44 protein-coding genes and 5 pseudogenes are annotated in these 52,174 nt (G+C 61.3%); 17 read left to right on the forward strand and 32 right to left on the reverse strand.

Features of this window, described 5'->3' with window-relative positions; genetic code table 11:
- Positions 1–665: 665 nt before the first annotated feature.
- The 4 genes from FCU66_RS12650 to FCU66_RS42790 form a co-directional block, all read right to left on the reverse strand.
- On the reverse strand, positions 666–2,393 hold the full coding sequence (locus FCU66_RS12650) for a tetratricopeptide repeat protein (protein ID WP_136620625.1): 1,728 nt from the start codon (positions 2,391–2,393) through the stop codon (positions 666–668).
- 51 nt (positions 2,394–2,444) lie between these two features.
- Positions 2,445–3,851, reverse strand: a complete 1,407-nt coding sequence (locus FCU66_RS12655; protein ID WP_136620624.1) for an HlyD family type I secretion periplasmic adaptor subunit — start codon at positions 3,849–3,851, stop codon at positions 2,445–2,447.
- Between the two features lie 165 nt (positions 3,852–4,016).
- Positions 4,017–6,323, reverse strand: a complete 2,307-nt coding sequence (locus tag FCU66_RS12660; protein ID WP_246093875.1) for a peptidase domain-containing ABC transporter — start codon at positions 6,321–6,323, stop codon at positions 4,017–4,019.
- Between the two features lie 227 nt (positions 6,324–6,550).
- Positions 6,551–7,048, reverse strand: a complete 498-nt coding sequence (locus FCU66_RS42790; protein ID WP_206077170.1) for a hypothetical protein — start codon at positions 7,046–7,048, stop codon at positions 6,551–6,553.
- Positions 7,049–7,142: 94 nt separating this feature from the next.
- Between FCU66_RS42790 and FCU66_RS41565 the strand changes: the two genes are divergently transcribed.
- Positions 7,143–9,035, forward strand: coding sequence for a DUF4573 domain-containing protein (locus FCU66_RS41565; protein ID WP_181956548.1), 1,893 nt, complete (start codon positions 7,143–7,145; stop codon positions 9,033–9,035).
- Between the two features lie 320 nt (positions 9,036–9,355).
- Here FCU66_RS41565 and FCU66_RS41570 read toward each other — a convergent pair.
- From FCU66_RS41570 to FCU66_RS12675, 3 genes and pseudogenes are all read right to left on the reverse strand, one after another.
- Positions 9,356–9,853, reverse strand: a pseudogene (locus tag FCU66_RS41570) (DUF4347 domain-containing protein); the annotation flags it as partial.
- 83 nt (positions 9,854–9,936) lie between these two features.
- A complete protein-coding gene (locus FCU66_RS12670) occupies positions 9,937–10,251 on the reverse strand; it encodes a hypothetical protein (RefSeq protein ID WP_136616570.1) in 315 nt (104 codons plus the stop codon).
- A 717-nt stretch (positions 10,252–10,968) separates the two neighbouring features.
- Positions 10,969–11,229 carry a hypothetical protein gene (locus FCU66_RS12675; RefSeq protein ID WP_136616571.1) on the reverse strand — a complete coding sequence of 87 codons (261 nt, stop codon included), beginning with the start codon at positions 11,227–11,229 and terminating at the stop codon, positions 10,969–10,971.
- Between the two features lie 189 nt (positions 11,230–11,418).
- Here FCU66_RS12675 and FCU66_RS12680 point away from each other — a divergent pair, with 189 nt between their 5' ends.
- Positions 11,419–13,449, forward strand: a complete 2,031-nt coding sequence (locus tag FCU66_RS12680; RefSeq protein WP_136616572.1) for a glycosyltransferase — start codon at positions 11,419–11,421, stop codon at positions 13,447–13,449.
- A 101-nt stretch (positions 13,450–13,550) separates the two neighbouring features.
- Here FCU66_RS12680 and FCU66_RS12685 read toward each other — a convergent pair whose 3' ends face one another.
- Complete coding sequence (locus tag FCU66_RS12685; RefSeq protein ID WP_136616573.1) at positions 13,551–15,068, reverse strand: hypothetical protein; 1,518 nt, start codon at positions 15,066–15,068, stop codon at positions 13,551–13,553.
- 295 nt (positions 15,069–15,363) lie between these two features.
- Between FCU66_RS12685 and FCU66_RS12690 the strand changes: the two genes are divergently transcribed.
- Entirely contained in the window at positions 15,364–15,906 is a 543-nt protein-coding gene (locus tag FCU66_RS12690; protein ID WP_136616574.1) for a methyltransferase domain-containing protein, read from the forward strand.
- Positions 15,907–16,082: 176 nt separating this feature from the next.
- Positions 16,083–16,895 carry a hypothetical protein gene (locus tag FCU66_RS12695; RefSeq protein ID WP_246093877.1) on the forward strand — a complete coding sequence of 271 codons (813 nt, stop codon included), beginning with the start codon at positions 16,083–16,085 and terminating at the stop codon, positions 16,893–16,895.
- Between the two features lie 710 nt (positions 16,896–17,605).
- Here the strand turns inward: FCU66_RS12695 and FCU66_RS12705 are convergent.
- The 7 genes and pseudogenes from FCU66_RS12705 to FCU66_RS12740 form a co-directional block, all read right to left on the reverse strand.
- Positions 17,606–17,869, reverse strand: coding sequence for a hypothetical protein (locus FCU66_RS12705; RefSeq protein WP_136616576.1), 264 nt, complete (start codon positions 17,867–17,869; stop codon positions 17,606–17,608).
- 631 nt (positions 17,870–18,500) lie between these two features.
- A pseudogene (locus tag FCU66_RS12710) lies at positions 18,501–18,875 on the reverse strand (ImuA family protein); the annotation flags it as partial.
- Positions 18,876–19,218: 343 nt separating this feature from the next.
- Positions 19,219–19,419 (reverse strand): hypothetical protein, encoded by a 201-nt coding sequence (locus FCU66_RS12715; RefSeq protein ID WP_136616577.1) that lies wholly within the window; start codon positions 19,417–19,419, stop codon positions 19,219–19,221.
- Entirely contained in the window at positions 19,416–19,784 is a 369-nt protein-coding gene (locus FCU66_RS12720; protein WP_136616578.1) for a YybH family protein, read from the reverse strand. Before FCU66_RS12720 ends, FCU66_RS12715 begins: the two co-directional genes overlap by 4 nt.
- A 32-nt stretch (positions 19,785–19,816) precedes the next feature.
- On the reverse strand, positions 19,817–20,302 hold the full coding sequence (locus FCU66_RS42795; protein ID WP_425462852.1) for a GFA family protein: 486 nt from the start codon (positions 20,300–20,302) through the stop codon (positions 19,817–19,819).
- Between the two features lie 997 nt (positions 20,303–21,299).
- Positions 21,300–21,593, reverse strand: a complete 294-nt coding sequence (locus FCU66_RS12735) for a hypothetical protein (protein WP_136616579.1) — start codon at positions 21,591–21,593, stop codon at positions 21,300–21,302.
- Positions 21,594–21,701: 108 nt separating this feature from the next.
- Complete coding sequence (locus FCU66_RS12740; protein ID WP_136616580.1) at positions 21,702–21,932, reverse strand: hypothetical protein; 231 nt, start codon at positions 21,930–21,932, stop codon at positions 21,702–21,704.
- Positions 21,933–22,368: 436 nt separating this feature from the next.
- Here FCU66_RS12740 and FCU66_RS12745 point away from each other — a divergent pair, with 436 nt between their 5' ends.
- On the forward strand, positions 22,369–22,674 hold the full coding sequence (locus FCU66_RS12745) for a hypothetical protein (RefSeq protein ID WP_136616581.1): 306 nt from the start codon (positions 22,369–22,371) through the stop codon (positions 22,672–22,674).
- 184 nt (positions 22,675–22,858) lie between these two features.
- On the forward strand, positions 22,859–23,299 hold the full coding sequence (locus FCU66_RS12750) for a hypothetical protein (protein ID WP_136616582.1): 441 nt from the start codon (positions 22,859–22,861) through the stop codon (positions 23,297–23,299).
- A 12-nt stretch (positions 23,300–23,311) separates the two neighbouring features.
- Here the strand turns inward: FCU66_RS12750 and FCU66_RS12755 are convergent, their stop codons facing one another.
- Positions 23,312–24,085, reverse strand: coding sequence for an IclR family transcriptional regulator (locus FCU66_RS12755; protein ID WP_136616583.1), 774 nt, complete (start codon positions 24,083–24,085; stop codon positions 23,312–23,314).
- A 174-nt stretch (positions 24,086–24,259) separates the two neighbouring features.
- On the opposite strand from FCU66_RS12755, the gene FCU66_RS12760 reads away from it, so the two are divergent.
- The 8 genes from FCU66_RS12760 to FCU66_RS12795 all read left to right on the forward strand — a co-directional run bounded on the left by FCU66_RS12760 (position 24,260) and on the right by FCU66_RS12795 (position 32,733).
- Entirely contained in the window at positions 24,260–25,789 is a 1,530-nt protein-coding gene (locus tag FCU66_RS12760; RefSeq protein ID WP_206077102.1) for an aldehyde dehydrogenase family protein, read from the forward strand.
- Positions 25,790–25,802: 13 nt separating this feature from the next.
- On the forward strand, positions 25,803–27,146 hold the full coding sequence (locus tag FCU66_RS12765) for an NAD(P)/FAD-dependent oxidoreductase (RefSeq protein WP_136616585.1): 1,344 nt from the start codon (positions 25,803–25,805) through the stop codon (positions 27,144–27,146).
- 41 nt (positions 27,147–27,187) lie between these two features.
- A complete protein-coding gene (locus tag FCU66_RS12770) occupies positions 27,188–28,498 on the forward strand; it encodes an aspartate aminotransferase family protein (RefSeq protein WP_136616586.1) in 1,311 nt (436 codons plus the stop codon).
- 156 nt (positions 28,499–28,654) lie between these two features.
- Entirely contained in the window at positions 28,655–29,506 is an 852-nt protein-coding gene (locus FCU66_RS12775) for an amino acid ABC transporter ATP-binding protein (protein ID WP_136616587.1), read from the forward strand.
- The gene (locus tag FCU66_RS12780; protein ID WP_136616588.1) at positions 29,503–30,144 is read left to right on the forward strand and encodes an amino acid ABC transporter permease; all 642 of its coding nucleotides are present in this window, start codon (positions 29,503–29,505) and stop codon (positions 30,142–30,144) included. The genes FCU66_RS12775 and FCU66_RS12780 overlap by 4 nt, the downstream gene beginning before the upstream one ends.
- Positions 30,141–30,803 carry an amino acid ABC transporter permease gene (locus tag FCU66_RS12785; RefSeq protein WP_206077103.1) on the forward strand — a complete coding sequence of 221 codons (663 nt, stop codon included), beginning with the start codon at positions 30,141–30,143 and terminating at the stop codon, positions 30,801–30,803. Before FCU66_RS12780 ends, FCU66_RS12785 begins: the two co-directional genes overlap by 4 nt.
- Before the next feature lie 88 nt (positions 30,804–30,891).
- Positions 30,892–31,707, forward strand: coding sequence for a substrate-binding periplasmic protein (locus FCU66_RS12790; protein WP_136616589.1), 816 nt, complete (start codon positions 30,892–30,894; stop codon positions 31,705–31,707).
- 78 nt (positions 31,708–31,785) lie between these two features.
- The gene (locus FCU66_RS12795; RefSeq protein WP_206077104.1) at positions 31,786–32,733 is read left to right on the forward strand and encodes a 3-hydroxyacyl-CoA dehydrogenase family protein; all 948 of its coding nucleotides are present in this window, start codon (positions 31,786–31,788) and stop codon (positions 32,731–32,733) included.
- 450 nt (positions 32,734–33,183) lie between these two features.
- On the opposite strand, the pseudogene FCU66_RS12800 reads toward FCU66_RS12795, so the two are convergent.
- The 9 genes and pseudogenes from FCU66_RS12800 to FCU66_RS12840 all read right to left on the reverse strand — a co-directional run.
- A pseudogene (locus FCU66_RS12800) lies at positions 33,184–33,372 on the reverse strand (transposase); the annotation flags it as partial.
- Positions 33,312–33,614: pseudogene (locus tag FCU66_RS12805) on the reverse strand (hypothetical protein); the annotation flags it as partial. The pseudogenes FCU66_RS12805 and FCU66_RS12800, both read right to left, overlap by 61 nt.
- 426 nt (positions 33,615–34,040) lie before the next feature.
- Complete coding sequence (locus FCU66_RS12810; RefSeq protein ID WP_136616590.1) at positions 34,041–34,811, reverse strand: aspartate/glutamate racemase family protein; 771 nt, start codon at positions 34,809–34,811, stop codon at positions 34,041–34,043.
- A 65-nt stretch (positions 34,812–34,876) separates the two neighbouring features.
- Positions 34,877–35,863 (reverse strand): annotated as a pseudogene (locus FCU66_RS12815) (ABC transporter ATP-binding protein).
- The gene (locus FCU66_RS12820) at positions 35,860–36,855 is read right to left on the reverse strand and encodes an ABC transporter ATP-binding protein (protein WP_136616637.1); all 996 of its coding nucleotides are present in this window, start codon (positions 36,853–36,855) and stop codon (positions 35,860–35,862) included. The pseudogene FCU66_RS12815 and the gene FCU66_RS12820 overlap by 4 nt, the downstream one beginning before the upstream one ends.
- Positions 36,856–36,886: 31 nt before the next feature.
- Positions 36,887–38,083: an amidohydrolase family protein gene (locus tag FCU66_RS12825; RefSeq protein WP_136616591.1), complete on the reverse strand. Its 1,197-nt coding sequence runs from the start codon at positions 38,081–38,083 to the stop codon at positions 36,887–36,889.
- An 11-nt stretch (positions 38,084–38,094) separates the two neighbouring features.
- A complete protein-coding gene (locus FCU66_RS12830) occupies positions 38,095–39,051 on the reverse strand; it encodes an ABC transporter permease (RefSeq protein WP_136616592.1) in 957 nt (318 codons plus the stop codon).
- Complete coding sequence (locus FCU66_RS12835) at positions 39,041–40,033, reverse strand: ABC transporter permease (protein WP_136616593.1); 993 nt, start codon at positions 40,031–40,033, stop codon at positions 39,041–39,043. Before FCU66_RS12835 ends, FCU66_RS12830 begins: the two co-directional genes overlap by 11 nt.
- A 97-nt stretch (positions 40,034–40,130) precedes the next feature.
- Positions 40,131–41,711, reverse strand: coding sequence for an ABC transporter substrate-binding protein (locus FCU66_RS12840; protein ID WP_136616594.1), 1,581 nt, complete (start codon positions 41,709–41,711; stop codon positions 40,131–40,133).
- 251 nt (positions 41,712–41,962) lie between these two features.
- Between FCU66_RS12840 and FCU66_RS12845 the strand changes: the two genes are divergently transcribed.
- The 3 genes from FCU66_RS12845 to FCU66_RS12855 all read left to right on the forward strand — a co-directional run bounded on the left by FCU66_RS12845 (position 41,963) and on the right by FCU66_RS12855 (position 44,960).
- Complete coding sequence (locus tag FCU66_RS12845; RefSeq protein WP_136616595.1) at positions 41,963–42,688, forward strand: GntR family transcriptional regulator; 726 nt, start codon at positions 41,963–41,965, stop codon at positions 42,686–42,688.
- 99 nt (positions 42,689–42,787) lie between these two features.
- Positions 42,788–43,444 (forward strand): flavin reductase family protein, encoded by a 657-nt coding sequence (locus FCU66_RS12850; RefSeq protein ID WP_136616596.1) that lies wholly within the window; start codon positions 42,788–42,790, stop codon positions 43,442–43,444.
- 22 nt (positions 43,445–43,466) lie between these two features.
- Positions 43,467–44,960 carry an amidohydrolase family protein gene (locus FCU66_RS12855; protein WP_136616597.1) on the forward strand — a complete coding sequence of 498 codons (1,494 nt, stop codon included), beginning with the start codon at positions 43,467–43,469 and terminating at the stop codon, positions 44,958–44,960.
- A 190-nt stretch (positions 44,961–45,150) separates the two neighbouring features.
- On the opposite strand, the gene FCU66_RS12860 is transcribed toward FCU66_RS12855, so the two are convergent.
- From FCU66_RS12860 to FCU66_RS12890, 7 genes are all read right to left on the reverse strand, one after another.
- Positions 45,151–45,621 (reverse strand): nucleoside deaminase, encoded by a 471-nt coding sequence (locus tag FCU66_RS12860; RefSeq protein ID WP_136616598.1) that lies wholly within the window; start codon positions 45,619–45,621, stop codon positions 45,151–45,153.
- 353 nt (positions 45,622–45,974) lie between these two features.
- A complete protein-coding gene (eglC, locus tag FCU66_RS12865; protein ID WP_136616599.1) occupies positions 45,975–47,366 on the reverse strand; it encodes an endo-1,3-1,4-beta-glycanase EglC in 1,392 nt (463 codons plus the stop codon).
- Between the two features lie 176 nt (positions 47,367–47,542).
- Positions 47,543–48,379: a sulfite exporter TauE/SafE family protein gene (locus FCU66_RS12870; RefSeq protein ID WP_136616600.1), complete on the reverse strand. Its 837-nt coding sequence runs from the start codon at positions 48,377–48,379 to the stop codon at positions 47,543–47,545.
- Positions 48,380–48,506: 127 nt separating this feature from the next.
- The gene (gene pldH / locus FCU66_RS12875; RefSeq protein ID WP_136616601.1) at positions 48,507–49,253 is read right to left on the reverse strand and encodes a pyridoxal 4-dehydrogenase, SDR-type; all 747 of its coding nucleotides are present in this window, start codon (positions 49,251–49,253) and stop codon (positions 48,507–48,509) included.
- A 38-nt stretch (positions 49,254–49,291) separates the two neighbouring features.
- Complete coding sequence (ppaT, locus tag FCU66_RS12880; RefSeq protein ID WP_136616602.1) at positions 49,292–50,470, reverse strand: pyridoxamine--pyruvate transaminase; 1,179 nt, start codon at positions 50,468–50,470, stop codon at positions 49,292–49,294.
- Between the two features lie 126 nt (positions 50,471–50,596).
- Complete coding sequence (gene pldA / locus FCU66_RS12885; protein WP_136616603.1) at positions 50,597–51,403, reverse strand: 4-pyridoxolactonase; 807 nt, start codon at positions 51,401–51,403, stop codon at positions 50,597–50,599.
- A gap of 47 nt (positions 51,404–51,450) precedes the next feature.
- Positions 51,451–52,174 (reverse strand): ABC transporter permease (locus FCU66_RS12890; protein WP_136625413.1); only part of this gene is annotated, 724 nt, incomplete at its 5' end.

Here is a 52,174-nt window from a genome sequence, read left to right on the forward strand (position 1 = left end):
TCAAGTGCTCGCTTGTCGACAATCATGACAAGGCCTTCGCTTCGATGTCCTTCTTCGAGATCGGACCTGCTAAGGCCATTCGCGTCCGGCATATGCCCGTTGTGTAGCGGTCTTGTCGCGTCATTCGAAAAATCGGAAGTTTGGAGGTGTCCCATCGCTTACCTACTCCTCTCCGCCGCTGACTTTGCTTTTCTCCCTCTTGGTTTGGCTCCAAAGCTTGTCAGAGCGTGAACTGATACGCTCGTTCATCGTGTGTCAGGCTGACTAGATGTTAACTGAGGAATGGATTCAAGGAGTAGGGCATACGCCGCCCCAACGCACGGACGTATGGCTTCCCCGCTCTTTAGAGGTAACCCAAGCTGAAGGGCATACTACGATACTGTGGAAAAGACGCGTTGATCCTGGTTAACAATTTGTAATTATATATTAGCTAACTAATATATCCGGGTGTGCAACACTCTAGAGTTGCATAGCTATACGCAACACTAATAAGGTGTACGAAGCGTCTCAACCCTGTGTGAAGCGGCATTTGTGCAGCCTGGTTCCCGCGGCCTCTTTCTAGGATTCGATGACTTTCTTCGAGACCCATCCAGAACCTTTATCGCAGCAAGAAAAAACACCGTCGTCTTTTCACCAATCGCATCGACGGCGCACGCGGCAGGCTACTACCCAAACTCAGCGAGCTCGTCGGCGGCTTCCTGGATACCATGTGCAGCCGCCCGCTCAAGCCAAAGGCGGCCTGCCACCGGATTGCTTTCCCCGGCGAGGCCCTTCAAGAGAAATCGGCCAAGCATCAGCTGGGCCTGTCCATGCCCACATTCGGCGGCGGCGGCGAACCATTTCTGCGCTGCCGTCTGGTCGATCGGCAGGCCCTCGCCGGAGCTGTGGAGCGCGCCGAGCGCGAACATTGCCCCGGCATGACCGTCGGCGGCGGCCCGCTCGAACAGCTGGATTGCAGCTTTTGGCGACCGCGCGCCTCCGTGCCCGTTGAGCAACATCTCCGCAAGTGCCACTTGTGCGTCGAGGACGCCGCCGTCGGCTGCCTCGGCAAACCAGGCGCGGGACTGCTGCGCGTCGGCCGCCACGCCGCGCCCATCCTGGAGGATGCGCGCATACATGTATTGGGCCTCGGCGACGCCTTCAGCAGCGCGCCTCAGCCATTGCGCCGCCTGACGTTCGTCTTGCCGGACGCCAACGCCCTTGGTGAAACAGAGCCCGAGATTGAACGCGGCGATGAGATCGCCCGATGACGCGGCTGCCTCGAACCATCCGGCTACGCGTGTAGTATCGTCCGGCTCGCCGGCTCCTCCGAGAACGCGATTGGCGAGGTCGACTTGTGCTTCCTGGTTCCCGCTGTTTGCGGCAACGCGAAGCCAGCGCATCCCCTCTTTGTCATCCTTGGCAACGCCGTTACCTGTCAGGTACAGAGAGGCAATAGCGCGAGCGGCGGGCTGGTGACCCGCCTCCGCCGCCCGCCGATACCAGTTTGCGGCCTCTGCAAAATCCGGCGGCCGGCTCTTTACGTGACGATCGCCAAGGAGATACGCTGCCTCGATGTTGCCGCCCAGCGCGGAGCGCCGCATCCACGCCTCCCCGGCCGTGGGATCATGGTCTACGAGGCTACCGTCAATCAGCGCCAACCCCATCCGGAACTGCGCAGAGGGAAGGCCTTTCTCCGCAGCTGCCTGGTACAGCCGCGCGGCGGCAGCTAAGTCGGCTGTGACACCGAGGCCGTGCTCGGTAAGGACAGCGAGAAGATAGGTTGCGGTCGGCAACCCAGCGTCGGCCGCGCGCCGCACCTCGTCGGCAACCCTGGCCCGTTCCGCCAGCCCACTCCGCCGTGCCAGCGAAAGCGCAAAACCGAGGCATCCTTCGGCACAGCCGGCCGCGGCCGACCGCTCGTACCAGCGGTGCGCCGCATCCGGGTCGCGCATAGGTTCAGGACCGCTGGTAAGGATGTAGCCGAGAACTGCCTGGCCGGTCGCGCAGCCTGCCTCGGCAGCTTTCGTGGCAAGGCCGAGTGCTGTCACGAAGTCCGGCTCACCCGAAAAGTCTTGCTCGAACAAGCGTTCCGATTCTGAGCCCTTGCCGTCACTTTCCGCTGTCGCGAGGCCGGTCACGTAAAGTGCGGCGAGGAGTGCCTGCGCATCGGCGCTGCCGTGATTCGCGGCGCGCCTCAGCCAGCGCGTCCCCTCCACGCGACTCGGCGGCACACCCGATCCCTCGAGATAGCAACGTGCGACCCGATACTCCGCATCGGCGATCCCCGCGCGTGCGGCGATCGCCATGAGCGGAAAGGCTTCCGCGGGCTTGCCGCTGTCAGAGAACTCGATCGCCCGCCGCAATGCTGCCGCCGGGTTGGCGAAACCAGTTAGCCGATTCAGAATTGTCATTTTGGTCCGAGCCCTCGATTCCTCCACCTCGGTCGCCTACCGCGCTACAGCCTACGGCTCGCGCATTGCTTCCTGGCCGATCGGAAGCATAGCCCCGAGGATGTATTTGAGCACTGTGCGCTGGCCGACTTTCACGTCGGCGGTCACGGGCATTCCAGGGCTGACGTTGAAACCGGCGGGTACCCCGTGCAGCGCGACCTGATCGATGGAAATGCGCGTGCGATAGTACGGCCCGGAGTCCGAGGGCAACATGGCCAGGGAACTGTTTGGGTCGCGGGCTTGCTCCTGCGCCGAAAAGGAATCGGGGCTGAGCGTCCGCACAGTGCCGTGGGCGAGGCCATATTGCGAATAGGGGAAAGTGTCGAACTTGATGACCACGGGATCGCCGACGTGCACGAAGCCGCTGCTGCGGCCCACAATGTTTGTCTCGATCTCGAGCGGCGCGTCGGCTGGCACTAATACAATCAAGCGCTCGCCGGACTGCAGGACCGAGCCGACCGAGACTTTCGCCACCGACTGGACGATGGCGTCTGCTTCACTTTTCAGCTCCACCAACTGCTTGCGCAGCTTTGCCTTGTTGAGGAGTTCGCGGGCATCGGACATCCGCGAACTCGCCTCCGACAGCCCCTGTGAGACTTCCGCTCGCCAGCCTTGGATGTAGCCGTCGCGATCGGCAGCCACCGCCGCCTGCTGGCGCTTGGCAGCTTCTGCTGTCTGCTCCGCATTGCCGAGCGCCCGGGACATTTCCGCCGAATTGTCCTCAGCGAGAAGCGTATTGAGGCGGCTCCCGACCTGTCTTTCTTCCAGCTGCTTGCGCATCTGTTCTATCGAGGCCGCGACGGAGAGCCGCTGCCGGTACCCGACGGCATCCGATTGAGCACGCGAGATCGCCGAACTGAGTTCATCGCCTTGCCGGTCGAAATTCTCCAGCTTGGCGTCGTAGACCGCCTTGCGGCGCTCGAAGATGGAGGCCTGCAGGGTCCAGGTCGGATCGAGACCGTCATAGTTGAAGGCCTTGCCGTCGGCCTCCGCCTTCAACCGTGCCACTTCGGCCTCAAGCGTCGAGACCTGCATCGCCAGCGACTGGAGGTCGGCTGAGGCAAAGGTCGCATCGAGGCGGGCAAGCAATTGACCGGCTTGCACATGCTGTCCTTCGCGCACGTCGATCGAGCGGACGATCGCCGTCTCCAGTGGCTGCACGACGATGTTGGGCGATTGTGAGACCACGAGCCCTCTGGTCGTCACCACCTGGTCGACCGGTATCACTCCTGCCAAGGCGATCAACGCGATCACCAAGCTCGAAATAATCCAGACGATGCCGCGCGCCGCTCGCGGAATGGGCGCATTGGCGATCGCCGTCGACGGCCACTGGAATTCGAGGATGGCCGGTGTCGTCGGATCGCTCGTCTTCGTCCGACGCCAGCGGGCGGGGCGGATGGTGAGGGAGGTGCTACTCATGGCTTATCAAACCTGAAGTGCATGCTGTCTTTGGTGAACCGGACCATTCTGTCCCATCCATTCCAGCCTCGGACATGCGCCCAAGCGCTTTAGAGCTGAAGGAACGGATCACCGATTTGCCGGCGCCCGTCGCCGAAAGCACAAATCGATCGCCGCGCAACATCGTCAAACCAACCGCGGTGGTACGGCCACCGGGCGGCCGTGGTGGCCGTCGAGATGCCGGTTCTGCTGCGCCCACAGCTGACGATAGAGCGCGCATCGTTCGAGCAGAATCGGGTGGGAGGCAACGTCCAGAACCTTGCCCTGCTCCATGACCAGGATCTGGTCGCACTCGGTAAGCGAGGAAAGCCGATGCGAAACGATGATCATCGTGCGCCCGCTGGCGATGCGCATGAGGTTGGCGCTGACAACCGCCTCGCTCTCCGGGTCGAGTGCGCTGGTCGCTTCGTCGAGGATGAGGACGGTCGGATTGTGGATGAGGGCGCGCGCGATCGCCAGCCGCTGCTTTTGACCGCCCGACAGATTGGGCGATCCTTCCTCGATGTATGTGTCGTAGCCATTCGGCATTCGTTCGATAAATTCTTCGGCGCCGGCCAGATGCGCGGCACGCATGGCGTCGGAAAGCGTCAGGCCCGCGCGCCCGGCGATGATGTTGTCGCGGATCGACCCGCGGAACAGGAAATTGTCCTGGAGGACCACGCCGAGCCCCTGGCGAAGGTGACGCAGGTTGATTTCCTTGAGGTCGACGCCGTCCAGCTTGAGGAAACCGCTATAATCGCGGTTGATCCCCTGCAGGAGACGCGCGATCGTCGATTTTCCCGACCCGCTCCGCCCGACAATGCCGAACATGCTCCCCGCCGGAATGTTGAAGCTGACCCGGTCGAGCGCCGGCGTCTTGGTGCCGATATAGCTGAAGGTCAGATCGCTGAACGTGACCTCGCCGACGAGCCTTGGCCTCAAGCCGAGGGAATTCGAACTGCTTTCCAACGGCCGGTTAAGGACCGACGCCGCCTCGCCGATCGCCGCGCCGACCTCTTCGTAATCCTCGATCAGTCGAGCCAGTCCGACCAGCGGTTGCGCGACGCGCTGGGAGATCATCATGAAGGCGAACAGGCCGCCGACCATATAGCCAGAACTGTCGTTCATCGCGAGATAGGCGCCAATCAGCATGGTACCGAGCACCATCACACGTTCGATTGGCGTAACCAGGGTCTGCGGCCAGCTGGCGAACTGCCCGAAGGATAGACGCGCCCTTCCCGATTCCGCCACCCGCTCGTCCCAAAGCGCCTTGCGTTGCGGCTCGAGACCGAGAGCTTTCACGGTCTTTATGCCGACAACGGTTTCGCCGAGCGCCGCCGACTTCCATGTCTCGGCCTCGATCACCCGCTGGTACCTCCGGCGCATTGGTCTGAGGAAGGCGAGGATGATCAGCATGATCACGGCTGCGCAGGTTACCACGATCCAGGCGAGCTTGGCGTTGACATAGAACATCACCGGCACCAGCACGCAGAGCGTGATCAGATCGAGGAACGTACTGAGGAGTTTGCCGGTCAGGAACTCGCGGATGCGGTAGACCTGGGCGAGGTGGTACATCGTCTCGCCGGCCGGATGGCGCTCGAAATAATCAAGCGGCAGGCGCAGGAGCCGGCTGAAAACGTGCAGCTGCAGCTTGGTGTCCAAACGGGCCCCGACGACGTTGATGATCGATCGCCGCGCGTGGCCCAGGAGCGTCTCGTAGGCGAAGACGACGGCGATAATGGCCGACAAGAGCAACAGCGTCGAGACACTGTTGAACTGCAACACCTTGTTGACCACCGTCATGACGATGAGCGGCGGCAGGATGGTAAGGATGCTGAGCGTGAACGAGGCGATGGCAACGTCGCGCAGGGGCCGGCTTTCGAGCCGCACCAGTTCGACGAGCCAGCTGAGAGTGAAAGGCGCGTCCGCCGCAACATAGGATCGCGCGTTTCGCAGCAGCACCGCCTCGCCCGTCCACACCTGCGACAGCCGCAGTTCGTCGATCGCGGTGGATTCACCGTCGTCGGGCGTGTCCGCGCTTTTGAGGAAGACGACGTTGCGCTCGGCACTCGCCCCGGTGAGGAGTCCCGCGCCGCCATCGCTGAACAACAGAGCCACCGGTCCGGTGTCTTGAAAGCGCAAGAGGTGAGACCAGCGAACGCGGACGGCGCGAGACCACATCCCGCCGTTCCGCGCCCATTCGGACAAGTCGGCAGCGGTTGGAAACGGGCTTGCACTCGCCGCCCTGAATTCGTTCGGGTCGAGTTCGACACCGTGATAGCGGGCGACCGCGAGCATCGCCTTGAGGCGCGGCCCGGCCTGGTCAAACTCGGCGGGACCACCGGGAATACGCCCTGCTTCGCTCTCGCCGCCGGCCTGGCCGATCGCTTCGGCTTCAATGCCGGCGCGGATAGGGACCGGCTGGATTTCGGCATTCAGAGGGATGTTCGCCATGGACTTCCCTTCCGGCACGCAGGCGTGAGTTCAACAATGCCCCGGGCGGACCGTCCCCGCCGGGATTTCCGGCGGCGCTGATCATACGCCGGGATGGTCGGCGGCGCGAGCCCCTTGCCCATTCGGAAATGGCGGACGCGCAGGCCTTGCTTTCCCGCAAAGCCCGCGCGCCCGTTTCTCAGCCTTGGACCGGTTTCTATCGTGGTCTGTCCGGTCACCACTACTGCTCACTCATGCGGCTTCAGAATATCCTTCAGAGCTTTCTTCACTGTGTCGTCGCTGTTGGCGTAGCCGGCACCATGCTTGGTGTGGTCCGAGGTCAGGTCGGTGCTCGCACCCACCGGCTTGTTCTGGTTGTGACCTCCCTTGATCGTGTTGAGGACATTCAGGAGGTCGGTCGTCACCGTACTGGCCGCCAGGCCGATGAGTTGGCGGAACGACGCATGGCTGACAGGATCACTGTCTGTCGAGCCGGATTGCAGGAACTGCGTCGTGTCCTTGAGCCCGAGGGTACTGGCCGTGACCGTGGCATTGGGATCATTGGGCGTGCCGTCGTTATCGGAGCCGTCATTGGGATGACCCTTGCCCGGGTTGCTGCTGTCGCTTCCGTCGGGATCGTTGCCGCCACCGTTGTTGCCATGGTGGTGGTCATGATCGTGATCGTGATCGTGGTCATGATCACCGGTCTCACCGCCTGGGCCGGTCGCTCCAGTCGCGCCCGTCACTCCGGCTGAGCCAGTCGCGCCGGTCGAACCAGTCGAGCCCGTCGCTCCGGTCGAACCCGTTGCACCAGTCGAGCCCGTCGAACCGGTTGCTCCAGTGGAGCCGGTTGCTCCGGTCGAGCCAGTCGCTCCGGTCGAGCCGGTTGCTCCAGTCGAGCCAGTCGCACCGGTCGAGCCGGTTGCTCCGGTCGAACCAGTCGCACCAGTCGCACCAGTCGAGCCAGTCGCACCGGTTGCTCCGGTCGAACCTGTTGCTCCGGTCGAGCCAGTCGCTCCGGTCGAGCCGGTTGCTCCGGTTGCGCCAGTCGCACCGGTCGAACCCGTTGCTCCGGTCGAGCCGGTTGCTCCGGTCGAGCCGGTCGCACCGGTCGAACCCGTTGCTCCGGTAGAGCCGGTTGCTCCGGTCGAGCCAGTCGCACCGGTCGAGCCGGTCGCTCCGGTCGCTCCGGTCGAACCCGTTGCGCCGGTAGAGCCGGTTGCACCAGTCGAGCCGGTTGCTCCGGTCGAGCCGGTCGCTCCGGTCGAGCCGGTCGCTCCGGTCGAACCCGTTGCGCCGGTCGAGCCGGTTGCACCAGTCGAGCCGGTTGCTCCGGTCGAGCCAGTCGCACCGGTCGAGCCGGTCGCTCCGGTCGAACCCGTTGCGCCGGTAGAGCCGGTTGCACCAGTCGAGCCGGTTGCTCCGGTCGAGCCGGTCGCTCCAGTCGAGCCGGTCGCACCGGTCGAACCCGTTGCTCCGGTCGAGCCCGTCGCGCCGGTCGAGCCGGTTGCGCCAGTCGCTCCGGTCGAACCAGTTGCTCCGGTCGAGCCGGTTGCTCCGGTGGAGCCAGTCGCACCGGTCGAGCCGGTTGCTCCGGTGGAGCCAGTCGCACCGGTCGAACCTGTCGCTCCAGTCGAGCCGGTTGCTCCAGTCGAGCCAGTCGCACCGGTCGAACCTGTCGCTCCGGTCGAGCCAGTCGCACCGGTCGAACCTGTCGCTCCGGTCGAGCCAGTCGCTCCGGTCGAGCCAGTCGCTCCGGTGGCTCCAGTCGAGCCGGTGGCTCCGGTGGCTCCGGTCGAACCAGTCGCACCGGTAGAGCCTGTCGCGCCGGTCGAACCCGTTGCGCCGGTAGAGCCGGTTGCTCCAGTCGAACCGGTCGCACCGGTCGAGCCAGTCGCTCCGGTCGAACCAGTTGCACCTGTCGAGCCGGTCGCTCCGGTGGCTCCAGTCGAGCCGGTGGCTCCGGTGGCTCCGGTCGCACCTGTCGAGCCGGTCGCTCCGGTGGCTCCGGTCGAACCAGTTGCACCTGTCGAGCCAGTCGCTCCGGTCGAGCCGGTCGCTCCGGTCGAGCCTGTCGCACCAGTCGCTCCAGTGGCTCCGGTCGAGCCAGTCGCTCCGGTCGAGCCTGTCGCACCAGTCGAACCTGTTGCTCCGGTCGAGCCGGTGGCGCCAGTCGAGCCGGTGGCGCCAGTCGCGCCGGTGGCGCCAGTAGAGCCGGTTGCACCAGTCGAGCCTGTCGCACCGGTAGAGCCAGTCGCTCCGGTAGAGCCTGTCGCGCCAGTAGAGCCTGTCGCTCCGGTAGAGCCTGTCGCGCCAGTAGAGCCTGTCGCGCCCGTCGAGCCACTCGCGCCGGTCGAGCCAGTCGCACCTGTCGAGCCAGTTGCTCCGGTCGAACCCGTGGCGCCAGTAGAACCGGTCGCGCCAGTAGAACCTGTCGCTCCGGTCGAGCCTGTTGCACCCGTCGAGCCAGTTGCTCCGGTCGAACCCGTGGCGCCAGTAGAACCGGTCGCGCCGGTTGCACCCGTGGCGCCGGTCGCACCTGTGGCGCCGGTTCCGCCGCTCGCACCGGTAGAGCCAGTCGCCCCGGTTGCGCCCGTGGCGCCTGTTGCTCCGGTCGCACCCGTCGGGCCAGTGGGACCCGTGGGCCCTACTTGCCCTTCAGACGCGAGGGTGAGATTACCTCCATTAAAATTGTTGTTGCCACTAGGATTAGCAGCACCGGGCTCAAGATGATACTGCGGAGGATTGGAACCAATAATAGGAGAAAGTGTAGCTACTACGCCGAAGTTGGCGTTGTAAATGACATAATTATCAGTAGTATCCGGAATTGTTATTGTTACAGCAAACGAAAAAACCAAACCGTTAGTTGCATTTGGAAGCTGAAAGCTTCCAACAACTTCATCGTCTGAAAATTTTGTTAACGGCCCGGCGCCGTCTGGGTCCAAATCGCTATGTGTATCCACCAGATAATACGTATTGACATTACTGCTGTTGCCAGGGCCGGTAATTACGCCCTTAAGCGTCAGATCACCTGTCGTCGCAAGCACCCCCGAGTAACTGGCCACGCCAGCTGAAGTCATCGGAGGCAAAGGCGTGGACGAGCTTACGTGTGCGGATATCTCCCAGGCGCCGCCCAGGGCCGCTGCACCAATCAGCGACCGAGACGCGCAGACGTCCGTGCCCACTGCCTCTTCCAGCGCCTCTATAAAAGCTTCGCCCGCATCCCCTGATGCCGTCTCGCAGCTCCATAGCCGCAGCTCGCCGTCCGCGGCAAGCGCCCTGCCGATTGCGGCGAAATCGTCAGCCGCTTCTTTCAACGTCCCGACTGACCATTCTCCTGCGGCGAAGCTAACCCGGCCCGGTGCGCCATGCGCGATGACGTGGACCGCGTCGAGCCCTTCGTACGATGCGAGCGCGGCAGCGATCTGCCGTGCCGCCGGCAGGCGGCCATCCAAAATGACAGCCCGGACTTCCGGTCGCACGTTGCCGAGAACCGTGTTGAGATCGGAAATTGAAGGATCCACAAAGAGAATTTCAGAGGCGCGGGCCATGACTGGCTCCTGTTGGCTTTGAATTCAATTCAAGGGGAAACCGCCCGACGGCTTGGCCGGCGAGCGGTAAGGGCAAGGAGCGGTCATCTTCCGGATGGCCCGACGGCGCCGCCGGGGCGATTAACAGAGGGGCTCTCTACCCGCAGGAAGCTGGCGGCCTGGAAATTCCCGCCATCGTCAAACGCCCCGATCGCAAATGAGCCGGCGGTGCTTGGAACCTTGACGGTGAGAGCGACGGCGAGGCTTCGCTTGACGGCCTTGGGAAGGACGACCTGGCCGACGATCGCGCTCTTGGCCGTGTCCAAAATAAAATAAGTTACATTTTCGGTCGCGTCGCCGATCGGCAAAACGCCCCGAACAGTGACTTCCATGACCGCAAACCCTGCTGTGAAGCTCATCATGTCCTCCTCGGTGGGCGGCGGCTGCGCCGCTGCCTCTCCTGTTCGCATCCTCGGAATAAAATCATTGCGGAGCGCCGGCGCTCCGATGGGGCCCGGAGAAGCCGCGATCGCACGGCTGCCCGCTCACGATGGCTTATCGGCGCAGCCCTGACCGCCGGCGCCCGCGTCCACGTCACAGCTCCACAGCCAGATGCCCGCAGCCGCGGCGATACCCGCGCAGTCCTGTCGGCCGGGACCAAGACGTAGAAGCCGTGCGCCGGACGGCGAGAGACGGTTCGAAGGGCTTGGCATGACGTCTCTATGGAACAAGGGGGTTGCCCGCACTCGGCCGCGGCAACACGCCGGTACTCGCCGATCTGTGCATCTGGATCGGTTCTGGCGCTCAGCCTCAGGGGTTTTTGGGGCTGGTCGAAGCGGGGCGCTTCCAGTTCCCTGAGGTACCCGCGGTACGCACGTGATATCACACGGTACACGACCCACTCCCGTCACGGCTGACGCCAATGTCTCGGCGAAAACTCGCGAAGAGAACTCCGGAATGGAAACCCTTCCGTGCAGAAGGACAAACGTAACCGCGGCGGCGCGCCCCTCTAACGCACCTGCTTCATCATCCGCGAAATGGCCTTGCTACTCCAGAACCTCCGGCTCAACTCCCTACGACTTTCGCAGAACTGCCGGCTATACCCGCGACCTGCGGGCTCCCTCTATAGCGATATATTAGTAAGGACGAAAATTAGTAATTTGTAAACTATAAAGTAACGGACGGCTGGGTTGAGAATAGCGATTGCTGCAACGCAACGCCAAAAAATCCTTTGAGAATCTTAGTCTTAACGCATCCGCATTAATTTTCGTCAGCTGCAAAATGTGATCGACACCAGCTTCGCAGCCCTCTGCGGGATTGCCAAGGACCGACGCAGCAGCCGCTCCCTCGATCTTGACGGCGCCACACAAATGGCGGTGAAGTAGCTGGTCCGGCATTTTGGCTACTCCAGTGACGGGACCGGCAAGATGATCGGGAGCGGCAGTGGATTATGGACAAAGGGAGCTTTGGTACGGCGCACCGAACTGGTCCCAGTGCGTGGTGGATGCGCTGCTTGAGTGTCGCCCACCCTCACACCGCGAGCTGACAGTTCACAAATGACAAGCGGCAGGCGCCTTTGCCTCAACATGATCGTCAAGAACGAGATAGCGAACTTGCAGCGTTGTCTCGGGGCGGTTGTCGGCCACATCGACTGCTGGGTCATCGGCGATACCGGCTCGACCGATGGCACGCAGGACTTCATCAAGGCGTTCTTCGCCGATCGCAATTTGCCTGGCGAGCTGCATGAGTTCCCGTTTCAGAATTTCGAGCAGGCCCGCAACGCCGCGCTCGATCACGCCTATGCATCGTCGCTCGCTTATGACTATCTGCTTTTTGACGACGCCGACATGGAACTCGTGGTCGAGGATGCGGGCTTTCGAGCGCAGTTAGACGGCCCGGGCTACCGGCTGCTGCAGCGCGCCGATTCCGGTCTCATCTATTGGAACACCCGTCTTGTCAGGCGCGATGCAGGCGCGCGCTACCACGGCGTGACCCATGAATATCTTGACGTTCGCGGTGAAGTGCACGGGCTGCCAAGCGTTTGGTACAAGGACCATGCCAGCGGATCGAACCGCGTCGACAAGTTCGAACGCGACATCACGCTGTTGCTGGCAGCACTTGAGGAGGATCCGGAGAACCACAGATACTGGTTTTACCTGGCGCAATCCTACCGCGACGCCGGACGGACGGCGGAGGCAGCGGTGGCCTACGCCAAACGCGCCCAGATGGGCGGCTGGGACGAAGAGGCATGGAACGCCCGCCTGCAGGAGGCGCGTTGTTTGCAAAAGCTCGGCGACGATGCAGGCTTCATTCGCCAAGCGCTTGCCGCTTTCAATCAACGCCCCCAACGCGCCGAACCGCTCTATGACTTGGCACGGTTCTACCGTGAGAACGGGATGAACGATGTCAGCGTGCTGTTTTCGGAAGCCGGTCTGGCGATCAAGAGATCCGAGCAGGACATCCTGTTTCTCGAGGATTTCATCTACACGACAGGTCTGCAGGAGGAATTTGCGATCGCGGCAAACTATGCGCGCGATCCTGTGCGCAAGGATCGCGGCTTCGGAGCGTGCAACTGGCTGGCACTGAACCGGACGATTGGCGAGGCCTCCCGGAACTTGGCGTGGACCAACCTGCTTTTCTACGTCCAGGAGGCAAAGACGATCATGCCCTCGTTCCAGGCACGTCCGGTCGATTTCACGCCGCCGGACGGATACCGGGCGATGAACCCGTCAATAAGCCGGTTGGGTGACGAGATTGTCGTTGCGCAGCGGACCGTCAACTATGCGGTAACCGAGGACGGGCTCCAATACCTCACCCCCGATGGTGCGCCGATAACAACCCGGAATTTCTTGCTGCGCCTTGACAAAAATTTGCAAACCCAATCTGCAACCGAAATCCTGCCGCCAGCCGATTGGCCAGCACCCGCCTTCGACCGCATTCGCGGATTCGAGGATATGCGCCTGTTCGCGTGGCGCAATGAGTTGTGGATCGTAGCCAACGTACGCGAGTTGAATGCAGACGGATGGTGTGAGCAGATCGTCGCCCGCATCGACGAACGAGGTCATGGCCTCCACCATCTAACAGACTGGCGCGTGCTGCATCCTTCCGCGGAGCGGCAACATCAGAAAAACTGGATGCCGCAGGTGACCCCGGCACTCGGCGAGAGGGCTCAACAGCAGCTGCGTTTCGTCTATCTCTGCGATCCAACCCGCATCGTGGACGACCGGGGGTCGACGCTGAGCGAGAGTTCTCCGACGATCGATGCTCGGCACTTTAGGGGCGGCAGCCAGCTAATTGCATTCGCCGGCGGCTGGCTCGCCCTGATCCACGAGGTACAATGGCGGCCATCCGAAAATCGACGTTACTACCTACACCGGTTCGTTTGGTTCGACGAAGCAGACGTCATACGAAGCGTGAGCCGACAGTTCTTCTTTGAGAAGAAAGGCATTGAATTCGCGGCCGGTCTAGCCTGGCATCCGGACGGCAAGCGGCTGCTGATTTCCTATAGTGTCGCCGACAGTAGCTCGTGCCTCGCGACAGTCGAAGCGGCCGAGGTACAGGCGTTGCTGCAGCCTACCGCTCAGTTCTCGTCCGCATTTCAATTCGACGCGAGCTAATGCGGCTTCGTCCAACAAGGAAGTGGTCGCGCTAGGTGCAACCGATTGCAGCACTCAGACGCAGGCATATGCACTGTGTCCTGCGACAGGAACTGCGCGCGCTAGCTTGGCCCTCGGGCGTTTGGTGCTATTGAACCGTTTTTTGAGGTCCCCGACGATCGGTCGAGACTTTCAAGGTATGTGGCCATCATTGACGATTTGGCGGAGACGTCCTCGGCGCCCGACGCCAGATAAAAGTGCACAAGGCCACGACGTTCCTCTGGCGGGGCATCTTCGAGCCGGCGCGCAAGGCGCCGATAGCGATCAAGTAGTTCGTGGTTGCCCAGTCCTGTCCTATGCAGCACATAGTTGAGAATCGGCTGGTCTCCAAAAATTTTGAGAAGCTCGGGCGTCTGGCGGCGCGCGATCGCTCTGACCAGTTCATTCACCGTCTGCACCCGAGCGATGCTATCAAATCCGATTTCACCGGAGTTTCCGAGCACGGCCGTCGCTGGAAATTCTGAATCTGCAGCGTAGAGATATCTGCCGAAATAATTGCCGGGGTAGTCGGGCCAATCCCGAGGGGACCGACCAGCAAGGTCCTCGAGTCCGCGAGTTTCGGTTGCGCAGCAAACCTGCCTCTGGAGCAAAATCTCGATCAACAGATCTTTGACGGGGCAATCAAAAATAATATCAATATCGACATACAGTATCGGTTGATAATCATCATACAAGCCGTGATCGATGTAGTAACGATTGAAATAACCTCTCTCTTTCGGCGCAGGAGAAACAATCAGGCGATCTTGAAAAGCCTTCGGCACATACTTCATTACATCGCTGGCTGGCCGATCGCACGCGACGCCTACAGTGCCATCGTATCGGCCGTGCGTCTCCAGTGAGAGCAGCGAAAGCCGAAGGCACTCGAAGTAGGAGTCGCTTCCGTATACGCAGAAATACACCATCGGCTGGAAACGGGAGAAGCAATGAATGGCACCTTGCCCACCAACAATATGCAGGCGTTGCGGCAGGTTTCCGTAGGCGCTTCCGGAGCTTTCACACAGGAGCGACGCACAACTTCCTGCAGGCCGGAAACGCGCGGGACCGAAATCGATTTCGCGCCTTAGATCGATTACTTCCCCATTCCGTGTTTGCTTCCCCTCACCAGCGCTAGGCGCGAGTGATAAGATGTCTCGGGTGTCGTGGCTCAGCCATAAATGTCGGCGGAGCAGCCCTATGCCATCGATCGTATCAGGCCTGATGAGATGGTATCGCTCCCAATCTTTGCACCAATCTCGGTTATTACGAACCAAACCGTCCGAATCTGCGGAAATATATTGCCCTGCAACTCGTATCCCCACCGTGTCGTCCGCGAAGCTCTCGATCTGGCAGTCAAAATCGACGCCCCCATTCCGCAGCTCTAGTTGGCCAACCGACTGAGCTGTTGAGCTTGGCTCACTGCTTAGGTGTCCTCTCGAACAGAGCCGACCCCGAGAGCCTTCGAATTCCAAAAGCAAATTCAGAGGAGCTATCTCAAAGGCAGCGTGCCGGAGCTGACCAGATTCGGGATCTTCGTACAGGACTGTGTTATGGTGGCTAATCAGGTAGTAGCAATTCTGCACGTTTCGAACTGCGCCGGTCATGCGTTCGTCTCCGAGTGGCTAAAGGGGGACAAGCCGTTCCACAGCATTTTCGTCGATCGGTGCACTTGTTCGCTAAACCGGCATCTGAAATAGGGAGGGCGAGGACTCGCGTTTGACCAAAATTGCATCGCTCACACCATCCACCAACTCACCCAAACGGGTTTGCGGAGTCCTAGATTATTTCCATGGACCCTTCGTTCCAGATAGTAAATGATTTATCGGCTGGTTGTAACCAGTCATTGGCTGGGGGACTCGCTGCAATGGGACCTTCAGGTCTTAAGCGTAGGGAGAGTTCATGCCCTTCTCATCAAACGCGTTTGAACACTATGTAGGAACGTTATTCGATTTGCTCCAACCCGGCCGCGTCTGCGACATTGGGCCAGGGGAGGGCAAATATTCGGGAATCGCAAGACGCAAAGCAAAAGAACATGGCTTTGCGTGCCACCTGACTGCCGTTGAGATAGACCAATCTTACGTTGATACTTACGATCTTCACAACCTTTATGACGATGTCATAGTCGCAGATGCAGTTACACTTATAAATAATCCTCGTTGCAGATTTGACTTGGTTATTATGGGGGACTGCATCGAGCATATGAGGAAGTCAGATGGAATAGATCTAGTCAATTTTCTGATCTACCGTACGGGTTACATATGTATCATCACCCCGGAAGCATTGGTTCAAGATGACTGGGAGGGCCACGCCTCCGAAGCACATATCTCAGTGTGGAGCGTGGAGGATTTTCGTGGGCTAAACATGCTTCATCGATTTCATAACGGAATGCATGCGTTTTTGTTAAAGGGCTATCAGCCAAGCCGGATGATCATAACCGGCTAAGGCGAGTAGGTTCATTCGTCCCGATCCGATCGACCTGCGGACCTAGGCGATAGAGAGAACGAGGGTGTAACCTGAAGCGCCGGGATTGCATCAGGGTGGTTGTTGGCGCAGCCGCCACAGGTTTCACACTCGCCGCGCTAGCGCGGCCGGGCACCACGAGTATAGTCTGCGCAGCCATGTCTTCTGCACCTTCCCAGCCGGGCCTACAACCAACCCTCCTCTCCGCGCCGATCGAGCTCACAGGCGATTGGGGGCACATGCTTCCTCGCTCGGCAGATCTCGTGCTCGAGCGGATGCGGCATGCATGCCTTGACGGCGTCCGCCTGCTCTCCGACCGCCAGCCGAAGCGGCTGCGTGTCGACGAGCACACTTCCGGCACGCCGGCCATCTGGCTGCATCCTGACGGCAGCAGCATGGCGTGGATCATCGTGGATATCGGCGAGCGCGACTGGTCGAAGCTTGCCTACCAGTTCGGGCACGAACTCGGCCACGTCATGGCCAACAGTTGGCAGGCCGACGCCAAGCCGGCGCCGCCCTGCCAGTGGCTCGAGGAAGCGATGGTCGAAGCGTTCTCGCTGCGGGGCCTGGGGCGCCTGGCGAAGGACTGGAAGGAGAACCCGCCATTCGCCGGCGACAACGCTTTCGGCGATGCCATTGCCGACTATCGCGAGAGCATCATCCGAGGCTGTACCGCACTCGCCGACAGCCAGGGGCTCACCCGCGACGCCGCGGCGTGGTTCACTGATCATCGCAGCGAGATCGAAATACCCGGCCTCAATCCGTTCGCTCGGGCGATAGCCGTGACCATCCTCGCCGAATATGACCACGCGCCGGATTGCATCGAGGCGCTGGGCGCACTCAACCGGTGGCCCGGCCGAACCGGCATTCCCATCGCCGAATACCTCCGGCGATGGAAACACAGCTGCACCGAATTGCATGCCTCGCCGCAACTGCCACTTCGCTTGCAGGACTTGTTGCGTATTCCGTAACAGTTCAAATGAGAGTGGCGCTGAGCAACTAACAGATGCACGGCTTTTTAGGCGATCCTGCCTCAGCCGCTCGACGGCACCGGGCCTTAACGGCCGGACGAAGCAGCCTCCAACGGCCAACCGCCGGAGCTGGGGACTGGTTCGACCGCTAGGCCTGACCAGCAAACGAGTAGATTCGTCGGCTTGCAGTTACAGGCGGTTCGTGCATCCGCGCTTATCTGATCGAATTGTAGTGTAGAGTGACGCGTCGAATAGGTCCCGCAGTCGGTCACAGGGTTGGCCAATGGGGGGTCAGCTATCCTCCTCAACGCGTGGAAGGAGCCGACCCTCCTCCACGGCAGCTAGCCTGAGGCACCTCCTGGCTTCCTGCGGTGTCGCTTCCCTTGCCCAGGTGGAAATGCAAACGCGTGCCGCTCGATTCCATTGCGGGCCACGAAGGGCCCACGTCAGAAGTTCCTTGGAGGCAGCCTGCACGTTGCTAATCAAACGTCGGTGGCCGGCGCGGGTCTTCACGGGGACTTTGGGGGTGAACCACAGGAGAGACATTAGGGAAAATTAACTATTGTCGGAGATGTTTGAAAGAAATTTCTGAGCGGGAAGGCTGGCCTGCCAACTTCGCACTCAATGGCGAGCGGTTCGTGCTCGTCGATGGTGAAGGTCTTTGTTTCCAGCCACGAGTTGAAGGGCCACTGCGCTATCACACCGCTTCGTTAGCGACCGTCTCGATGTAGTGGCTGATGCGGAACGACTGGTTGTTTGGTGGCGTCCGGGGTAGTCGCCTCCGCCTCCTGCTTGGTGTCTTGCTGCCGATAGACAAGCTTGAACACAAGCGCGAAATACCCGACCTGCAACAGAGCCGCGGCGATGAAGGCCCAGGCAACACTCGTCCAGACAGACCCCGTGGCAACATAGGCCCAAGCCCCGACAACACCCGACGTCGTCAGCATTCCGACTAAGAACTGCGGAAAATACATCGCCCCAATCCGCTTCACATTCCGCAAAGGGCTACAGGCGAGAGTTTCATTATTTTAGCGATCGCGCAAGTATCGACCCCCTGGCGGCCTTTGGCAGACGCTAGCCTATTCGCCACCTACAGCGCGCCGGTGCCTTGCTGGCGTCCCTGAGAGGTAGAGCTCTTCCGCAACCGCGCTAACAGCGGCCCGACAGCCGAGAACGGAAAGCGAGAGGGTTACGCTGTCACCGCCGCTGCCCCTGCTCCCACTTCTCAAAATATGCTCACGACGTCCTTCGTCACCGGCTTATCGGCCATCGGTTGCCCCCCGAATTGTTGCTCTCATACTTCGTTCGTATGCTTTGCGCGTATTTAGCATGAGCGCATATAGTCCCCAGCCCACGGCGCCGGTTCTCACAACTGCCCGTAGGTTAGGCCCGGTGTCCTAGCCCCATCCCAACAAGGGGTGCCGGGCCGCTCCATCCAACCCCCTTATTGACTGAAGGCCCGCCGCTCCATTTGCGAGGCGACGGACCCTCGCCCCAGCCCACACACCTATCAATGCAATTGCTGTGCCAAGCGCATTGACCCGTAACGGGTCACATTTTGGCCCAGCGGCGGAACCGGTGCTTGGCTTTCGGATATTTTGAAACTCCTGCCTTCAGAGCGGAAGTTGAAGATGGGACCACCTTTGCTTCGACGTAGATCACCCGATCAGGGTGAAGCCCGACCTGGGCGATTGCCGGCGCAAACAGATCCTGACGCGTGACACACCACAGCACCTTGCCCGGCGTCCTGGCTGCAATTCCTGCTGCAAAAAGCGATGCGGCAGCGCCATCAATCGCACCATTGCCGCCACCGGCAACCTCATGCAGGGCGCCAAGCGCAACACCGCCCCCAGGCAGATGGCTGTCGATAGCAGCGACGCCGAACGGGACCACCGCCCGCTCGCGCGTACTTCCGCCTTGGAAACGCGCAATGCGATCGCGAAGGTCGGAAATGGCAGCAGTCGGCGTCGATGCACTCATCTGTTCTCGCAAAAATGCTGGTTGAACGTTCCTCATTTGTTCCTTTCAGCGAAAAGAGTCATGGGCTGGCGCCGGCGAGCGGGGTCGGTCAGGCATGAACGCAGATTGCTTTACACGACCTATGCATCAAATCTAAGGGAATCGGCAAGAGTGTATACGGAGGACAAATGGGTAGACTACCTCAAGAACAGGTTCACAATGCCGCCAATGCCTTGGTACCAAGTCCAAGCTATGGCCGAGAGCGACATGCGTTCGCTGTATCTTTACATCAAATCGCTCGGCGCGCCCGGTGATGCGGCGCCGCGTTATCGGACCATTGGCAAGGAGCCGAGGACACCTTACGTCACACTAGAGCCACCTCAGATGCCGAAGAAGTAACGACCTGTTTCTTCAGCTTCGGCGTAATCTCTTCGACGCGCACCTTGTCGCCGATCTCTTTTGCCGTGGCCATCGCCTTGGCCTTGTCCTTGGTGGTCAGCACGGTCCGCCAATGCGGCTTCTCGAAAACGCTCGCGATGTAGGTGGTCACCGGTTTGTCGCTCACTCGCCAGCGTCGCTGCTGTTGAGGCTGCACATGCGTATCAACCAGCCTCCTCCGGCTTGCCGCTCCAAAACGCTGAGTGATGTTCCGTTTCCCGTCGCCTCACCTTCTGAATAGGCAGCAAGGCACCAAGCCAGGTCGCCGGACGAGTTCGCTTCCACGAGGGCAAGCGTTTTGTCCCCGACCTCGCCTTGTGTCCAGATGCTGTGGAGTGCCTCAATAGCCGCGCGACCTCGAGCCGGAGGTGCGTAGGGAGAATGCACCTCGCCATCACCTGTGAACATCGCTGCGCAACCGGCTGCATCCCCCGCGCGGTAGGCGGCGACGTAGATGTCCCAAAGTCCCTGCAATTCATCGCGGATCGACATCCGTAGAGTTCTCCGTCGTTGCCAGGCTTACTTTACAGTTCCGGCCGCAACTCATCTCTGAGAAGTTCGATTAGCCTCCCAGCATCTTTCTCAGTTAGCTTCGGCAACTCCTCACACACACGATACCAAGGCAACTGAGTGTCCGCGTAGATATGCCTGGTGACCCTGGCCTCGGCCGGTCTATCCAATGTGCCCACCGTGATATTCGTCAACCATTCATCCTCCCGCCTAGATGCCTGCCATACGATCCGAGACCCGCAATGCCCACAAAACCCACGTTTCCCGTCATCCGACGAAACATAGTATTTCGGTTCGTCCTTCAGATATTTGAGAGTGCCGGCCTTAATTAGGACCGTAATCTCGGCCGGTTGGCCTGTGCTGCGCTGGCAAATGGTGCAGTGGCAGATATAGCCGTTGTGGAGATAGACCTCTGTCTCATATCGAACGCTGCCACAAAGACATCCTCCGGTGACTTTCGTTGGCTCGTGCCTCACCTGTTGCCCCTGTGAACGGTTCACTCTGATTGGCCGCGAAGTCGAATGGCTGTCGCGCTCTTAGAATATTAGCACTTCTTGATGAGCGGGCCACCACGTCAGAACCTCTTGTATGAGGCGGGACCGGCGGCCACTGAAAGCCCGCGCCTCTGGCGGAGAACGCGGGCCGATCGGAGGGCCGATCTTCGGCAGGGATGGGGTGAGCATCGCCGGCCGCCATCGCACAATTAGAGATCGCTAATGTTCCGTCAAGTCCGCTTACCTGGGCGCTAGTTAGTTGGCGGCATGTCGTTGCCGTCCTCATCCAGATCGAACGTGAACGGCAGTACCTCTTCGTAAAGATTATGGTACTCGATCACAGCGTGGTACTCGTCCCTCTAGTCGTCCCGCCCTGGCCGGCACGGCTCGAGTCACCCCGAAGGTTTCACCATCCGTGCCGGCCTACCAATGCCTCATATGCAGCGACGGGGACCCCTTGCGCGTTCAACGGGTGCGTGCCGGCCGCACGGCGTGGTGTGACGCGCGTTCGACGGTCACCCGCGGTGTCGTATACCCCCTGACCGTCGCGGGCGCTGACCTCACCCTGCTGACTGGGGGTCTCCCGTCGTGCTACCGACGCGCGATCATGGAGTGCGGCATGGGCCGCAACAGGAGGAATATATTCCTCGCCTAGACCGCATTGGCAAGCGCTGTTCATTCGATGGCACGGGACCGGTAAAGCCCCTGAAAGGATGATGGCCACCCGCACTTAGCCTTAATTGAGCGACTGCTGATGTGGATGTAAATTCACTGGCGCGGGACCTCCCGCAGTGGCCGGTGCAAGCTTTAAATCCGGCACCCGCCGTCGACTGCGGATGTACCAGCGACGGCGGGAGCAGGCGTTGGCCCTTACTCTTCCCTAAAATCCTGCAGCGAGGCATGGCGTAAATCGTCCTCGCCGCGCAGGTGCTTCACACGGCCGATCAGACCCGGCTTCTCCTCCTCGATCCGCACCGATCTCCTTGAAGCGCGCGGCGATGGTTCAGCAGCGCGCAGCTGTCTTTTCCATCTGGCCAGGGGCGGCGCCCTTCGCGTCGACTGTCGCCTGACCAGGCGCCGAAGACTGTGCACTGCCGGTCTGCTGGCCGGTGGCACAATCTTTTGCCGCATTCGGTTTCGACGTGCCGCCCGTTATGGTGGGGTCAAGCTTCATGCCGCCGGCCGCACCATAATTCGTTCTGATACCGTGTTTATGTTGAACGGGCGTGGCGGCTTGTGACCACGACAGGCCAGCCGACAAAGCGATTACAACTGATGTGAACATAAGCCGTTGCATGATATTTCTCCCGGTTTGAGCGCTGTGCGACTTGGGGTGTTGGTTTGCCCCTGCTGACTAAAGAACTATTAGCGGTATCTAACGTTCCTTTCCTCGCGTGCGTTTTGCTCATTCTTCCCCGAAATCCTGCACAGACGCGTGGCGCAGCTTTGGCTCGCCGCGGAGAGTCTTCACGCGCGCCGTGATGCCGGGGCTGACCCATTCGACATCCGGGGTGACCACCGCCTTCGGCAAGCCCTCCGGCGGCCCGCCCTTGGCCTGCTGCAGCCGCTTCCACAACCGATCCTTGATCGCGCTGTTTGTGGCGATGACGGCCTTGCCCACATACTTGCCGTTCAAGCCGCGCCGTCCGAGCCGCTATCGAGTTCTATGGACCGGACGCGGCAACTGCTGTCGCGTGCTGTGCGCTGGAAGCACATTTTGCGGGCCGCAGAGTGGACTACCGCTTCTGGTGTGGCGTCTTCATGGAACTGGCAAAAAGGGAAGCCCGCCACTGAGGAAGCAGTGACGGGCCCCCGAAAGATGTCGAAACAACTTTCGTGCACCCGCGTCACACAGATGCGTAGCCAAAACGAGCCGAAGAACAAGCCGTTCCAACTGGCACAAAAAAGCCCGCCACCTTTCGGCAGCGGGCTAGGTCACGCAGAGTGCTGGGATCAACCAGCATAGGGTCAACGGGCGGCTGAGGGGTTGGTTGCTAAGTGGCCTAGCCCGCCCCTTGGAGGAACGCAGATACCGTGGTTTGATGATGCCGTGAATGAGGGAGGATTGCAGAATGGCTACTCAGTTCATTTCAAGCGATGCACCTGGCGAATCGACTGGATCGATCCTTGTGCTGCAAGCGCTTGTGGCGCAGCTCATTGCCAGGCATCCTGACCGGGATCGTATAATCAAAAGCGTCTCGGTCATGTCCGATGGCATCAAGACTTCCGCTCCGAGCCAAACTGCCGCCGACGCACGGAAACAGATTAACGACCTGGTCAAAGGCATGGATGACACCGCGGCCAGTATTCGCGAATATCTGACTGAGATCGACATAAACGCCGACGCGGGATTCAAAGGCTCCCCAATAAGCGACTGAAGTTGGCGCCTGCTTGCGGCGCAGATCGTCCTGTTCCTCATAGTGACGCTGAAACCCTTCAGAATCATACCCGGTATCGACCGCACCGCGCGGGCGAGTTGCGCCATGAGGAATGTCAGATGTCAGAGAAGTCACAATGCAGCCTCGCGCTTATTGGGCGAAGAAGGAGGCTGGGAAGCCGGTTGTGACCTTCAAGCTTCCGGCCCACTCGGCCGGTATTCCAGAATGGGTCGATATTCTTCCAACACCACGCAAGGCCGAGCCTCTTCCCCCAATCCAGGCATCGCTCAAGGTAGCAACTGCTGCCGTCAGCGGGATTGTCGTTCCAGAGACGCTCGACAATCTTCACCCGAGGGTGAAGGCATGGCTTGCCCAGCACAAGCGAGAACAGAAAGAGCGGGAACAAGAGAACAAGAAGCGCAGTCGCGAATCCTGGGACTGGACGAGACCCCTGCTCGATGACCTAACAGAGCGCGACCTCTATCGGGTTCTCCTCAGGATTCCGTCGACGGGCGCGAGCTGCCGGCACCGTCAGCATCGATCCTCTGGTGCGTCGAGGATGGACTCACCCTTGCATGCATTGCGTGCCCTTATCCAGCTGACTATGCGTTGCTCCCAACCATAGTGTCGACCAGCTCTAGTCGGGCCCAAAGGCCAGCGACTTAGCCAATTGCTCGGCTGTGTTCTTCAGGTCGGCGACGTGTCGCTCAAACGCGTCGCCGACGATACGATGATAGGGTCCGGTAAGGCCGATGGCATAGATCACACCCATTGCCTTGGTATGAATGGGGCAGGCGATCGAGGCTAGACCCTCTACATGTTCCGCCAAGTCGGTCGCGTAGCCCTTTGCGCGGACGACCTCTAGCTCCTGCCTGAGCTTGGCCTTGTTGGTTGTCGAATTCGCAGTGAGCGCTGCCAGGGGTTGTTCGAGCAGCGCCGCGACGACCTGTTCGTCCTGCCATGCCAGGATTGCCTTGGCCGAGGCAGCCGCATTGATGGGCATGATGCTGCCGGGAACCACATATGTCCGCACGGGCGTGTCCGGCGCTTCGCTGTTGACCGAGCGGATCTGCAATCCCGAGAGTTTGACGATGAAGCAGGACTCGCCGGTCTTGTCAGCCAGTGCCTGAAGCGGCCGCTTGGTCACAATTTCGATCCAGCTGCTGTCGGACGCCGTGTGCAGCAAGCGCAGGAGCCGTCGCCCAAGCACGACATTGCGGCTTTTGATCCCGCTCGCCGCGACAAGGCCCGCCTCGTTCAACGTCTTCAGCAGCCGGTTCACGGTGGTCTTGGGCAGGCCAAGCATGGACTCGACATCGCTCGCCGCCAGTCCTTCCGGGAATGGTGCCAGCACTTCAAGGACGGATATATATCGCTCCAGCGGCCCGTCCGTGTTTGTCAGATCGTCCATAGCAGCACCAGCGTTGCCCCGTTGTCGTCAAGACAGGGTTAGCGCAGGACGGTTCCACTTTCTAGGCCATCCGACCAATAAGTGGGCCCAGGCTTGACAGCAGACATTGAGTTCCGATAAACGGAACTAAGTTCCAATAATCGGTAGTTGGCGATGCTGGGTTCTTTGCCGAGAGTGACCTATTCAAACACCGGAACGGACTTCTCCGGCGTTCATGACCGGCTCGACCAGATGGTTCCAGACTTCGAAGCCAAGGGGCTTAGCCGGATCTGGACAACCGAATTCGCCAGCGGACCATCCTATTCGGTTGTGAGCCCCATCGACCGTGCTCTGGTGTTGGGCGAGTTTCCTACTTCAACTGTTTCGGATGTTCAGGCAGCGATTGCCACAGCCAGTGCAGCGGGGCGGGACTGGTCCGCGCGTTCGCTGGCTGAGCGGCTGGATTTTGCATCGCGCTGGGCGCAGGCGCTGGAGGCCGGAAAGTACAATCTGGCGCTGGCGGCACTCTACGAGATTGGGAAATCGCGCCTCGAGGCCGTCGGCGAGGCCGAAGAGTGCATCGACATCGTGGCCTACTACCGACGCGAGATCGAGCTACGCAACGGCTATACCCAACCAATGAACCAGCTGGTCCAAAACGAGACCACCAGGAGCGTTCTGCGTCCCTATGGCGTCTTCGGCGTGATTTCGCCTTTCAATTTCCCCCTAGCGCTCTCGATCAATATGATCTGTGGTGCCCTGCTGACGGGAAATACGGTCGTATACAAGCCGTCGCGCGGCTGTGCGCTCACCGGCCTGATGCTCTCCGAGACACTCAAGGCGGCCGGCCTGCCTCGCGGCGTGTTCAACGTCGTGATCGGCGGACGTGTGGTTGGCGAAACCATCGTAAACTCCGCCGGCATTGATGGCATTGCCTTCACCGGTTCCTATGAGACCGGCATGGGCATTCTTCGTCAATTGGTGGCGCAGGATCATGCCAAGCCACTGATCGCCGACATGGGCGGCAAGAACCCGGCCTATGTGACGCGGAACGCGGAGATTGCGGTCGCCGCCGAAGGCGTCGCCCGCTCGGCGTTCGGTCTTCAGGGGCAGAAGTGCAGTGCCTGTTCGGTCGTCTATGTGGACCGGGTCGTCAAGGACGCGTTCGTTTCTGCGATCAAAGCATTTGCGGATACCTTACGCGTCGGCGACCCCCGAGCACGCGAGCAGTTCATGGGGCCGCTTTACGATGACCAGAGCGCCGCACGCTTTGTCTCCGCCGTCGAGGAGGCACGTTCGAGAGGCAAAGTCCATTTCGGCGGCAACCGCGTTGATGGCCTGCCAGGCAATTACTTTACTCCAGCCATTGTCGAACTCGGCGCCCAGGATCGGCTGACCAAGGACGAACTCTTCATGCCTTTCCTGGTCGTCCGACCAGTGGACGACCTGCAGGCCGGCCTCGAAGAGGGCAATGCCGTGAACTACGGCTTGTCGGCGGGTGTTTATTCCCGGGATCAGGCCGAAATCGACTACTTCATGGCCCACGCGGAAGCCGGGGTCCTCTATGCCAACCGGTCGAGCGGCGCGACGACGGGGGCCTGGCCGGGTTCCCAGCCTTTCTGCGGCTGGAAAGGATCGGGGGCGACCGGCAAGGGCGGCCTGGGGCCGCACTATCTGCCCCAGTTTACGCGCGAGCAGAGCCACACCGTGATGTACAAGCCCTGATCGGGACGGAAAGATGATATCGGCAGATCATTCAATCACGACCGAAGACATGCGGTTCGCCCCCTATTGGTGGGATGCCGCATACCCTGTCGCCAGCGAGACCGGCCCGCTCCCGCCGGTGGCGGACGTCGTTGTCGTAGGATCTGGCTATACGGGACTGCGCGCAGCGCTTCTCTTGGCGCGAGCGGGACGGCAGGTCGTGGTGGTCGATCGCGAGGATCCCGGTTCGGGGGCAGCCCGCCGAAACGCTGGCTTTCTCGGCCGCGTTCTCAAGAAGTCGTTCCTCGGGCTGCGGAACAGTCGTGGCCTGGAACACGCAAACCACGTCTACAGGGAACTCGATCAGGCGTACCAGACCCTGATGGCTTTCATCGCGGAGGAGGAGATCGATTGCTTTGCCGCGCGTGATGGTCGCTTCATCGGAGCGACCTCGCCAGCGCACTATGAATTGTTGGCGCGGGAGCTGGAGGCCGTCAACAAGCACCTCGGCCTGCCCTATGCGATGGTGGGACGGCACGAGGTTCGCAAGGAGCTGGCCACCGATATCTACCATGGCGGCGCCACCATTCCCGATCTCGGCTCGCTGCATCCTGGGCTTTATCACCAGGGCTTGCTGGAGAGAACCGCCGCCGCCGGTGTCACGATCCGCGGGCGGACCGACGTCACCGGGATCGTGCGCAAAAATGATCCTTACCGCTTCCTGGTCACAACCACCGCAGGCAATTTGGCGGCGCGCGACGTGATCGTGGCCACCAATGGGTACACAACGGCGCGATTGGGCTGGTGGTCGCGACGCGTCATTCCCTTCCAAGGTTATATGGCTGCGACTGAGGAACTTACACCCGAACTCATCCGCAAGATCATCCCGCATCGGCGCGTGGTCATCGATACCGATACAAACATCGACTTTTTCCGGCCGGCGCCTGACAGCAATCGTATATTGCTCGGCGGCGCAACGGCCGGCGGCATGCAGTCGGCTGACGAAATCGCCATCAAGATGCATGCCATCATGGCGCGGGCGCTGCCGGACCTGAGGCGGGTCAAGCTCAGCCATGTCTGGACTGGGTTTTGCGCGGGCACGTTCGACCTCATGCCTCATGCCGGTGGGAGGGGCGGCCTCTGGCATGCCATGGGCTACAATTTCGCCGGCGTGACCATGGGCAGCTATCTCGGGCACAAAATCGCTCAGCAGATACTGGGCGACCCGGAGGGCCGAACCGTCTTCTCACAAGATCCGTTTCCGACCATGCCGTTCTACCGCGGCAAGCCATGGTTCATGCCAGCCGCGATGAAATATTTCGACTGGAAAGACAGGAAAACCGCACGCACGCCGCTGGACAGGCTGAAGGCGCACTGAAGCCAGGTCCATGGGTATGATTTCGAACCGAAAGCGACAAGATGAACTATCCTGAGACGTCTCCCGAATCCGCCAGGCTCTACGAACGGGCTAAAGTGGTGATGCCGGGTGGCAACACGCGCACGACGGTCTATTTCGACCCTTTCCCGATCTACGCGGTGCGCGGCGAAGGTTGCCGGATGTGGGATGCGGACGGTCATGTCTACATCGACTGCATCAACAATTTCACGTCGATGATCCACGGCTATGCGGCGCCCTCGATCAACGCGGTCGTCAGCGCCCAGCTGGCGTTGGGGACCGCGTTCGGCGCGCCCACATCGAGCGAGATCGATCTTGCCGAACTGCTTGTAGCGCGCCTGCCGGCGGTCGATCAGGTTCGGTTCACCAACTCCGGGACCGAGGCGGTTATGATGGCGATCAAGGCAGCGCGTGCCTTCACCGGCCGACCAAAGATCGCCAAGATCGAAGGCGCTTACCACGGATCCTATGACTACGCCGAGGTCAGCCTCGATTCACGGCCCGACAACTGGAGCAATACACCCGCCTCGATCGCCTATGCCGAGGGAACGCCGCAAGGTGTGCTGGATGACGTCGTCGTCCTGCCCTTGAACGACGTCGCGACGGCGCAGGCAGTGATCGCCGAACATGGTCCGCAATTGGCGGCGATCCTGATCGATCCGCTACCCAACCGCGCTGGACTTATCCCAGCACGGCGGGACTATCTCACAGCGCTGTCCAAGGCGGCGCGAGCCGCTGGCGTGTTGCTGATCCTCGACGAAGTCATCTCGTTTCGGCTCGGCTATTCCGGTGCGCAGGGCCAGTGGGAGATTGCGCCCGACCTCACCGTTCTGGGAAAGATCATCGGCGGCGGATTTCCTGTCGGCGCCGTTGGCGGGCGCGCGGATGTGATGAGCGTCTTCGATCCAACGCGTGGCAAACCGGCGCTGCCACATGGCGGCACGTTCTCGGCCAATCCTGTCACCATGCGTGCCGGGCTGGCGTCCATGCAAGCGTTGACGCCGGCTGTTTTCGAGCGGCTCAACAGCATCGGCGAGACAGCGCGCCAGGGCGTCAACGCGTCGTTTGCCCGGCACGGTCTGGCCGGCGTCTGCGTGGGCCTGGGTTCTCTGTTCAAGGTTCATTTCACCGACCAGCCGGTGACCGACTACCGATCGGTCTATCCGAACGCCGAAGCGCGTCGGAAACTGGGCAATTTTCACATGGCACTGCTCAATCGCGGCATCCTCGCGGCTGGCTACGGCTTGTTCGCGCTCTCGACGCCCATGACCGACAGTGACGTCACCGAGATCATCAAAGCAATCGATGAGGCGCTGGCCGAAGTGGCCGCTTGACAATCTGCAAAACTTTGTTGCTTTTTCCGAAAATAGGAACAAAGTACCGATAAACGGAACTATCAGTCTCTGTACGTCATAAACCCCGGTTTGTGACGGAGGCGGAGCTGCGCCCAAAACAAAGCCACGCCGCAGGGCGTCGCAAGGATGAGACAGATGGATGTACAGCGGACCAAGCGCAGCCGGGCCAAGCTGGAAAAACCCCTGACGGCGACCGCTGCAGTCGATGGGTCGAAGCAGCCATTCGCCGATCAGGAAAAGCCAATCGTCAAACTGAGCAACATTGTTGTCGAATACGGGAGACACCGGGCGGTCAACAACGTCTCGCTTGATATCCAGCGCGGCAACGTGGTCGCCATCGTCGGACCGAGCGGGGCCGGCAAGAGCACGCTGCTGCGCTCGATCAACCTCCTGGAACGACCCGTATCCGGCTCGATCGAAGTGTGCGGCCGCCGGTTCGACGCCGGTGCTCCAATCGCGGAGCGCACGCTTATGGATCTGCGACGGAGCACCGGCATGGTGTTCCAGTCGTTCAACCTGTTCCCGCATATGACCGCGCGCAGGAACATCTCGCTGCCCCAGCAGCGCGTGCTGGGCCTCAGCCGCGCGGACGCCGACGCCAGAACCGATCAGCTTCTGGCCCGCGTGAAGCTGAGCGCCAAGGCGGGCTCCTTTCCATCGCAACTGTCGGGCGGACAGCAACAGCGCGTCGCCATAGCACGCGCGCTCGCGATTGGGCCCGAGGTGATGCTCTTCGACGAGCCGACATCGGCACTTGATCCCGAACTTGGGCTGGAGGTGCTCGCTGTCATGCGGGAACTGGCCGCGGAGGGCATGACGATGATTGTCGTGACCCACGAGATCACCTTCGCCGCCGATGTGGCCCATCGCATCCTGGTCATGGCTGACGGCGCCGTGATTGAGGACGGCCCGCCCTCGTCAGTGCTGAAGAACCCGACCTCACCGCGCTCCCGTGAATTCTTCCGAGCGATCCTGGACCGCCAATGACCGAAACCCTGCAAACATTGTTGACTGGTGTTCCCTGGACCATCGCGGTGACGTCATTGGCCTTTGCGATCGGCGCCGTGCTCGGGATTCCCCTGGTTCTCATGCGGCGATCGAAGTCTTTCCTGCTCCGCCTGCTCAGCAGGACCGTGATCGATGTGCTGCGCGGCATTCCACCGATCGTCTGGCTGTTCATTCTTTTTTTCGGCATCGGCACGTCAGCCGTCGAACTGAACCCGTTCGAGGCATCCGTCATCGGCCTTGGGCTGGTTTCCGCCGCATACCTGGCTGAAATCTACCGCAGCGGATTCCTGGCGGTCCATTTCGGCCAGGCGGAAGCGGCAACGGCGCTGGGCATGTCGAAGCCTGATGCCCTGGCGCTCATCCTAGCTCCGCAAGTGATGCGCGTGGCCATTCCGCCGGCCACCACTTACCTGATCAGTCTGCTCAAGGACTCGGCGGTCGCATCCACCATCGGCGTCTCCGACATTTCGTTTCGAGCGTTCCAGCACGCGCAAAGCAGCGGCGGTGGTCTGACGCCGTTCATGCTTGCCGCGGTGCTCTACATCCTGCTGTCCATTCCCGTCGTCTGGCTGTCGCGCTCCGTCGACGCCCGGCTTCGCAAGCGGGTGTCGCGATGATGGAAACCCTGACCACTTGGTGGGGCTGGGTTCCCCAACTGGCCGCCGGCCTCTGGGTCAGCACCCAGTTGCTCTTCTGGTGTCTGCTGTTCGGGCTTCCGGCCGGACTGGTGCTGGCGCTCACCTCGTCCAGCGCGATGCGAGCCGTCAGGTGGTCCAGCATCGTCCTGGTGGAGATCGGCCGTGGCGCCCCGGCTCTGGTTGTCCTCCAGATGGTGTATTTCGGGCTGCCTACGGTCGGGCTCACATTCGCGCCGTTCCTGTCGGGTGCGATTGCCCTATCGCTGACCACTGCTGCCTACACCAGCGAGATCTTGCGGGCAGGGCTGCAGTCGGTTCCATACGGCGAAGTGGAAGCCGCAATGGCGCTCGGCATGCGCCGTCGCGACACGCTCCGCTATGTCGTTATCCCGCAAGGTATCATGGTGGCCATTCCGGCGCTGCTTGGCTTCGCCGTTCTGATGTTTCAAGTAACATCACTGGCATTCACAATAGCAATCCCGGAATTGCTTAGCCGAGCTTATAGGATCGGCGCGTCGAACTTCCGATACCTCGACGTCCTGACCGCAGCGGGCGTGTTTTATCTGGCCGTAATCTTACCCTTCGGCTGGTTGGTCAGTCATATCGAACAACGCATGAGTCGACATCTAACCAAGTAACTCCTTGCACATGTGGAGGGAGGTGCAAGGACATCCCGCAATGCAGATCTCGAAACTCACTCAAAACAACCATGCAGGAGAATGAACAATGACTATCGTAAACAAAGTCGCCGTCGCAGCAGCTGCCGTCATCGTACTCGGGACGCATATCGCGAGTGCCAAGGACTGCAAACCAAAGTTCAAGCTCGATCCAGTCAAGGCGGGAGTGCTGACAGTGGCCCTGACCAACACACCGCCCTACTCGTTCGAGGACAAAAGTGCAGTCGCCGGCATCGACGGCGACCTTGTCAACAGCTTCGCGGCTGCAAACTGCCTGACGGTGGAATATCAGATCTACACCTACCCGGCAGCCGTTTCGGCGATCCAGTCGGGCAGGGCGGATGTCGCGATCGGCGGCTTCTATCGCACAGCTGCTCGCGCCAAGGTCGTGGCGCTCAGCGTGCCGGTCTATCTCGATCAGATCGCTGTGGAATCCAAGAAGGGCTTCGAGTCCGTGGATCAGTTGCACGGCCATGCCGTCGGCACGATCGAAGGCTATGCCTGGGTCAACGACATGGAAACGCTGTTCGAAGGATCGCGCACCTATCCGTCGTCGCTCAATCTCGCGCAGGATGTGAAGGCCGGGCGCCTCGACGCGGGCCTCGAAGGGTTCGGCGCGGCGTTGATGTTGACCCAGGGTTCGGACGTCCAGGTGAAACTACTGCAGGCAGATCCGCGGATCGCCGCCACCACGCTTGCCTCGCAGACAGCCTTCCTGCTGCCCCTGAACAACAAGGACTTGATCAAGGCGATGGACACGACGCTGACGACCTATCATGGCGACGGCACGGTCGTGAAGGCGCTTGAAACTCATGGCCTGCCCGCATCGGCTGCTGATGTGGGCGAGGCTCGTGTTATCCAATGACACGGGATTGATCGTCGACTTTCATAGGCCCGGGGCGCGCAGCGTCCTGGGCCGTCACGCCGATGCAGGGAGATGATGATGGGTGTAGACAGCCGTATCGCCGCAGTGATCGGCAATGGTGTCATTGGCCACGGAATTGCCGAGGTGCTCGCAAAAGCAGGCTGGTCCGTGCGCTTGATCGGCAGGAGCAAGGACAGTCTGGCCAGGTCGCAGGATCTGATCGGCCTAAGCCTGGCGGAGTTCGTCGATGCCCGCCTGTTGAAGCCGGAGGACGCCAAGGCCGCGCTCGCGCGCGTCGAGCCTCATACCGAGATCGCTCAGGCGGCGTCCGCCGAATTGGTCTTCGAGGCGGTTCCGGAAGACATGGAGCTCAAGCGCAATATCTTCGGAGAACTCGACAAAATTTGCGCGCCCGAAGCGATCCTTGCGTCATCGAGCGGTCATCCGGTCAGCGCGCTCGACACGCTTGCCACCAAGAAGGAGCGTATCGTCGCGGCGCATTTCTGGTATCCGCCGCAGTTGTTGCCGCTGGTGGAGGTATGCGGAAGCCCACGGACCAGTCCCGAGGTCATCGAACGGATTTGCCGGGAGTTGAAGGCAGCAGGCAAGGAACCGGTGGTCATTGACCACGAACTCCCCGGGTTTATCGGCAACCGGATTCAGTTCGCCGCGCTTCGCGAAGCCTGGTCATTATGGGCCGCGGGCTTTGCAACGGCGGAAGCCATCGACGCGATCGTTCGGAACTCGATCGGTCGCCGGCTGGCGGTGACCGGTCCCATCGAGTCTGCCGACTTGGGCGGACTGGACACGATGTATCACTTCGCCAGCTTCCTGCAGCCGCACCTTGACGTTTCTTCCGGACCGCCGGACGCGATAGGGGCACTTGTGAACGCCGGGCACCGTGGCGTGCCGACAGGGCTTGGTGTTCGCGAGTGGGGCAACGGAAAAGGACAGGAGCTCAAATCCAAGCGCCGTGCGGAACTGATCCGCTGGCTCAAGGCCGATGCGGCCGCTTCATCGGGCTGACAGATCTTCGTTCTCGGCGCCCGATGGCGGCGAGGTTCAATAATGGTTGAACGAGGCGGGACTTATGGAGGGTGACGACAATCCGTTCGGCTCGTTCGAACAATCAATTCTGACAGGTCGAGGAAACGGGAGGCGGTATCCGTTGGCAAAAATGCGCCTAGCGGCGCCGAAGGGCCACCCCTTCGTACGAACGAAAACAGAAGAGAAGCATAACTATCGTGCGCAGTTTTTGCACACAAAATCCAATAATTGATTTTGCTAAGCTGTTTGCCCCATCCATCATTGCGACGAGTCGTGGCTTTCGACCTCGTGACGCTCGATCCCGACTTGCTGTCACGCTTGCCGACGATAGCAAAAGAGCGCCCCCTCAATAGTGGGTCTTGCGATGTAGCGGTCTCCCGCTACCACCATTCCCCTGTCCGACCCGGAGACATGGGTAACAGGGTGTACCTAAGACATGGGTGACAACCTCGTGCCGAACGGGTTGTCGATGGTCTGCAAGGTCCTCTGTTCCAGATCGATGTATCCCAGATCATAGTGCATGAAGGAGACGAGCCAAATGCCGTCGTCGACCTCCTTCAATCCGAGCCTCTGGCCGGCAAGCACGGTTGAGATGTTGATTTTCTTTTTGTGCATGCAGCCCCGATCACCGGAGCGACCGGAGCCGGCAACGGGCTGCGCCCGATCCGCCACTGATAGGGTGGTGGTGTGCCGTTGACTGCGTAGTCGCCTACGATGCGATCCTTATAGATGCGTGGGTTGTGCGAAGACAGGGTGCGAGCGTTGCGCCAATGGCGATCGAGGCCGATCGGCTTCCTGGTTGAGGACGCACCCAGCGCATCGAAGATAATCGTCGACGCTTCAAGAACCAGATTCGTGACACTCAGGCCGTTGAATGGTTGGAGGCGCGGTCCGCCCTTCGTCAGTGACGTCGTAGAGCACGCGGATCGGCCGGCTGCCCTTCTTCCTGCTTATGCCTGGCCTCGCGCAAGAATCCCGCCGTCGCGTGACGCTTCAACAAAGCGAGGCCAGCCTCACAGCGGCGATCCTGAAACTGCGCCGCGACATCGAAGCGCTCACCGGCGGGTGATCTACGCGTCGAGGTAGCCGACACCGGCAATACGATTACACCCATGCGCGGCGACGCGCGCATGGCCGTCGAAAGCCTGAACTACTACGCAGGCATCGCGCATGAGTTGAAAGGCGAAACTTTCCCCGCCAGAGCTCCAAATGAGCACCCCCACTGCTTCCTAATCTGTAGGTTACTACAGGCTCGATTCCCACTGATTCACGATATTTTCCAACACTTAGCAAACTGGTTCGCACTTTTCGACGCAGTTACCCAAAGCTGTCGGAGCGAAGGATGCGAGTGCGCCACTATAGGGTTTCCCTGCGGGATAAGCATATGCCCCTCGTTTTGACGTGCTCAATCCTAATGCCACCAATGCCTCGGCTTGTTTCACAGCCGCCGCCACGCCATCGATCACAGGCACGCCGAATTCATGGCTAAGTTCTGATACAAGGTCGGCCATGCCGGCGCAGCCGAGCACGATCGCCTCTGCGCGGTCCTCGGAGAGTGCGCGAGCAATCTCGCTCCTGAGCTTCGATGCTGCACCCGATGCGGGATCCGCGAGCGACAGCACCGGAATGTCGGCCGCGCGCACCTTTGCCTTGCCATGCAAGCCGTAGCGCTGCACCAACCCTTCCAGCGGTACACGAGAGCGATCCATGGTTGTCACCACCGTAAAACGCTGGGCGATGAAAGCCGCGGTCACCAAGGCGGCTTCGCAGATGCCGATAACGGGAATGGTGGCGAGTGCTCGTGCAGCATCAAGGCCGGTATCGTCGAAACAGGCAATCACCGCGGCGTCAGCCCCATTGCGCTCGCCGAGTGCGATTTCATGAAGCAGACCCGGTACAGCCAGCGCCTCGTCGTAATACCCCTCGATCGAAGCCGGTCCCATGCTGGATGTGGCGGCCAGTATCTCCGTCGAACCGGCTGCGACGGCGGATGCAGCTCTGGCGATCGTCGCGGTCATGCTGGCGGTGGTGTTGGGATTGACGATGAGAATGCGCAAGGCGTTACCCCACTTCCATGCAGCGACGGTCCAGGCGCCTTTGATCCTGCTGAGTGCGCATCATGCTATGCGACTGCGCGATGAGCGATTGCATGATGGCAGCGCACCAAAGCCTTGCCGACAGGGCGAGATTCAGGTGCGCCAGTCCGGCAGATATCGGTAGCCAGCGGACAGCGCGGATTGTAGGCGCAGCCGGGCGGCGGATCGATCGGGCTTGGCAGGTCGACTGTCGCCGGCACGCGATCGCGGTTCGGGCGATCGAGATTGGGCACGGTATCGAGCAGGAAGCGCGTTTAAGGATGTTGCGGTCGTTCGAAGACTTCATCGGTTGCGGCTTCCTCCACGATCCGGCCGAGATACATGACGGCGACACGGTCCGACACGTGGCGCACGGCCGCCAGATTGTGGCTGATGAACAAGTAGGTGAGGCCAAGTTCGCGCTGTAGGTCTTTGAGCAGATTGAGGATCTGCGCCTGCACCGACACATCGAGAGCCGAGGTCGGCTCGTCACAGACCAGAAACTCCGGTTCGGCCGCCAATGCCCGGGCGATCGAGATGCGCTGGCGTTGGCCGCCGGAGAATTCGTGCGGATACCGGTTGGAATCCTGCCCGGAGAGACCGACCGTCTCCAGCAATTGCCTGACGCGTGCCTGCGTCTCCACGCCCGAGGGGCGCAACGCCATTTGTTTGATTGGCTCGGCGATGATGGCGCCGACGCGCCAACGCGGATTGAGGCTGGCGAAGGGATCCTGGAAGATCATCTGGGTGCGCACGAAACCATCGCGCCCGCTGCCGTCGGCAAAAGAAAGCGTGCCGCGCGTTGGCTGGTACAGCCCGACCACCATGCGCGCCAGCGTCGACTTCCCACAGCCGGATTCGCCGACGATCGAAAACGTCGTGCCGCGCGGGATGACGAAACTCAGGCCGTCGACTGCCTTCAGCGTTCGTTGCGGCTTGCGCATCACAGTGCGGTCGAACCACGACGGCGAAACGTCGAAGAAGCAGGCGACGTCGTCGACGCGCAGCGTCGGCTTGGCGTGCGCGTTTGTCATGCTGCCTCCACGGCATTGCCGGCGGCGAGGTTCCAACAGGCTGCCAAGCCCGAACCATTCGTTAGCAAGGGCGGCAAAGTGCTGCGGCAGCGCGTATCCGCCAGGATGCAGCGCGGATGGAAAGCACAACCAGACGGCATGGAATTCAGCCTTGGCATCGCGCCGTCAATTTGCACGAGACGCTCGTGGCGCGTCACCAGGCTCGGGATCGAGCCAATCAATCCGCGCGTATAGGGATGTTGCGGCCGGTGAATGATGTCGTCGACTGGCCCGATTTCGACGATACGGCCGGCATACATCACCGCCACCCGGTCGGCGGTTTCGGCGATCACGCCCATGTCGTGGGTGACCAGCATCACCGCCGTCCCCCTGTCGCGGCAGATGCGTTTCAGGAGCGCGGTGATCTGTGCCTGGATCGAGACATCCAGCGCCGTCGTCGGCTCATCGGCGACGACAAGGTCCGGCTCGCCGGCGAGCGCCAGTGCGATCACCACGCGCTGCCGCATGCCGCCCGAAAACTGGTGCGGATATTGCTGGAGCCGCAATTCCGCTGAAGGGATGCCGACCTCGTTCAGCAGATCGATTGCGCGCATCGCCGCCTCGGCTCGTGACAACGGCAGATGGCAGCGTATCGTCTCGATCAACTGATCGCCGACGGTGAGCAGCGGGTTGAGCGAGGTTAGCGGGTCCTGGAAGATCGCACCGATGGTGCTGCCGCGCAGCGCCATCATGTCGCGTTTCGGCAGATTGTCGATGCGGCGGCCGCGGATGCGGATTTCGCCGCCGGCGATACGACCAGGCGGCTCCAGCAGGCCGATGACAGCAGCACCGGTCAGCGACTTTCCCGCCCCGGATTCGCCGACGATGCCGAGGATTTCGCCGCGCCCGACGGTGATGGACACGCCGCGGATCGCTGTCAGCACGCCGCGTCGGGTCGGAAACTCCACGACGAGATCGCGAATGTCGAGCACCGGTTCGTTTGCGGCCGGCATATCCTTGGAAGCGTGCGCACCATTCATCGTTTCACTCCGTTTCGAACAAGGGCGCGCCGGCGCGCGCAACGACCTTGCCGCGCTTCATGACCAGCGGCCGGATCCGCCGCGAAACCACGGCTTCGGCGAGTGTCTCGCCTTCGACCAGAACCAGGTCGGCCGCGTCTCCGATGCCGAGGCCGTAGCCTTCCAGACCCATCACCGTGGCGCCGCCGGTCGTGACCACTTCAACGGCGCGGCGAAGATCCGCATCGCGGTCGAGATCGTTGCGCATGCCAAGGAAAATAGCGCGCTCCAGCATGTCGGCATTGCCGTAGGGACTCCAGCAGTCGCGGATGCCGTCCGAGCCGGAACAGACCGTTATGCCGGCGTCGAGCGTGCGGATCAGCGGCGGGCATGGATAGCCGGCCGGCCCGGTGGTCATGATGGCGATGCCGGCTTCGGCCAGTTGTTCAAGCAGCCTGCCAACGCCAAGGTAATCATTGTGGCCGAGGCAGAAGGCGTGGCTGACGGTCACCTTGCCGCTCATGGCGTGGGCGTGCGTCCGGTCGATGATGAGCCGCATCGAGAATGCGCCGAGTTCGCCAAGCTCGTGCAGATGGATGTCGATCGGCTTGCCGTGCTTTTCCGCAAGGCCGAAAATCACGTCTAGATGGCCCGTCGGGTCGAGGTCCATCGAGCAGGGATCGAGACCGCCAACGACTTCGGCGCCGAGCGACAGCGCCTCGTCCATCAGTTCCTTGGTGCCTTGCCGGATCAGCATGCCAGACTGTGGGAAGGCAACGATCTCGAGGTCGATGACATCGGCGTATTTTTCGCGCGTTGCCATCACGCCGAGCACGCCCTTCAGGCCATGTTCGGTGTCGATGTCGACATGGCTGCGGATATGGGTCGTGCCATGTGCGACCGACAGCGCCACCTGCCTTGCCGACTGACGCGCCGGGTCGAGGCCGAGCCGGCTCTTCGAATCGCGCTCGTTGGTGATCTTCTCGACCAGCGTGGAGCCGACATTGTTCGGATTCCACGCCATGCCGTAAAGCGTCTTGTCGAGGTGGGTATGCGCCTCGACGAAGCCCGGCAGCAGGATCGCGCCGGCGCCATCGATCGGCATTGCGCCGTTCGAAACCGTTGCCGGCCCAACGTCCGTGATACGGCCGGCGGTGATCGTCACGTCTGTAGCGGACCCGCCCCACGGCCGCACATTCTTCAGGATGGTGGTTTCGGTCATGATCGGGCCTTTCAGCGAAGTTTCGGATTGAGGGCGTCGCGCAGCCAGTCGCCAAGCAAATTGACGGCGAGAATGATCAGGCTGAGCTGCAGCGCCGGGAAAAGCACCACCCACCAGCTTCCCGAGAAGAAGTACTGGTTGCCGATGCGGATAAGCGTGCCGAGAGAGGGCTGCGTGACTGGCATGCCGACGCCCAGAAAGGACAGGGTCGCCTCGGCGAGGATGGCAAGGCCGAGATTGAGCGTCGCCGTCACCAGCACGGCCGTCATGACGTTTGGCAAGATGTGCGAGACCATGATCTTGCTGGAAGGCAACTGGAGGATACGGGCGGCAAGCACGTATTCCTTTCGCGCTTCCACCATTGTCGAGGCACGCACGATGCGGGCGTATTGCACCCACGATGTGATTGCGATCGAGGTGGTCAGGATGACCGGCGTGAAGGCATCGCGCAGCGAAACGGGCAGCAGCTGGCGAAAGATCGCGCTGACCAGGATGGCAACGAGCAGCGTCGGGATCGACAGGACCAGGTCGCCGACGCGCATCAGGAAATTGTCGATGCGGCCGCCGATATAGCCGGAAGTGAGCCCGACGGCGATGCCGATGAGCACCGAGACGATGACGCTGGCAAAGCCGATCATCAGCGAGATTCGCGAACCATAGAGGATGGCGGAAAAGATGTCGCGCCCTTGCACGTCGGTGCCGAGCAGATAGGGCGCTTCACCGCCGGCCGACCAGATCGGCGGCAGTTCAGCCTTGTCGAGAAAGAGCTGTGTCAGGTCGTAAGGGTTTTGCGGCGACAGCAGCGGTGCGGCAATCGCCGTCAGCGCAATGAGCAGAAGCACCAACGCCGAGATGACCGCCGATGGCGTGTGGAAAAAGCCGTGGGCGAGGTCGCCATCGAGAAAGGCCCTCAACCGCGCAAATCGTGGCGCGTCAGGCGTTTTCGTGGCCTGCGTTTCAACGGACATGGCCACCCCCTCCGCTTCCCGCCTGCCGCAAGCGCGGATCGACGGCTAGATAGACGAAATCGACAATCGTGTTCAGCGTGATGAAGATGACGGAGACGATCATCAGATAGGCCGCCATCACCGGAATATCGATGAACATGACGGCCTGTACGAACAGCAGCCCCATGCCCGGCCACTGAAAAACGGTTTCCGTCACCAGCGCGAAGGCGATCAGATCGCCGATCATCATGCCGGTCATCGTGACCACCGGCATCATGCAGTTCTTCAACGCGTGGCGGAAATGCACACTACGGTCAGGCAGGCCGCGTGCCCGGGCGAACTTGATATAATCGGTTCGCAGCACTTCAAGCATTTCGGCGGTGACAAGCCGCATGATGAAGGAGATCTGGAACAGCGCCAGCGAAATGCTCGGCATGATCAGCGCGAGCCGTCCCGACGGCGTCAGCAATCCGGTCGACCAGGTGCCGAACTGCACCACCTCGCCCCGGCCGAAGGCGGGCAACCAGCCGAGTTGGACCGAAAAGACCAGGATGAGCACGATGCCGATGACAAAGGCCGGTACCGAGATGCCGATCATCGAGACCATGCGCGCCGCGCGGGCTGCCAGGTTCTTCGGATTGATCGCCGCAAATACGCCAAGCGGAATGCCGATAAGCAATGCCAGCACGGTCGACACCATGACCAGCTCGAATGTTGCCGGGAAGCGCTCGGCGATCAGCGACATCACCTCTCGCTGGTTGCGAAAAGAGACGCCGAAGTCACCGTGCAAGGCGCGAACGACAAAGGTGAAGAACTGTATGATGACCGGCTGGTCGAGCCCAAGCCGGATGCGCAGCGCATCGCGATCGCCCTGTGTCGCCTGGGAGTTCAGCATGAGCTGCACCGGATCGCCCAGGAACTGGAAGATCATGAAGGCGATGAAAGCGACCACGAGCATGACCAAGGCCGCATTGCCGATGCGCTTGACGATGATGGCGAGCATGACTGCCGTCTCCTGACGTGGTTTGGGCAAACTCCGGGCCAAGCCCGGAGTTTCTCTACGCACGATCCATGCCGGATTCCCGGCGAGGAGCTTCGGATCACTTCATCATGGTCAGCCAGAAGCGCGGCTTGTTGTCGGTGAGTTGGACGATGCTCTCGATCTTGGGACCCATCGCCCATGCCATTGGCTGCTGGTGCAGCGGCAGGAAGGCGATGTCGTCTTTGACCTTCGTCAAGGCTTGCGTCTGGAATCCGAGGCGCTTTTCGCGATCCAGTTCCTTGCCGGCGCTGTCGATCAGCGCATCGACCTCGGGATATTTCCACCCACCCCAATTGAACACGCCCGAGGTGTCGATTTTGGAGTGGACGACCTGCACCAAGATCGAGAAACTGTCGATCATCGGCTCGTTGGCCCAGCCGAGAATGCCGACATCGAACTTGCCGCTCTCGAATTTTGCCGTCTGCAGGCTGGTCGGCGCGACGTCGAGATTGGCCTTCAGGCCGACGCGAGCCCACATCGACGAGACCGCCTGGCAGATTTCCTCCTCGTTGACGTAACCGTCATTCTCGCAGACGAACGAGAAGGAGAAGCCGTTCGGATAACCGGCCTCAGCCAGCAGTTTCTTGGCGGCATCCGGATCGTAGGGCAGACGCGAGTCCAGCGCGTCGACATAACCCGGGATGGCCGGAGCGATCAGCGAGCCGGTGTTGCGGGACAGTCCGCGCATCACTTTCTTCTGCAAGGCATCGATGTCGATCGACTGGTACATGGCCTGCCGGACCTTGATGTCGTTCATCGGATTCTTGTCCGTGATATCCGAGGCGATCGTCTTGTCGGTTCGATTGAAGAGAAAGAACACGGTACGCAGTTCATTGCTCGCCAGCACCTTGATGTCAGGCGATGCTTGCAGACGAGGAATATCCTGCAGCGGCGCGGAGTTGGTGAAGTCGATTTCGCCCGACAGAAGGGCAGCCACCCGTGTCGCCGAAGACGTGATCGGGGTGAAGATGATCTTGTCGATGTTGTGCTTCGGCTTGTCCCACCAGTCCTTGTTGACCTCGAACACGGTCTCGGCGTCCGGCTTGCGCGATAAGATCTTGAAGGGACCGGTGCCGTTTGCATGAGATGTCGCATAACCCTCGACACCCTTGCCGACATCCGTCGGCGCCTCGGCGTGGTTGGCAACCAGCCACTCCTTGTCGAAGATGACGATGTTGGTGAGATCGTTCAGCAGCAGTGGATAGTTCGGCGTCGTGTTGATCTCGACCGTATAATCGTCGACCTTGGTCGCGCCCTTGTAGGCGGGCAGATTGCCCCGCAACGGCGAGGCCGGATCGCTGACCCGGATCAGCGAGGCGATCACATCGTCGGCCGTGAACGGCGCGCCGTTGTGGAATTTCACGCCCTTGCGCAGGTGGAAGCGCCAGACGGTCGGTGACACGACCTCCCAGGACGTGGCGAGCGCCGGTGCAATCTGCAGCTTTTCATCATAGCGCACCAGCCCTTCATAGACGTGGTTCAGCACGGCAATGGTGAACGTGTCACCATACGAATAGGGGTCGAGCGAAACCACGTCGCGCTGCGCCCCCCATTTCAGCACGTTCTCGGCGGCTGCCGAGAAGGTTGTCAGCGTCAGCGCCACGACCGCGGCGACCGACGTCCTCAAAAGCGATTTCATGCGGGCCTCTCCATTTTGATCCAGAACTTTTCCGTTCGCGAATTCCATTGCCAACCAGCTTGGCGGTTCCCTCGATTGCACTCGCTTTAGGCAGCTTGTGATTGTTTGTTATGCAATCTGTATCCACTTGATTTACGATAGTGTATACTGTTTAGTGACGCAAGAGAAAACATTTTTGCCCCGCTTCGGTCCCGACTTCGAGAAAACCATGATTGACACCCACTCACGCCAAGCTGATAAATCGGCCCGCCATGACCAATCAGAATTCTCTGCCAACCAAGCGCGCCAGCCGTGCAGGCAATCTCGCGGACGGCGTCTATCAGGCGCTGCGGCGCGCGATCATCGAGCAGGCATTGGCGCCCGGAACGAAGCTTCCCGAGGATTCGGTCGGCGAGAGTTTTGGGGTCAGCCGCACGGTGGTGCGCAGCGTTCTTGGTCGACTGACCGTCGAAGGCCTTGTTTCGCAGCAGCCGAACAAGCGCGCGACCGTGGCCTCGCCGAGCATCAGCGAGGGGCGCGGGGTCTTTCAGGTCAGGCGTGGCCTGGAGCGGACGGTGATCGAAACGCTTGCGGGTCGCCTGACATCGGCGCAGACGGAGGCATTGCGTGCCCATGTCGCAGCCGAGGAGCGGGCGCAGGGCCGCGACGGGCCGGAATCGATCCGCTTGGCCGGCGAGTTCCACACCTTGCTGGCGGACATGACCGGCAACGAACTCCTCATCCGCTACGTGGCGGAAGTGGCCTCGCGCTGCTCGCTGATACTGGCGCTTTATGGTCGGCCGCATTCGTCGGAGTGCGCGGTCAACGAACACCAGATGATCATCGACGCATTGGTACGCGGCGACGAAGCGACTGCCGTGAGCATCATGGACGAACACCTGATGGCGGTGGCAACCCGCGGTCTGCTCGACCTCAAGCCGGTGCGCGAGCGCGACCTGAAGGACCTCCTTTCCGACTACCGGGCGGCGGCGAAATAGACAAAGAGCCGGGCGCGCTTGCCGGCATGTTGCGAATCCACGCCGGACGGCCGGCCTTCGACCCTGCCGCCATCCCCTTACCGTGCCGTGAGAATCGCCATGACAGCTGAGACGACGTTCGATTTCACGAGCCTCACGGAGCGCGAGAAATACAAGATCCTCATCGGTGCCGTGGTGCCGCGGCCGATCGCGCTGGTAACCACCGTCGATGCCGAAGGGCGCATCAATGCCGCGCCCGTCAGTTTCTTCAATTGCCTTTCCGCAGAACCGGCAATCCTCGCACTCGGCGTTGAAAACCACGACGACATGTCCTTCAAGGACACGGCGTGGAACGTCAGGGCGACCGGCGTCTTCACGGTCAACATCGTATCGAGCGCCATGCTGGACGCCATGAATGTCTGTGCCGTGCCGTTCGCCCCCAATGTCGACGAACTCGCTGAGGCAGGACTGACGGCCATCGCCGGAACGAAAATCGCAGCACCCCGCATCGCTGAATCTCCGGCCGCGTTCGAGTGTCGGCGGCACATGACACTAGGCCTTGGGAACTCACGCGAAATCATACTCGGTGAAGTCGTTGCGGCTCACATCCGCTCCGACATCATCAACCAGCGTCTGCATATCGATCCGGCGGGCCTCGATGCCATCGGCCGCATGGGAGGACACGGCTATTCCCTGTCGCGGGAAACCTTCGATCTTCCAACCATGAGCGTCGCGCAATGGGAGGAGCGCAAACGCATGCCCGGGGCCGCGGAATGAGACGGATGAGGAGAGCGCAGCCATGACTTCGCCCAGCAAGCGTACGCTGATGACCGCTGACTGGGTGGTTGCCCATGAAGAGGGCCGACACATACTGCTGCCGGGAGGGCAAGTTGTCTACGAGGGCGGAACGATCCTGTTCGTTGGCCATGATTTTCCCGGCGAGATCGACGAGCGCCTGGACTGCGGGCAGGCGCTGATCGCACCGGGTTTCATCGATCTCGACGCGCTGTCGGACCTCGATACGACGATCCTGTCATTCGACAACCATCCGGCCTGGGCCAAGGGCCGCGTCTGGCCGAAAACCTACATGGATGCCGGCCCTTACGAGATGTACTCGCCTGAGGAACTGGTTTTCCAGAAACGCCACGCCTTTGCGCGGCTTATCCGAAACGGCGTCACGACCGCGTTGCCGATCGCTTCGCTTTACTATCGCCAATGGGGCGAGACCGTGGAGGAGTTCGAAGGCGCGGCCGACGCCGCGGCCGACCTTGGACTGCGCGTCTATCTCGGCCCCGCCTATCGCACTGGCAATCCCTTCATCGTCGAGAAAGGCAAGATCGAGCTTTTCTTCGACGAGCCGCGCGGCCTTGCGGGCCTGGATGACGCGGTCGCCTTCTGCGAGCGGCTCGAGGGCCGGCACGGAGGCCTTGTCCGCACCATGCTTGCGCCCGACCGCATCGAGACCTGTACCGCCGAGCTTCTGCGGCGCACCGCGGCCGCCGGTCGCGATCTGGGCGTGCCTGTCCGGCTGCATTGCTGCCAGGGCGGCTTCGAGCGCGAGACCGTGCGCCGCCTGCACGGCATGACTTCGATCGAATGGCTGCAAAGCCTCGATTTCCTGACCGAGAAGACACTGCTGCCGCATGGCACGTTCGTCAGTCCATCGCGTTTCGTGCGGGAGCCGGGCCGCGATCTCGATATCATCGCGGAGAAAGGCTCGATCGTCGTGCATTGCCCGCTGGTCGCCGCGCGCTTCGGCGACGGCCTTGAAAGCTTCAAGTCATACCGCCAGCGCGGCCTTCGCATCGGACTGGGCACCGACACATCCCCGCCGGACATGCTGCTCAATATGCAGACAGGCCTGATGATCTGCCGCTTCGTCGAAGGCCAGGCGGATGCCTGCCGGTCCGAGGATTATTTCGATGCCGCCACACTGGGCGGTGCGGACGCGCTCGGGCGCGCCGATCTCGGCCGGCTTGCACCCGGCTGCTGCGCTGACATGGTGGTCTGGGACCTATCCAACCCCGATCTCGGCCAGGTTATCGATCCCATCCAGACCCTGATGATTTCGGGCTCCGGACGTGATGCGCGAACGGTGGTCATCGACGGCCGGACGGTCATGCGCGACCGCGAGATCCCGGCCATGGACTACGCCGCCGAGGCCGCGCGTGCGCAGCGCCAGTTCACCAAGCTGATGACGAAGTACCCAGAGCGTACGCTCGGCAATCCACCGACCGATGAAATCTTTTCATCCGCATACCGGGTGATCCCGAAGCCGCCGCACGTCTGGTGACATGTCCAAGGCACCGCTTCAATTTCAGGGCGGATGCCCTTAGCCACGGTCAGCCCCTTAAAGAGCCGGCCACAAAAAACGACCGGCGGTTAGCTGGTGCCGCATGCGTTTCGAACGCGGCCGTCTCCCGCTACCATCGTTCCCACCGACAGAGTGGCAGTTGGCCTCCCGGGCAAAAGTTCTGCCGCCCCTAGCGCCGCCAAAAACTGAGATGCGGGGCGAGGAGCTCCTCCTCCATCTCGGGGAAGGGGCCGTGGACCGCGATCTGCTTCTGCCCGGAGCCGAGCACCGTGCGCGAGGAAAGGTCCATCGTCGGATTCTGGGCGTGGTCGCCAGTCAGCGCCAGAAGCTTGGTCTCCTCGAAGCCGTAGACCAGCCGGCCGATATTCGCCCAGTAGAGCGTCCCGGTGCACATCGCACAGGGCTCGCCGGTTGAGACCAGCGTGCAAGACCAGAGGAAATCCGGCGGATAGGCGTCCGCAGCACGCCGGCTGAGTTCGGTTTCGGCGTGGCGCACGGTGTTGATGTTGCCTTGCCGCATGAGGATGCGATCGTCGGGGCCGACGAGCACACAGCCGAAAGGATGATGCCCGTGCGCGGCGGTCTCGCGCGCTACCGCATCGGCGGCGCGGAGGTGGGCGAGCATCTGGTCGCGGGTCATCGTCTGGTGCCCCTCCTAGGCTGTCTGAGCCGATACTCCCAGATGAAGTCTGGAATGGCGTGGACCGTAGCAGATGGGGTGATTTCGCGATAGCCATGGGTGGGCTGAGCAGTGCTCCCGGCGGTCCCGAGCGCGGCCCGATCCGCGCGTCGTAGCCTTCCGGCAGATGGACGATGAGATCGTGCCCGCCGGGCAGCGCCCGCCCCGTCAATATCTCGTCCGGGGCCACCTGAGGTTTGAAGCGCCATGTTTTCGGCAATGGTTCCGTCGAACAATTGGACGTCCTACGGGAGGTAGCCGACATGGGTTGATGACGAATGTGTCCGTGCCGACCCCAGCGTCAGGTGTTGCGCCTAGATAACCCAATCGTTCAACGAATAGGCATGGATGTAGTCGATCTGCATTTCCGCCGGCGTCGCAAGCCCGTCGGCGGGCGCTCCCGCGATGCCGCCCACGGCCAGATCGACCAGCATATACATCGGCTCGTGCATGTCGGCAGGTGTTGCGGCACGGGCAACTTCGACGTCGTCGAAATACCAGACGAGTTCGTCTTCCGTCCACAGCACCCCGTAGGTGTGGAACCCTCCGGTATCCGAGACAAAGGGCGTCGAGGCCGCAGTCGTATGTGTTCCGGTCTCGTTCGAGTGGCTGGTCAGAAGAAGCTTGTTTGGATCCTGACCGGTCATTTCTATGACGTCCAGTTCCGGTGGCCAGGAACCGTCCGCCGGCAGAAGCCAGAAGGCCGGCCATGCGCCTTGTTTTTCGGGCATGTCGGCCCGAATTTCGAAATAGCCATAGGTTTGTGAGAAGGATTCGTAAGTCGTCAGCAAACCTGACGTGTATTGGTAGTTGTTTATGTAGGGCTTGATAGCCTCAGCGGCTCGGGCGGCGGTAATCGTGAGAACACCGTCCTCGACGCTGAACGGGTTCACGGAACTCGTCGGGGCGTAGCTGGTATCGATATACCATTGAAGCTCGCCATTGCTCGTGAGCGAGCTGCCGTTCGCGCCTCCCCACCAGAAGTTCGTGTCCCAGGTGCCGCTCGAGCCATTCCACAGGTTCAGTGTGTTGAACTCATCCGAGAAGGTGAGTGTCAGATGCGACCTGTCCAGGGCCAGATCGAACTGGCTTGCGGTGAACTGGTCGATTGTCTTGTTGGCGAAGACGAGAAACTCGGTGCCGGATAGATCAAGTCGGACGTTCGCTCCCGACTGGACCATGTTGGCGTGCACCTGCTCGAAGGAGGTGAAGCCGTAGCTCCCGACGCGCACTGTATCCTCGGCGCTAAAGTCCAGGATCAGGTCACTGCCGTTGCCGGGGGCCACGACGAAAATGTCCGCCCCGGATCCGCCCTTGAGAACGTCGTCGCCCTTCAAGCCGTCGAGCGTCTGTTGGCCGGAGCCGCCGGTGATGATGTTGTTCAGTTCGTTTCCGAAAGCATAGTGTTTGTCGTTCGTGACTGTCAGGTTCTCGAAATGCGCCGGGAGCCTGTAGCTCATCCAGGTCGAGATGGTGTCGACACCCTCGTTGGCCAGCTCGACCGCCTTGTTCTTCGTGGAATACAGATAGTAGATGTCATCGCCCTTGCCGCCATACATCGTGACGCTGACGCTACTGTCGCCGTAGAGCGAGTCGTTGTAGATGCTGCCATAAAGTGCCGGGCCGGAATTCGTCGCCGAATACCACCTGGTCGAGGAGCCGCTGTAGGGGAGTGGAACGCCCTTGGCGTTCAGGACGGTGGCCATGCTGGTCTCTGCTCCTTGGACTCGCCTCGATGTCAGCCCTAGCATCTATGGAGGGCACGAGAAGCCAATGCCTTTCTTGGCCTTCGAGTTGTGTTCGACGTGTGAGAGTTACCAAGAACTTAACACGCAGGCCGTCCGGGCCGCCGCCATTGCCTCGAATGCATCAAGGTTGGGATTCAGGAAAGCAACATTCGCCCGGCCGTGATCGCCAAGAAAAACGCAAAGGCAAGTTTCAGATAGCGCGGGTTGAGCGCGTGGGCGAGCCTTGCGCCCAAGGGTGCGAACAGAAAGCTCACGGGCGCTATGATGGCAACAGCCGGCAGGCTGACGTAACCCAGGCTGAGCGGAGGCCTGCCGGCAATCTCGAGACCCGACCAGATGAAGCCGGCCACCGCTGGAAGCGCGATAAGCAGGCCAAGCGCCGACGATGTGCCGACGGCCCGGTGGACCGGAAAGGAAAAGCTGGAAAGCGTCGGCACCGAGAGCGTGCCGCCGCCGATTCCCATGAGCGAAGAGACAAAGCCGATGACAGAGGCGATCGCACGGTTGATCCAGCCGCTTTGCGGCAGGTGATCGGAGATCACGAGGTGCTTCGGCAGCGCCATGTTGACGGCCACCAGCAGGCCGACGACGCCGAAGACCAGCCGCAAGCCGGCGCCCGGGATGAATTTCGACATGATGCCGCCGATGAGGGCACTGACGAAGATCGCCGGTCCCCACAGATCGAGCAGAGGCCGATCGACGTTGCCGCGCTTGTTGTGTGACCGCATCGATGAGATCGAGGTGGGAATGATGACCGCAAGCGATGTCGCGACCGCCAGATGGCTGGTCACAGCAGGCGAAAAGTGAAACAGGCTAAGCACCCAGAACAGCACCGGGACGATGACGATGCCGCCACCGACCCCCAGCAAGCCGGCCAGCACACCGGACGCCACGCCGGTCATCGCCAGACCGGCGACCAGCATTGCAATCGTCAGCCCGTCGAACATCGACGTGTCGAATCCGAAGTCCACTATGATTTCCCTTTGATTGGCCATTTGCGACACGGCCTTGCGGGTACATTTTGGCCGCGCTCATCCGCTGTTGCGACCCAATGCAGGTCGCCCAGAAGTCTGTAGTGTTTTTGGGATGCGCTTTTGGCTAGTGGCGCACCATCCCTGCATCGACATTGAGCGTCTGGCCGGTGATCCAGCGCGCATCGTCAGACGCCAGGAACGAAACCACATCGGCGATATGTTCCGGCTGCCCTTTGCCTTTCATCGCCTGAAGCATCTCGACGAAGCCGAACGCCTCATTGTGCGGGCTCGCCTTGACGCCGTCGCTCTCGATCAGGCCAGGCGTTACCGCGTTGGCGGTGATGTTGTATTTGCCGAGTTCTGTGGCGAGCGCCCTGGTGAAGCCGATGACGCCGCCCTTGGCCGCGACATAGGCCGCCATGTTCGGCGTGCCGGCAAAGAAGGTGTTGGACGCGATGCTGATCACCCGTCCGGCCTTGCCCGCCGCACGCATCTGGTCCGTGCCGGCGCGGCTGACGATGAAGGTACCCGTCAGATTGACGTCGATGATCTTGCGCCAATGGTCGAGATCGACATCGTCCCAGGCGACGAACGGCACGATGCTGGCATTGTTGACCAGGATATCGATGCCCCCGGTCAGCGCCTGGATTTCGGCGAAGAGTGCCTTGACCGATGCCGGATCGGAAATGTCGGCGGCGATCGCCCTCGCCTTTGCGCCTATCGCCGCGGCCGCAGCCCTGGCGCCTTCGGCATTGATGTCGCTGACGATGACGGTTGCCCCGTCGGCGGCAAGCCGCACGGCGATCGCCTTGCCGATACCCTGCGCGGCGCCCGTAACCAGGGCCGTCTTTCCCGCAAGCCGTTCAGTCATGAAAATGCTCCCTCAATCCGTGATCTGGTGATGTCTGTTCAGGCGTCGGCGTCGATCACGGCCAGCGCCGCGTCGATGCCTTTGCCGATCGCTAGTTTCTGGCCGGCCGCGTTCATCGCGCCGCCAAGCGCCGTCAGCGCCGCGATTGCGTAGATCGGCTGGGCGGTCGGTCCCATATGGCCGATGCGCGTCAGCTTCCCCAAGGTCTCGCCGCGCCCCGACGAAAACACCACGCCGTAGCGGGCGCGCGCGGCCTGGCGAAGCGCCTTCTCGTCGACACCTTCGGGCGTGCGCACGGCGGTCGTGGTCGGCGACGCTATTCTGTCGCTGGCGGCCCAGATCGACAGGCCCATCGCGGCGACACCCGCGCGCATGGCCTTGGCGGTGAGCGCATGGCGCGCCCACACCGCCTCCGGTCCCTCATTGAGATAGAGGTCGAGCGCGACGTCGAGGCCGTTGATCTCCGAGACCGACGGCGTGAACGGAAACGGCTTGTCCCGCGACCACGCATTCTCCCAGTCGACGATGCTCAGCATCGACGCGCGGGGGGCTGCCTCGTTGCCCTTCATCTTGACCCAGGCCCGCTCGCTGACGCCCATCATCGTGAGGCCGGGAGGCGCGCCCAGGCATTTGTTCGGGCCGGTGACATAGATATCGGCCTTGCAATCCTCAGGATGCGTCTTCATGCCGCCAAAGGACGAGACGGCGTCGACGATGAGATAGCCGCCATGCGCAGAAACCAGCGCACCGATGGCGTCGATCGGATTGATGGTGCCGGACGGCGTGTCGTGGTGGCAGACGGAAACGACGGTGATTTCCGGATGCGCCTTCAGCATTGCCGCAACCGCCTGCGGGTCGATCGCCTCGTTGTAGGGCACTTCGATCTCGAGCAGATGTGGCGAATAGCGCTTCGCCCAATAGCCAAAGCCCTTGCCGTAAACTCCGGAGGCAAGGTTGAGCACGACATCGTCCGATGTAATCAGGGAGGCCGCGGCGGCCTCCAGGCCAAGCACCGGCTCGCCATGCAGGATGACCGGCTTGTTCGACAGCCGCATCGCCTTCTGCGCCTTGTCGACCACACCCTCGTAGAAGAGCTGGAACGCCGGGTCGTAGTCGTAGAGCACCGTGCGCCCGAGGCCGCGCAGCACTTCGGGATAGGCGTTCACCGGCCCCGCGGTCAGGGTGATGACCGGATCGGCGTGTTCGAGATAGCGCATCGTCTTGTCTCCGGATTGGCGGGGATCAGAGTATGATCCCGAAAAGTGGGAACCGGTTTTCGGAAAAGATCATGCTCCAACAAAGAGATAGATCAGGATGATGGTTCAACCAAACGTCATCCTGATCTAGCCGTAGAATTGCGTGCCGGTCCTGTAGGTCTTGAAGTTGTCCATGTCGTGCGAGTACATCAGCTCGGCGCCATGGTCCTCGGCGAGTTTCTTCACCTTGCGCATCGAATTGACGCCCGCCACCGGATCGATGTGGAAGGCCGCCTGGCACAGTGTCTCGAGGCTCTTCTGCGTATAGGCGGCGTCGATCGTGAACATGATCGGCTTGCGCTTGGGAAACTCGACCAGCAGGCTGTAGTGGCCGATCGAATGACCGGGCGTCGCGATCAGCCGGACGCCCCTGGCCAGCTCGACGTCGCCATCGATGCCTTCGAAGGTCGAATTCGCCCGTGTCGTTCCCGCAAGCAATTGTCCGGTCGCGCCACGCGCTTCGGCAGCCTCCGCCGAAAAGCTCAGATCGGAATAGCCGAGATGCTCGAAAGGCTGCGGATTGCAGGCCTGCGGCACCTCGGTCCGGTGACAGATCTTCTTGGCATGCGGAAAATACTTGTTGCCGCCGCAATGGTCGAAATGGAAATGCGAGTTGACGACGACGTCGATGTCCTTCGGTTCGAGACCGAGCAGCGCCAGGGCGCCGGGGATGGTCTGGTGCTTTTCCTGGATCGGCTTTTCGAACGGCAGCACCTTCATCACATGATCGTAGTCGTAGCCGGTGTCGATGAGGAACCGGCCCTCGGCATGTTCGATCAGGATCGAATAGACGGGGAAGCGCACTTCGCCGCCAGGGCCACGATTCCAGAACACATGATATCCGTCGAGAACGAGCGAGCCGCCGTCGAGCAGGTAGACCTTGGTATCCGACATTCTTGCCTCCTTTATTGGCGCGGGTCCCGACCGCGCATGAATTGTGCTCAGCGCGCGCCGCGCTCGTATGGAATGCCGAGCGCCGCCGGCAGGCTGGCGCGCCGGCCGAACAGCACCAGCATGATCATCACCGCCAGGAACGGCAGCATCTGGATGATGTCGGTCGGTATGTTGATGCCTGCCACCTGCATGGCCGTCGTCAGCGACAGGCAGACGCCGAACAGCAACGCGCCGAACAGCACCCAGATCGGGCGACCGCGCGCCAGCATGGCCAGCACGATGCCGAGAAAGCCCGCGCCATTGGTGATGAACGGAATGAACAGCCCGGCCCCGACATTGGCGAGATAGGCGCCGCCGAGCCCGGCCAGCGCTCCGGTCGTCAACACGGCGATGGTGCGGGTTCGCACGACATCGATGCCGGCGACATCGAGCGCGGCCGGCTTGTCGCCTGCTGCCTGCAGGTTGAGGCCCAGTTGGGTGCGCCGATAGATGTAGCCCATGCCGAAAACCAGCGCGACCGCCAGATAGACGATCAGATGATGTTTGAAGAATGCAGGACCGATGACCGGAATGTCCGAAAGCAGCGGAATGACGGTCGCATCCGCTGCCGGCAGGCGGGGGTAGCTGCGTGAGAACTGGAAATGGTGGAGCAGTGCCGTCAGACCTTCCAGTCCGAGCGTCAGCGCGATGCCGATGACGATCTGGTTCAGCCCGATGCGCACGCAAAGCAGCGCCATGACAAGCGCCACCACGGTGCCGCCGGCGGCACCG

The sequence above is a fragment of the Mesorhizobium norvegicum genome, from assembly GCF_004919685.1.
Lineage (GTDB): Bacteria > Pseudomonadota > Alphaproteobacteria > Rhizobiales > Rhizobiaceae > Mesorhizobium > Mesorhizobium norvegicum.

Excerpts from the sequence above, each read along its gene's own strand:
- FCU66_RS12650 (WP_136620625.1), bottom strand. The coding sequence starts at position 2,393 with ATGACAATTCTGAATCGGCTAACTGGTTTCGCCAACCCGGCGGCAGCA.
- FCU66_RS12655 (WP_136620624.1), bottom strand. The coding sequence starts at position 3,851 with ATGAGTAGCACCTCCCTCACCATCCGCCCCGCCCGCTGGCGTCGGACG.
- FCU66_RS12660 (WP_246093875.1), bottom strand. The coding sequence starts at position 6,323 with ATGGCGAACATCCCTCTGAATGCCGAAATCCAGCCGGTCCCTATCCGC.
- FCU66_RS12670 (WP_136616570.1), bottom strand. The coding sequence starts at position 10,251 with ATGAGCTTCACAGCAGGGTTTGCGGTCATGGAAGTCACTGTTCGGGGC.
- FCU66_RS12675 (WP_136616571.1), bottom strand. The coding sequence starts at position 11,229 with ATGCCGGACCAGCTACTTCACCGCCATTTGTGTGGCGCCGTCAAGATC.
- FCU66_RS12680 (WP_136616572.1), top strand. The coding sequence starts at position 11,419 with ATGATCGTCAAGAACGAGATAGCGAACTTGCAGCGTTGTCTCGGGGCG.
- FCU66_RS12685 (WP_136616573.1), bottom strand. The coding sequence starts at position 15,068 with ATGACCGGCGCAGTTCGAAACGTGCAGAATTGCTACTACCTGATTAGC.
- FCU66_RS12690 (WP_136616574.1), top strand. The coding sequence starts at position 15,364 with ATGCCCTTCTCATCAAACGCGTTTGAACACTATGTAGGAACGTTATTC.
- FCU66_RS12695 (WP_246093877.1), top strand. The coding sequence starts at position 16,083 with ATGTCTTCTGCACCTTCCCAGCCGGGCCTACAACCAACCCTCCTCTCC.
- FCU66_RS12705 (WP_136616576.1), bottom strand. The coding sequence starts at position 17,869 with ATGTATTTTCCGCAGTTCTTAGTCGGAATGCTGACGACGTCGGGTGTT.
- FCU66_RS12720 (WP_136616578.1), bottom strand. The coding sequence starts at position 19,784 with ATGTCGATCCGCGATGAATTGCAGGGACTTTGGGACATCTACGTCGCC.
- FCU66_RS12735 (WP_136616579.1), bottom strand. The coding sequence starts at position 21,593 with ATGCAACGGCTTATGTTCACATCAGTTGTAATCGCTTTGTCGGCTGGC.
- FCU66_RS12745 (WP_136616581.1), top strand. The coding sequence starts at position 22,369 with ATGGCTACTCAGTTCATTTCAAGCGATGCACCTGGCGAATCGACTGGA.
- FCU66_RS12755 (WP_136616583.1), bottom strand. The coding sequence starts at position 24,085 with ATGGACGATCTGACAAACACGGACGGGCCGCTGGAGCGATATATATCC.
- FCU66_RS12765 (WP_136616585.1), top strand. The coding sequence starts at position 25,803 with ATGATATCGGCAGATCATTCAATCACGACCGAAGACATGCGGTTCGCC.
- FCU66_RS12770 (WP_136616586.1), top strand. The coding sequence starts at position 27,188 with ATGAACTATCCTGAGACGTCTCCCGAATCCGCCAGGCTCTACGAACGG.
- FCU66_RS12775 (WP_136616587.1), top strand. The coding sequence starts at position 28,655 with ATGGATGTACAGCGGACCAAGCGCAGCCGGGCCAAGCTGGAAAAACCC.
- FCU66_RS12780 (WP_136616588.1), top strand. The coding sequence starts at position 29,503 with ATGACCGAAACCCTGCAAACATTGTTGACTGGTGTTCCCTGGACCATC.
- FCU66_RS12785 (WP_206077103.1), top strand. The coding sequence starts at position 30,141 with ATGATGGAAACCCTGACCACTTGGTGGGGCTGGGTTCCCCAACTGGCC.
- FCU66_RS12790 (WP_136616589.1), top strand. The coding sequence starts at position 30,892 with ATGACTATCGTAAACAAAGTCGCCGTCGCAGCAGCTGCCGTCATCGTA.
- FCU66_RS12795 (WP_206077104.1), top strand. The coding sequence starts at position 31,786 with ATGGGTGTAGACAGCCGTATCGCCGCAGTGATCGGCAATGGTGTCATT.
- FCU66_RS12820 (WP_136616637.1), bottom strand. The coding sequence starts at position 36,855 with ATGCCGGCCGCAAACGAACCGGTGCTCGACATTCGCGATCTCGTCGTG.
- FCU66_RS12825 (WP_136616591.1), bottom strand. The coding sequence starts at position 38,083 with ATGACCGAAACCACCATCCTGAAGAATGTGCGGCCGTGGGGCGGGTCC.
- FCU66_RS12830 (WP_136616592.1), bottom strand. The coding sequence starts at position 39,051 with ATGTCCGTTGAAACGCAGGCCACGAAAACGCCTGACGCGCCACGATTT.
- FCU66_RS12835 (WP_136616593.1), bottom strand. The coding sequence starts at position 40,033 with ATGCTCGCCATCATCGTCAAGCGCATCGGCAATGCGGCCTTGGTCATG.
- FCU66_RS12840 (WP_136616594.1), bottom strand. The coding sequence starts at position 41,711 with ATGAAATCGCTTTTGAGGACGTCGGTCGCCGCGGTCGTGGCGCTGACG.
- FCU66_RS12845 (WP_136616595.1), top strand. The coding sequence starts at position 41,963 with ATGACCAATCAGAATTCTCTGCCAACCAAGCGCGCCAGCCGTGCAGGC.
- FCU66_RS12850 (WP_136616596.1), top strand. The coding sequence starts at position 42,788 with ATGACAGCTGAGACGACGTTCGATTTCACGAGCCTCACGGAGCGCGAG.
- FCU66_RS12855 (WP_136616597.1), top strand. The coding sequence starts at position 43,467 with ATGACTTCGCCCAGCAAGCGTACGCTGATGACCGCTGACTGGGTGGTT.
- FCU66_RS12860 (WP_136616598.1), bottom strand. The coding sequence starts at position 45,621 with ATGACCCGCGACCAGATGCTCGCCCACCTCCGCGCCGCCGATGCGGTA.
- eglC (WP_136616599.1), bottom strand. The coding sequence starts at position 47,366 with ATGGCCACCGTCCTGAACGCCAAGGGCGTTCCACTCCCCTACAGCGGC.
- pldH (WP_136616601.1), bottom strand. The coding sequence starts at position 49,253 with ATGACTGAACGGCTTGCGGGAAAGACGGCCCTGGTTACGGGCGCCGCG.
- ppaT (WP_136616602.1), bottom strand. The coding sequence starts at position 50,470 with ATGCGCTATCTCGAACACGCCGATCCGGTCATCACCCTGACCGCGGGG.
- pldA (WP_136616603.1), bottom strand. The coding sequence starts at position 51,403 with ATGTCGGATACCAAGGTCTACCTGCTCGACGGCGGCTCGCTCGTTCTC.